Genomic DNA, 48,197 nt, shown 5'->3' with positions numbered 1-48,197 from the left:
TTTCGTCCAACTATGGGGGTTCACTTCAAACCATTCAACCTCGCTGGAGGATGGTTCGTGCTTATTTCTTGTTATTGATCCTCAATTTGCTTATTATCCTTGAAAATTAACCACTTCGAGAAGACGTAGTTGGCGATGATTACGATCACGTTATCAATGACTTTGACGATAAACTGGCCCATTGGATCCTTGAAGCCGAGGACGGAAATCCCGATGAAGGTGATGACAATATCGATCACCAGGGTTAGTGCCCGGTAGAAGAAGAAGCGCAGCATTTCAACGAGAAAGTCGCTGACCGTGGTGTAGTGGGAGCCAAAGACCCACACCTTGTTGGTAAAGTAGGCGACCAGGACGGAGACGAACCAGGCGATTACGTTCGCCAGCTGGTAATTCCAGTGAATCCCGGAACTCAAAATTTGAAAGACGGCCAGGTTGATAACGGTTGTCACAACGCCCCAGAAGAGGTAAGCGATGATGTGCTTATACTTTTCCCAGAGTTGCTTAATCATTGAGTGCCTGCGCTTTCTTGACTAGCTCTGCGGCAAATTGGTCCAGCTTCTTAACGTCGTCTTCAGCGGGGGCCAGGTTGACGTGGACGTTTTCGCTGCCCTTAGTAGCGCCGGTGTCCGCCAGCACCTTGCCGAATTCATCGACGGCCTTGCAGAAGTCATCGCCGTAGAAGGTATCGCCAGAACCGGCAACGCCATAGACTTTGCCAGTCAGTTCCTCTTCTTGCAGGTCCTCATAAAAGTCCATTCCTTCGTCCGGCAGGGCGCCCTCGTCGTAGGTGTATGGGCAGACTACACAGATATCGACGTCTTCGAAGTCTGCGGGGTCCGCGAGGGAGATTTCGGTCATTTCAACGTCAACGTCGCGGTCTTCTAGTGATTCGGTGACCAGGTCGGCAACGTCTTCGTTGTTTCCAGTGATGGTTGCGTAAACTACGAGTGCTTTCATTACGTGTGCCTCCAATTTATTAATCCCTACAAGTATAGCATGGTTTGGGGCAATGATGGGGACAAGTGGTATACTATTAGAGGTAGAATGTCAAAAAGGAGATCCGAGAATGATTACATTAAAGTCACCACGCGAAATTGACGCGATGGAAAAAGCCGGGGCCGCTTTAGCAGCGATGCACCTGGGAATTCGGGAATTTATCAAGCCGGGCATCTCAAGTTGGAAGATCGAGGAATTTGCCCGGAAATACTTCAAAGCTGCTGGGGCTAAGGCCGAGCAAATTGGCTTTGAGGGTTACAAGTACGCAACCTGTGTCAGTGTCAACGATGAGATTTGTCATGGTTTTCCCCGTAAGAACCTGGTATTGAAGAAGGGGGACCTGGTGAAGGTTGATACGGTGGTTAGCGTCGACGGCTTTTTCAGTGATTCCTGCTGGTCGTATGCGGTCGGTGAGGTTAAGCCGGAAATTCAACAGTTAATGGACGTGACCAAGAAGTCACTCTTCATGGGAATTGACCAGTGTGTCCCTGGCAACCGAATCGGGGACATTGGTGCGGTCATCCAACACTACACGGAAGACGAAAATGGCTACGGTGACGTCCGCGAATTCGTCGGTCACGGAATCCAGCCGACAATGCACGAAGACCCAATGGTACCGCACTATGGTGAGCATGGTCAGGGCCTGCGTCTCAAGAAGGGGATGACCATCACGGTTGAACCGATGATCAACACCGGAACGTGGGAAGCCGACACAAGTGACCCGAGTGGCTGGTTAGCGAAGACCGCTGATGGTGGCTGGTCCTGTCAGTACGAGCATACCCTGGTGGTAACCGCTGATGGGCCGAAGATTTTGACCTCCCAGGATCCTGAAGCTGATGCCAAGTACATGTACAACGATAACTACGCTAAGTACCTGGAACACTACGCAAAAATTTCCCGGGAAATTGCGGAAGAATTTAAATAAATATGTAGAATTGAGTGGCAGTTCACTATTAGGCTAGTGGGCTGCCGCTTTTTTTATGGAAAAAATTACGTTGAATGCACGGTACCGCACTTTAATGCAACTTGGGTGCAAGGGATTTTAGTAAACTAGGGGGCGTGTTTATTAAACGGATTGGGGGAATTAATATGTTTTGCCCGAATTGTGGCAAGAAGGTTTCCACGGCGGCAGACTTTTGCCCGTATTGCGGAACCAAGCTAGGCCATTCTACGGATAAAAAAGGACAGGTAACATCAGAAGAACAAGTTAAATCGACGGATCAATTGGAAGCAGGCACTGCTACCCATCAGCCAACACCGTCATCACCGAACGGGAGTAGCAAGAAAACGGGGAAAAAGGCACAAATAATCCTAGTCATCGTAATCATCGCTCTCCTTGCGGCAATTGCCTTTATGTTGGGGATGCAAGGAAACGGCACCGATTCAGCAACGACGACAAGTGAAAAGCCAGCTAGGACTATTGGCAAGAAAAACAGCAGTACTAGCAGGTCAGCGAGTCGACCAATCTTCAATGATCAACAGAAAGCAGCTGCAATCTTATACTATGCCAAAGAAAACGAATCAAATAATTTTTGGGGAGAACTTTACCGTGGTGCTTTAGCCAAGTCTACTAAGGTGACCTCTGATAGTTTGACAGATCAAGCCACCGAACGAGGCGATGGAACTATGCATGCTTATTATCCTACGGGGTTGTTCTTTGGCGGAGCAAGTGGCTACGTCATGGGAAGTGATGGCCAGACGGTGTACTACTACCGTCTCGGCCCAAGCCCTGATGACAGCATTGAACCTGACGATACCGTTTCGTTAAATGAGATTGAACAGTATGTCATTGACCACCATGCTATGGACCAAGTCAACCAAATTGCCGGAAACATTAAATTCAATTAGGAGGAGCTATGAAAACTAAAAATATTGTTATTACAGTTATCGCAGTTGTGTTAGTGCTGACCGGGGCTTATTTTGCTGGGCGAACTTTTAGCAAACCATCCGTAGACAGCAGCCAAGGAACGAGTACAAAAGCGCCGGTGCGGCAGAGCAGTTCATCATCAGCTTCTGCTACTAGCACAAGTTCTTCGTCGACCAGCACTGACACTGACCGGCTGGACTATAACACAATCACACCAATGCAGACGGCAGCGGCCATTATGTATTATGCCAAGGATAAACTTAGTGACCAGGGTGACTGGCACAGCATTTACAATGCAAATGGAATTGACCTGTTTCAAAGCAACAATACTGAGCACCTGTCTGACCCTGGCCGTGGTGTCTGCTGGAGTCTGCATCCTTCTGATATGGCAGGAGGCGATACTCCGACCTATACCGTTGGTGCTGATGGGACGGTAAGCTACTATCACGTCACCACTGTTAACCAGAATAAGGATAAGGATCCCCTTTTAACCGTTAAGCTGCATGACATTATCAACTATGTTAACAGTCACCATGCAGTCAGTGAGATTAAGGCCAAAGCACAAGACATCCACGCAACAATTGATAACAATTAACCAGCCTACGAAAGAGGAGAACTTGATGAATTTTTGTGAAAAGTGTGGGGCTAAATTGCGGCCTGAGCAAAAGTTTTGTGAGCAGTGCGGCGCCCCGGTAAGTAGTGTCCCTACCTCAAATAAAGAACAAGCGCAGGATAAATCACAGTCAGCAAATCAGGAGCGGGAAGCAGCAAGGAAGGCACATGATCATCCAGCAACCGTTTCTTCGGTGGAGCATGAGCGCCTGCAAAAACAATATGCTGCTTTAGAGAGCCGCTTAAAAGCAGAACGCCAGAATAATAAGGTGAACGTCTTCGCCCGGTTAGCCTTTACCCGGGCACACTTCAACCAGGTTTTACAATTTGTGAAGGATAATGCCTTGACGATGTTCTTCTTTTACTTTCTGGCTGTTGTTTTTCCTGCCCTTCGCTGGTACCTGCTGATTATTTTTCTAGTAATGGTCTACTTGTTCCCATTGCTTTCGAATGAGAAGCGTTTCAAATGGGATGAAGCCGTAGACAATTACCTGCAGAATAAGGAACATACCAAGGAATTTCGTGATTCGGCGGTGGAAATGTATCAGTCACTACGCAGTGGTCAGCATTCCCAATCGCAGACTGAGGGGAAAGTACCTACCCAGCCGCAAGAAAAAGCTGATTCGAAAGCGCAAAAGACGGCAGTAACTGCCCAACCAACGGCGGCCACAGTTTCCCAGTCGACAGGCTTTTCATGGAATGGAGAAACTATTTTGGGAATTGTTGGGACCTTGCTCGGGGCAATTATGTACTTTATGACTAAAGATGAGACGGGGAGTTTGCTCAGCCAAGGCCTTTCCGTCCTCCAAAGCGGAGGCTTAAATGGGGCATCATACCTGAACCTTTGGGGGGTTCGTTATGCTACTGATTGGGGTCCCCGCGGTTATCGGTGGGATTATTAAGGGAGCCACCCACCATGTTGGCGGCGGAGTTCTGAAGACTTTGGGTGTTCTCCTTGCGGCCGTTTACGGGCTTGCCTATTCATATGTGTTTGCGAATGCAGCTGAAGTTGTAGGCCGGACAGCAGTTGCAGCGCTTTCGGGTGATACCTCCCTGAACGATTTGGAGAACTTGGCTCACATGGTACAAATTATTCCGTGGCTGGTTGTTGGGTTATACGTTATTGGTATTTTGGTTAATGCCGTTTCTAATCGGCAAAAATAGGTAGGAAGGAAGAAAAAATGAAGTTTTGTAGTAACTGCGGTACCAAGCTCAACCCTGGCGCCGCTTTTTGTCCGCGCTGCGGTGTTAAGGTTGAACGGGCCAAAACAGCCAGGGCGTTTGAAATTACTCCGCAGTTTTGGTTGGGGTTTTACCTGACGTTAATTGGAGGAGTAGCAGCCGGAATCTCATGCAGTGTTGATACTTTGACCACGATGGTTTCGTCTGCAATCATTGATTCCGCAATGACTGGGTTAATAATTATTGCTTGCGTCGCTATTCCAGGAGTTTTCATGTTAATTACGGGAATCACGCGTGGCTTCAATCACCGACGAGCGGGTGTCGGAACGACAATCGTCGGAATAGCAATGCTACTGGTAGCTGGCTCAATTGCTAGTGTGCTATTTGTTGGTGAGGATGGTAGCAGCCTTGCTCTTATTTTTAGCCTGGTTTTTTATTTCATAGCTATCGTAACTTTAATCTTAGATTATTTCATGACGATGCTTGTAACTGGCAAACCAGCAACAGGCAAACAGGCGCGGCAACTGCATTGGGCAATAATTGGTATGACTGTGGTTGCTGTTCTAGTTCTAGTAGCACTAGCTTTGGGAATTATCGGTTTCTTAATCGCCGTAATCATTTTGGTTGGCGCACCATTTTTAGGTCGGCGCTTTAGCTTAGATGGTGGTCACAATTGGTACCTTTTGGCCCATGAACATGGTTATAAAATAAGCTGGCGCTTTTACTTGGCCCTCCTAGTTCTGGTCGGGGGCTGTGGACTGTGCATGGCGAAAATCTACCTGGCAGCGGGACTGATCCTGTGTCCTCTCCTTGTCATGGCAACGGAATGGTGGAGCAATCCCCTTCGTCTTGGGAAACAGCAACGTGAGATGGCAGGCTGCCTGTTAGTCGTTGCGTTACTGCTTCAAGGAATCTATCTCTCGTTTGGTAGCCGGATGGGTAACGCGTGGCCAATTTTGATTGCCATCTTTATCTTAATGGGTGCGGCCTTCTTCACCTACTTTTACGTCATGTTACGAACACGGTTTGTGATTAATGAAAGGGAGGATGAAGCAGAATGAAAAAATGTTCTCACTGTGGTCACGCGCTCAAGGCGGACCAGAGCTTTTGTCCCCAATGTGGTACCAAGTATATTGCTCCGCAAGCTGAATTTGTCAAACCGGTTAGCTACCAAGGACACCAGCGGTCGTTTTGGCGGCGGATTGGTTTCTCCATCATTGTTGGGGTAGTTATCGTCGCCATTAGTTGGTTGGCCTGTTCCAGTTACGACAACCATCGTCTAAGTATTACCAAGGAAGACAGCGATATTATTTGGTTAGTCACTCCTGATAACCAGACCGTCGACCGGCTTGACGACAGCACCAAAGTTACCTATGCCTACCGCTTTTTCTACAAGAATAATGAATTTTACACGGCAATCTATAATTTAGGCGATACGGAATTAGGTGACCTGAAGTTAGACAATGGGCGGTTAACCTATCGCGGTATTGCAAAGTACGTGGGGATGAAAGAAGGTACGTATAAACCCAGTTATCACGAGCCTTCTGTAATTGAAGGTAAGCAGAAACTATCTAAAGAAGATCCCGTCCACTTAGGCTTTAAGCACTATGCACTTGATGATGACGACCCAGGGCAGTACCAATACGACTCGCAGCTGAACTTAATCCAGGAAAAGATTAGACAGCGGTTAAACAACGGGAATTATGTAATTGGTTACCGGACGAATCAGACTGACGATGATTTGGATCCTAGTCACTCTCATAAGGGCTACTTAGTGACAATTACTGGTCACGCCAACCAGCAGGCAGTCTTTCAATACGGAAAATTATATCAACAATAAGAGGTAAAAATGAAATTAGGAAAGTGTCCCCATTGTGGGAAAAACTATAAGCAGGGAGCCCGCTTTTGTCCCCATTGTGGGCAGGAATTACCGGCGACTCGGCCGCACCGGCGCCAACAAATGACGAAGCATTTTGACTTCCAGGGACTGGGATTGCACCCATTTAAGAAACAGGATTGGAAATGGTACGCGGGAATCGTGGTAGCGTTAATTGTTGCACTGACCAGTTTAGTATTTATTATGATTGCTAACCAAGACTACCACGCGATTTTAAATCAGCGGGAGCCGTCACTGATTGATGCCTACGAAAAGGTAGGCGCTGGCTTGACAAGCCAAATTACGGGAATTGTACTGCCTAGTTACCTTGTTTTAGGAGTTGCATTGGCAGGACTGACCTGGCTGCTGGTTAAGGGAAGTAAAAAGCAACGGATTATAATTGTCGGGATTGCTGAAGTGCTACTGTTCGTAATCGGCGGTGTCAATTTTGTCAGTGCGCATAATTTTTCCTTCTCCAGTAACCGGCTCGGTCAAGCCTTTGTAAAGGACCAGTTAAATGACAAGATTTATTGTTATTCCTATTTCAAGAACCGCCCGGGTGATGATACAAGTGATGCGGATGATGATTTCTGCAACCAAATTCCTGATCATGATAAGGGTTACCCGGAGGAATACTCAACCGTCTTTCTGAAATTTAATTCGGATGGTACGCTTGGCGTGAACGTTAACCCTTACTGGCGGGATGATAATGCGACGGCTTACAACAATAGTAAGACGGGAAACTATCGAACCGTGGGAATGTGGCATGTTAATAAGAATGGGAAATTGCACATTAATTGGGATCAAGCCGATACTCGTGCCTACGACTACGAGGCGGTACAGGTGAAGGTGAAAAAGAAACATCATAAGAAGCACCACCGCAAGTATCGTTATAAGACCGAGTATAAGTGGGTTGCTCAATATACGGATCCAGAAACCGGGAATGATGACAATAGTTTGCCAATTTATTTCCCAGGTGATGATGTCGACGGTGCGGTGAACTTTGGCTATGACATATTCAAGGTCGATGGGGTTAAAATGCAGAAACCAAATTCAGAAGGCGAAGTAGATTAGTAAATGGAACTAAGAGAGTGGGACAGAACTAGCTTGTCTAGTTCGTCGTCCCACCTCCGTCGACGCGCAACTAGCCTGTAGGAAGAATGGCTACGCTGCGCAGCTAGCCTATTTAGGGTTGGTCAAATGCTGATTCATCAGCGTTTGAACTGCCAGCCAGTTACTGCGCTGAGGCATTACTAACTTTAAAATATTGAAGAGGTTGGGTTTATGCCCAGCCTCTTTTAATAACTTTTATTTCTGATTTTTATGCATGTCACTCAATGTATCTTTATACGAATATTTACCGGAATAAAGGCAATTATCCAAATTACAATGTATAAACAGCCATCCTAATATGAATATTTATATTAAAATTAGGTTAGAATATCGTTGAAAATGTTTTATTATACAAAAAGACGATTATACTAAGAATATTCATTATATCTGCACTTATTATTGGAGGCATTAGAATTGGAAGAGCAAAGTAGTAATAAAAAAGTCATTACTACCTTTGGCCTGGTAACGATGATCATTACCGCGATCTTTGGTTTCGGGAATGTTTCGAACGCTTATCTGCAAATGGGCTACGGTAGTATTATCTGGTACGCACTGGCTGGGATCTGTTTCTTCTTCCCGTGCGGCTTGATGATGGCGGAATATGGTTCCACCTTCAAAGAAGCTAAGGGGGGCATTTACTCCTGGTTGGCCGGTTCCGTTGGTGAACGGGTTGCCTTTGTCGGGACGTTCGTGTGGCTGGCATCCTGGATTGTCTGGATGGTTTCGACCGCTTCACGGATTTGGATCACCTTGTCTGCATTGATTTTCGGTAAGGACACCACCCAGCAGTGGCACGCCTTTGGTCTTGATTCCACCCAATTCATCGGGGTACTGGGGATCTTGATGATCCTTTTCATTACCTACCTGAGTTCCCGGGGAATCAACTCGATTGCCAAAGTCGGCTCACTTGGTGGGATTTTCACCATTGCCGTTAACATCATCTTCGTGATTGTCAGCGTGATTGTCCTGATTGCCAAGAAGGGGGTCCTGGCCCAGCCAATTCACGGTGCCAGCACCTTTATCACGTCACCAAACCCGCAGTTCCAAACGCCAATTGCAATTATTTCTTTCGTGGTCTACGCGATCTTCGCATACGGGGGGATGGAGTCACTGGGGTCCGTTACAGATAGCATGAAGAACCCTGAAAAGACTTTCCCGAAAGGCCTGATTATTGCCAGCATCTTCACGATTGGGACCTATGTATTGATGATTTTTATGCTCGGTTGGTCCATCAACTACCAGCAGGACTTGACGAAGAGTAGCGTTAACCTAGGAAACGTTACCTATGTAGTCTTCAACTACCTGGGAATTGCCCTGGGGAACGCCCTCGGCTGGTCTCACGCCGCCGCGTTGACCTGCGGGGTTGTCATGACCCGGATCGTCGCTTTGGCGCAGACTCTGGGATTCTTAGGGGCACTGTTTATCCTGCTCTACTCGCCAATCAAGGCCTTTATCCTCGGATCCAACCCGAACCTGTGGCCGAAGAAGCTGACTAAGCTGAACAAGGCCAACATGCCGGCTAACGCCATGTGGCTGCAAGCCATCGTTGTTTGTGTTATCATCTTCTTGGTCGCTTTCGGTGGCTCGGCTGCCCAGAAGTTCTACCTGATTTTGACCGACATGGCCAACGTGTCCGCGACCTTCCCGTACATCTTCCTGATTGGGGCCTTCCCATTCTTTAAGGCTAAGAAGGACCTTGACCGGCCGTTCGTTGCCTTTAAGAACCGCTTTTGGACTGACGTCTTGGTAATCTTCGTGGAACTGATTTTGATTATCGGGATCCTGTTCACCTTTATCCAGCCATTGACGGAAAAGGATTACCAGACCGCCTTCTGGACACTGGCGGGACCAATCTTCTTCGCCATCGTTGCTCTGGTCTTCTACCAAATTGCGGTAAAGAAAGGTAAAGTCGAAAAATAAATAGTTTTTAAAATGAAGTGAGTGGGAAATAACCTCCTCGACAGGGCGTATGGCTAACCTAGAACGATAGTTGGCACGGCACGGGCCGGCTAGCGTTCGTAGGCAAATAGCCTTGCTTCGCGGCGTTAGACACTAGCCCTGTGGTTACGACACGCAGTTAGCCTATTGGTTTCGCACGTTATCTTTATAATAGTTAAGAACTAGCAAGAGGCTGGTGAGAAAACCATCGTTTTCTCCCAGCCTCCTTTTTAATCCAGCTTAGATTCCGGCCTGCTCTTTTGGTCGTCTTTTTGCTATAATAGCCCTATGTTATTCAAGGGAGGACGGCATGAAAAACGAACCGGGAAAATTGAAGAACTTTGTCCTGTTGTTAATGCGGCACTTTACCATGGCCCAGATTTCCAGCTCGGCGGCAATGTTAGCTTACTATACCCTGCTGTCGATTTTTCCGGCGGTGCTGGTGATTGGAAACCTGCTGCCGATGGTCGGCCTGGACGCCGATACGGTCCTCAGTTACCTCCAGACAGCCGTCCCGTCCTCAGTCTATGTTTTTATCAAGCCACTGATTTATGACTTCCTGCGGCAGGGGAGTGGGGGCCTGCTGACAACGGGGGCCCTGATTGCCCTCTGGTCGACCAGCCAGGGAATCGCGGCCTTTCAGCGGTCGGTTAACCTGACCTATGACGTGGCCCGCAACCAAAATCCAGTCATTAACCGGGTGGTCTCCTTTATCTGGATGATTGTCGTGATCATCCTGATCTACGCGATTGTCCTGCTCTATGGTTTTGGGGAGCAGGTGCTCAATAGCATCCAACCGCTGCTGCAGTTTAATCGGCGTTATATTTCGCTCTTCAACTCGCTCCGGTGGCCGGTTGCCCTGGCGGTCCTCTTTATTGCCCTGACCCTGCTGTACTATTTCGTGCCTAATGCGAAGGTCCGCTTACGCTACGCGGCGACGGGGGCCCTCCTGGCGGCGCTTTTGTGGATGGGCCTTTCCCGGCTCTTCTCCTACTACACGGTCTTCTTCCGGCATAGTGTGGTTTCTTATAAGACGATTGGGGCTTTCATCGCGATGATGATTTGGCTGGACCTCTCCGGCTACGTGATTATGTTGGGGGCGGTCCTCAACGCGACCCTCCAGGAAGCGCACGAGGGTGTCCTGGAAGAGCGGGAACACTTCTGGCAGGTGATTGACCGGGAACACTGGCATAAAGAAAAGGGAGCGGGAAAGAACTAGCTTGTCTAGTTCGTCTTCCCGCCCCCCACAAGGATGGCTATGCCGCCGGCCGTTCGTCGTTAAAGAGAACGGTAGAAACCGTGTCGACGTACTTGGCGGAAACCGGCGTTGCGTAAATGTTTTCGCCCTCCTTGTTGGTGAAGGCATTGATGGTGGACAACTGGTCCATTGCCTGCCGGACTGTTTCGGCAGAGAGGTTTTCGCTGGCGTAGCTAAGTTTTAAGAGGTGCTTCTTGCCGCGGTTGCTCTTGAAAGTTAAGTTGAGAGTCTTCATAGTAGGCGGACTTCCTTTCTATTATTCAGATTACTGTGCGATTGCGAATTGTTCGGTCGTGACAATATTAGCGCCCGTGCACTGTTCGCCGGTCAGACTTTCCAGAGCAGCGGTGACGGAAGCAACTTGGGCGGCGGTCAAGTCCTGCTTGACGTTATTCAGGATGTGGGTAGCGCCCTTGGGATGCTTGGCCCCGGCTAGGGTTACTTGCAGTTTGGCTGATTTGAATTGACGTTCGTTACTCATGGTGAGCACTCCTTTTAGTTTGATTTTGTAAGTGGTGATCACTGCTTACACTTACATAAACGGCTGAGCGCGGTAAAAGTGAAGGGGGAATTTTAAGAAATGGCGAAGATTTCAAAAATCGAAGCACAGAAGCGGCAGGGCCGCTATAATGTGTACTTGGACGGTCACTATGCCTTTCCGGTGGCGGAAAGTGTCCTGGTCAAGTTCCGCCTGATGAGGGGCGTGGAGCTGGATAAGGACCAGGTTGAGGCAATCACGACCGCTGACCAGCAGGCGCGGGCCTATGGCAAAATCCTGGACTACCTGTCCTACCAAATGCGCAGTGAGAGTGAGGTCCTCAAAAAGCTCCGTGACTTGGAGACGCCGGCGGAGTTCGTTGGACCAATCATGGCGAAACTCCGGGACCAGCACCTAGTTGATGATCAGCAGTATGCCCGGTCCTATGTCCGGACAATGATGACGACGACGCTTAAAGGCCCGGGGGTCATTCGTCAGCAGCTTCGCTTGAAAAAGGTTGGCGAAAACGAGATTGAGACCGCTCTGCAGGAATTTCCACCAGCTGACCGCCTGGCGAACGCCAGTAAACTTGCCCGGAAGCTCTTCAAACGTTACCATAACCAGCCGGAATTCCGGCGGGAACAAAAGGTCCGGCAGGGGCTAATGATGAAGGGGTATTCCGGGGAGGTCTATGACCAGATTAAAGCGGCGGTCACTCCAGAAACTGATCCGGACCAGGAGGCCGACTTGCTGGCTGCTCAGGCGGAGAAAGTCTGGCGCCGGTACCGGCGTTATACGGGGATGGACCGGGAACGCCGCTTCAAACAGGCGATGTTTCGTAAGGGCTTCGACCTCGACGCCGTTCAAGGCTGGTTAGATGATAACCAGGAAAGTCTTTCCTAAGCGTGGGAATACTGGTATTATTAATAGGATACCTAACTTTAAGAAGAGAAAAAGATAATGAAGAATAAAAGTATTCATATTAATGAACAAAAATTGAATCACCAATATGGCTACCGGACGGTGAAGCGCTTATTTGATGTTGTCGCTTCAACGATTGCGGTAGTTTTGTTGAGCCCAGTTTTTTTGATTATTGCAATCTGTATCAAGGTCAATGATCCAAAGGGCCCGGTCTTTTATTCCCAAACCCGGGTCGGCAAGGACGGCAAACATTTTAAGATGTTTAAGTTTCGGTCAATGGTGACCAATGCAGATGAATTGTTAGCCAAGCTGCAAGCCCAGAACGAGATTGACGGGGCCATGTTTAAGATGAAGAACGATCCCCGGATTACGAAGGTCGGCCGGGTGATTCGCAAGTACAGCCTGGACGAACTGCCGCAATTGATTAACGTGATTGGCGGTTCGATGAGTATTGTTGGACCTCGTCCACCGCTGGTTAGTGAGGTCGAACAGTACACTGCTTATGACCGGCAACGGCTGATGGTCAAGCCGGGGGCTACTGGGATGTGGCAGGTTGGCGGTCGAAACGACGTCGACTTCGCAGAGATGGTGGAACTAGACTTAACTTATATCCAAGAACGGTCGATTTGGCTGGACCTGAAAATTATGTTTGAAACCGTGAAAGTAATGATCGTGCCAAACGGGGCATACTAACTGAGATAGGAGTATAACTGTGGACGTTAAAGTATTAGTGGCTGCACACAAGAACTACGCGATGCCAAAGGATGACTTGTACCTGCCGGTGTTTGTCGGCAAGGAGCTTCACCCGGACGTTAATCAGACTTTCCAGGGCGATAATACTGGCGACAATATCTCTACCAAAAACCCGACCTATAATGAGCTGACCGCTATTTACTGGGGCTGGAAGAACCTGGATGTGGATGCAATGGGTCTGGTTCACTATCGCCGCTACTTGAGTATGAATCACCGCAAGAGTTTGGACAGTGTACTTAGCAAGGAACAGGCAGTAAGTTTACTGTCCAACCATGATATTATTTTACCGCCCAAGCGTCGTTACTTTATTGAAAGCAACGAGTCACATTATCTGCACGCCCACCACCACGAACCTTTTGAAGTGATGCGGCGGGTGATTGCGGACAAGTATCCAGACTACTTACCGTCCTTCGAAAAGGTTATGAAGCGGACCTGGGCACATATGTTTAATATGTTCGTGATGAAAAAACAACCGTTAGATGAATACTGCACGTGGATGTTTGATGTCCTGGCTGAGGTAGAAGCGCAGACGGACATTAGTGATTACTCAGTTTACGAAAAGCGGGTCTACGGATTCTTGAGTGAACTCTTACTCGACGTTTGGCTTGACCAGCACCCACATTATTCGACTGTTGAAGTCAAGTACGTCTTTATGGAGCATACTAACTGGTTTAAGAAGGGTGGCAAGTTTATCCTGCGTAAAATCACGGGACATGCCTAGTTTTTCAGGGAGGTGTTAGTGTGGCGAAACTATCGATTGTGGTTCCCTGCTATAATGAGCAGGAGACCATTCCATTATTCTATCCGGCAGTCGAAAAAGTAGTTCGGCAAATGCCGGTGGAAACTGAATACTGGTTTGTCAATGATGGTTCGTCCGACCAGACCTTGGCAGAATTGCGGAAGCTGCATGACCAGAATCCAGAGCGGGTTCATTATGTATCATTCTCCCGGAACTTCGGTAAGGAGGCCGGCCTGTATGCTGGTCTTGAAGCGACAACCGGGGATTACGTGGTCGTCATGGATGCCGACTTGCAGGATCCGCCGGAATACCTGCCTGAGATGTATCAGGAAATTTCATCAGGTGAATATGACTGTGTGGGAATGCGGCGGACGGACCGCAAGGGAGAGGCGAAGTTTAAGTCTTTCCTCAGCAACCAGTTCTATAACGTCATCAACAAAATTTCTGATACCAAGATTGTTCCCGGCGCCCGGGACTATCGAATGATGACCCGGCAGATGGTTGACGCGGTGCTTTCTCTAAAAGAGTATAACCGTTTTTCAAAGGGCATCTTCAACTGGGTTGGTTTCAAGACTAAGTACCTGCCCTACAAGAATGTCGAGCGGGTTGCCGGGACGACTGACTGGTCGACGTGGAAACTGTTTAAGTACGCAATTGACGGGATTACCGATTTCTCTGAAGCACCGTTGTCAATTGCCACTTGGATTGGCGGCCTTTCTGCTTTTATCGCCGTAATCGGTATTATTGTAGTGGTTATTCGCCATTTTATGGCACCGGCTGGCAGTGCTTTTGGCTGGGCGTCGTTAGTTTGTATCATGCTTTTTATTGGCGGCGTACAGCTATTCTGTCTGGGAATCGTTGGTCGCTATATTGGTAAGATTTACATCCAGACGAAGAAACGGCCGATTTATATCGTGAAAGAAAAAAAGTAGGGGAAGAAAATGGTTAAGAAAGTACTGATTACTTCTGTTGATAAGGATAAAGGTAGCGGCGGTAATAAAGCCAAAAGAGATATCAAATTTTTCTTAAAAAGCAGAATGAATTTTCAAACGTTTGATATGGCAATTGATGGTTCACACAGATTTGAGAAATATTGGTTTATTAATACAAAACTCAGGTCCTACATAAAAAAAAGTCGCCCTGAGATACTATTTTTTCAGTATCCGAATCTTCACTTCTTTGTAATGAATAAATTGGTTAATATATACCGGAAATATGTGCCTAATGGCCGGATTTACTTTATTGTTCATGATATTATGGGATGGCAATTTGCCCATCGTGAAGAAATTTTAAACCAGGAAATTAGCCTGTTTAATCGCACTGATGGATTAGTGGTTCATAATGCTAAAATGAAGCAGTTTTTAATTAAACATAATGTCACAGTGCCGATGACTGAATTGCAAATCTTTGATTATGCTAATGACTACAGTTTTGCTCCTGCTTCAGATTATGCCAAAATCTGTTTTCCGGGCAATTTAGGGAAATCAACTTTTCTTGAGAAAGTAGATATTAAAACACCACTTAACATTTATGGGTCGAATCGGGCAGAAAATTATCCAGCAAACGTTAAATATTGCGGGAATTTTTCTTCTGAGGAAATTGCAGGAAAATTAAAGGAAAGTTACGGCCTAATCTGGGATGGCAATAGTGTAACAACTTGTAGCGGTTCAGTGGGTGAATATTTGAAGATTAATAATCCTCATAAAGCTTCGCTATATATTAGTGCTGGAATTCCGGTTATTGCGTGGGAAGACGCGGCTATTGCAGATATTATTAACCACTATCAAGTTGGGTTTACAATTAACAGTCTTGAAGAGATTGATACTCAAATTAAGAAATTACAATCGAAATACCAAGTGATGAAGGAAAACACAGAAGAACTTGCTAAGAAGTTACGCAATGGTGATTTTATTACTTCAGCAGTTAACCAGCTGATTGCTCAATAATCACTTGAGTTGGTAAAGGAATTGGCTTATGTTTTATCTCAGAAAAGTTAAGCAAATTAACCAGATACAGCTAAGTGGTGAGAACATTTATTTATTTGCCCTTACAGTTACTTTGGTAGTGTCTTTTTTAGCTAATACAACATTTGTTCAGTATATAGCAGTTAAAAATTTTAACCGAATTAACTATTTAATACTAGGGATTCTTGTATTGAAGATTTTTATTCTGGATAACTATCGTTGGTATGAACTGGCTGGCATATTTTTTGTTCTAGCGATTGGTGTTTATTCGTGGCGCGTTACTAATAACAATGTTTTAATGATTATGCTAACGTTTATCTTTGCTGCTAAGGGAGTTCACTTTGATAAAATTATTCACCAGTATTTTAAAGTTAATTTAACCTTGATTTTATTAGTTTCAGTTTATGCTTTACTAGGTATCATTAGGAATCTTTCCTATGTCAGAACTGATAGTAAAATAATGCGGTATGCGTTAGGAGTACTGTACCCAACAGACTATGCAGCCTATGTTTTTTATTTGATTCTTGCATACGCATTTATTAATTATAAGCGTATAGGTAAAAGACAATATCTATTATTTACTGTGATTGCTGTGGCGCTATATGCCGTTACCAATGCTAGGTTAGATACAATATTGATTTTATTGATTATTCCCATTCTTTTAGTTGCTAAAAGAGCAGGAAATAGCACGCATCGTATAAGTCGTATCTTAGCTGCTAATTATTGGTCATTAACACTGATTTTACCGTATGCTTTTGGTCTAATGACCGTCTACTTTAACCCAGCTAATTCTATATTTTGGCACCTAAATGACCTTTTATCGGGCAGATTGTTATATGGCAACATTGCCTTTCAGCAGCACCCTGTTAAATTGTTAAGCCAGAAAGTAGTTGAGCATGGTTGGGGAGGTATTCAAGGATTAAAGATGTTTAAAGATAATCAAGCGAGGTATTTCTTTATTGATTCTTCCTTTATTCGTCTACTAGTAGTATATGGTGTGGTTTTAAGTATTATAGTAATTGGAATTATGGTGATTATTTCTGTACGAGCAGAACTGCGGCAAAGCTATTTGCTTCCAGCTATTATATTGCTGATTACATTGAGTAGTCTGATTGACCAGCACCTGTTAGAAATATCGTTCAACCCGTTTTTACTGGCCTTCTTAGCAAATGGAGTTGTCGTTACCTCATCGTGTAAATCAGCAACTGAAAGGGATGTACTAAGTGAAAAAGTATAGTGTAAGTGAAATTAAGAAAATTATCGGTAAGAATCTATTAGTGATTATTTTGTTTGGCCTTGTCTTTGGAGCAGCCTTTGGTTTAGTCGCTAAACACCGTCAAAGCACGGACTATATTGCTTCTCGGAATATGATTGTTAGTCACAGTTTTAATAAGGCAACTAACAAAAGCAGCTTGGTTGAAGCTGATCGTGAACTAATCCCTACTTATCAATCAATTTTAAAAGATGAAGCAGTGGCAAAAGCAGCTCGTCAGTACTTGCCTAAGAAAATCAGGAAAGACTACAAAGCAGATGATATTTTAGAAAGTGTGACCAGTTCATCGAAGCCTACATCATTAATTATTACTATTCATGCCAAAACGGACGATGCCAAAACATCGATTGCGATTGTTAATGCTATGGGAAAAGCCTTCCAAAAGAAGCTTCCACAAATTGATAAGAACGCGGGGAGTGTTTCTTTGCTGAGCAAGGCTAATGAAGAGAATGTGGATACGATAACCAAGCCTTCTGCCAAGAAGTATGCAGTAGTTGGTGCGGCTTTAGGTGTTTTGGTTGGGATGATTCTTTCTTTTTCTGTTACTAGCGTAAGACATTTTACAAAGTAGATAGGGGAAACTTACCGTGACAATGTATGTTATTACACATAAAGACTTTGATTATCCGCTTCCGGAGCATTACTCTGCGTTATTAGTTGGTGCTAACCAAAATCAGGCTCAAAACAATTATTTAAAGGATAACATTGGTGAGAACATTTCAGATAAAAACGCAAGTTATTGTGAATTAACCGGGATATACTGGATTTGGAAGAATCAAAGTGATAGTAATGTTGGCATTAGCCATTATCGACGGTATTTTGCTGATTACTCTTCATACAACCACATGGTATTTACTGATTTGTTTACAGGTAAATTAAGACCTGTATCAACTGAGAAACTGGACCGCTACTTACTAGATTATGATTGGATTGTGGCTCAACCAATGCGGATGGTTGAGCCAACTGTAAAGGAACAGTTTATGTCCAGTCATCACCCGCAGGACTTGAAAACAACCAGAAAGATTATTGCTGAATTGTTCCCTGAGTATCTAGCCGACTTTGACGCGGTGATGGGACAGAGTAAAGCCTCTTTCTATAATATGTTTTATACTACAAAAAAAGAGCTTGCTGAGTATAGTAAGTGGCTGTTTACGGTTTTATTTGCCGTAGAGAAAGAGGTTGATATTTCAACTTATAGTGGTTATCAAAAACGTTTATTTGGTTTCCTGGGTGAGCGGCTCTTAAATGTGTGGCTGCATCATAGGCAGGGTAAGATTAAATATTTACCAGTCTATAATAGTTCAGCAACTAGTCGAATTGATGCTGCACGGGATATAAAACATACTATTTTAAGGTGGAACTAAATGGAACAGCAGAAACCTGACTTTTCACTGATTACGATTGTGAATAAGGAACCGGTTTATAAGGAGTTCAAACAGAATTTACAAACGCAACAGGATATTGACTACGAGCTGATAAAAATTCAAAATGATCATCACCAATACGAATCAGCTCGGGCAGCCTATAATGCAGCAGTGAAAAAGTCAACTGGGAGACACCTGATTTTTCTCCATCCGGATATTCGTTTTACAGACAAGGAAAGTCTCCACGATATTGTCAATCAAGCGCTTGGTTTGCCTAATCGTGGGATAGTTGGGATTGCAGGAGTTCCGGCAAACGTGGGTGCGTACCATATCCTGACCACAATGCGACAGGGGACTGTTCCACAAAAAGTGGGTGACGCAATTCAAAAACCAACTCCTGTTCAAACAGTGGATGAGTGCTTTTTCATAATGGATCGTCATACTTGGGAACAACAGCCTTTTTCCGACATTAAGGGATGGCACCTGTACGCGGTTGAAGAATGCTTGCGTGCTGAGATAGCTGGTAAGACAAATTATGTCGTACCTGCTCGGGTTTGCCATGTCTCCGATGGTGTATCCGAAAATTGGAATTATGTTCAGGCTGGCCGCCAGATTGTGGAGCGGTATGGTGCTGAGTTTCCGGTAATCAACACGACGGTTTACAAGTGGAATACTCGGGGATTAAGAAAGCATTATATGCCGCTTTTCCACTATCTTGATCACCAGGCGGAGAGAAAACTTAGAACATCACCATGGCTCCATGATACAGCTAAGCGTATAAAGCACTTGTTCGTTAAGCCCTGGTAATAAAAAAAGAGTCATCTTTGCAACAGATGACTCTTTTTTTTATTACCAATATTTAGTTTTGCTTAACGATTTGCGCATTGCTTGGCAAGCTTCCGGACCAGTCCTTGTAGGTTACTCCAGATTGGTTAGGAGAAGTCTGCCGGTCTATCCCATCACTGTCAACGTGGTGGGTAATCCCGTTTTCGTCGGTCCAGACAGCGACGTCATTCAGTCCCAATTGCTTTTGGCTAGATGATTGGCTGCTGGAAGAAGTCGAGCTCTCGCTATCATTAGTCGTGGCATTGCTGTTAGCAGAGTTGGAATTTTCGTCAGATTCGCTCTGACTGCTCTTCTTGTGTGAAGACTTATCTTTATTACTGCTCTTCTTGACCACCTTAGTGACCTTGTCTTTAGAAGTGGATGACTTTGAAGAATCATGGTTAGAACCACAACCGGCTAACCCGAACGCTAAAGTCAACACTAATAGTCCAGAGAAAACGAGGCGTTGTAATTTCTTCATATGATGATGTCTCTCCTATAAAAAAATTTAATTTTACCGTAACTATACTAATCGGCTTGTTGATAGTATAATTATAGCATTTGCAAGAAATATTCGTCCACCGCCAGCCTTTGCAACTGAACGGTGACATGAATCATAAAGCATTGTAACATTAACGGCAATCAGCATTCAATCGAAAACCAGGGTGGTTGCCGAGATTTAAAACAATAGTAAAATATTTGTAGTAAAAGAAATTAGAACGGATAAGGAGAATGGTTATGAAGAAGTACGATTATTTAGTTGTCGGTGCCGGCCTGTTTGGTGCCACCTTTGCTTATGAGGCGGCCAAGCGGGGCAAGCACGTCAAGGTAATTGAAAAGCGTCCCCACATTGCCGGAAACATCTATACGAAGGAGGTTGACGGCATCCAGGTCCACCAGTACGGCGCCCACATTTTCCATACTTCTAATCAAAAGATTTGGGACTATGTCAACCAGTTTGCTGATTTTAACCGCTACACCAACAGTCCCGTTGCCAACTACAAGGGTGAAATGTACAACCTGCCTTTTAACATGAACACCTTTAACGAGATGTGGGGGGTACGGACCCCGGCCGAGGCGCTTGCCAAAATCGACGAACAGCGGCAGGAGATGGCGGGGAAAAAGCCACAAAATTTGGAGGAACAGGCAATTTCGCTGATTGGCCGGGATATTTATGAAAAGCTGATCAAGGGTTACACTGAGAAGCAGTGGGGGCAGAAGGCTACTGAGCTACCGGCCTTTATCATCCGCCGCTTGCCGGTTCGGCTAACCTACGATAATAACTACTTCAATGACAGTTACCAGGGGATCCCAATGGGCGGGTACACCCAGATTGTCGAACGAATGCTGGAGAGCGACCTGATTGACGTAGCGGTCAACACCGACTTCTACGACCACCGGGATGACTATCTAGCCTCTGCCGACAAGGTCGTCTTTACCGGTCCAATTGACCAGTTCTTTGACTACCGGCTGGGTGAGCTGCAATACCGGAGCCTCCGCTTTGAAACTGAGGAAAAGCCAGTGGGCAACTACCAGGGGAATGCGGTAATCAACTACACCGATGCCGAAACGCCTTATACGCGAGTCATCGAGCACAAGCACTTCGAATTCGGCAAGGGTGACAAGGGTAAGACAATCGTGACCCGTGAATATCCAGCTGACTGGCACCGGGGTGACGAGCCATATTACCCGGTCAATAACCAGGAAAATAATCAGCTCTACGCGAAGTACCAAGAACTGGCTAAGGAGCAACCAAACGTTATCTTTGGCGGCCGGCTTGGTCAGTACCGTTACTACAACATGGATCAAGTCATCGCGGCAGCGTTAAAGACCGTCGCAAAGGAGTTCGACGAGTAAACAATGAAGGTAATTAAAAATTATCTCTATAATGCTGGCTACCAGATCCTCAATATGGTTCTGCCCCTGATTACGGTACCCTATATTTCACGGGTGCTGGGGGCGCACGATGTTGGAATCAATGAATACACTAACAGTTGGGTGACCTTCTTTTACCTGATGGGGCAGATGGGGATTACCCTCTACGGTAATCGGGAAGTTGCCTATCACCGTGAAGATATCTATGAACGGTCGCGAACTTTCTGGGGAGTTGAGGCATTACAATTATTGACGATTTCTGCGTCATTAATTGCGTACCTTGTGGCCGTCTTTCTATTTAGTACGACTTTTCAGCACTACTTTCTTCTCCAGGCCGTGTGGATTATTGCAGCTGGTTTAGATGTTTCTTGGTATTTCATGGGCCTGGAAAACTTCCGAGTGACCGTGGTGCGTAATACACTAGTAAAATTAGCGTCAATTGTCTTGATCTTTACAGTGGTTAAGGATGCTGGTGATTTGAGCAAGTACATTTTAATTCTTGGGGGAGCCCAGCTGTTTGGAAATCTAACCTTATGGCCATATCTTCGCGATAACATTGTCTGGGTTAAGATTCGAGAATGGCACCCTTTTAGCCACTTCTATCCAGCCTTGCTTCTCTTCATTCCAACCATCACCACTCAGGTATACCTTGTCCTTAACCGGTTGATGCTAGGAAGAATGTCGACTCAGGCTTCTCTGGGAAACTTTGGTCAGGCCGATAAAATTGTCAAATTTGTCTTGGCAATTGTTACGGCAACGGGGACGGTGATGTTACCTCACGTTGCCAGCAAGTTTGCTAAAGGGGATGTCAAGGGGGTTCGAGCAAGTCTCTATTCGTCTTTCAATTTTGTTTCAGCAATTTCAATTCCAATGATGTTTGGCCTGATGGCGATTGCCAAGAGTTTTGCACCATGGTTTTTGGGTGCCGACTTTAACATGGCTGGTGAAATAATGTTTTTAGAAGCCCCGATTATTGTCTTGATTGCTTGGAGCAATGTAACTGGGGCACAGTATTTGATGCCGGTTAACCGTGTTAAGGAATTTACAACTTCTGTGACGATTGGTGCGGTTAGTAACATCGTCTTTAACCTCTTTCTGATTGGCGGTTGGGGAGCAAATGGTGCAGCTGTAGCAACGGTTTGCTCTGAGTTCCTGGTGGCTGCAAGTCAGATTATAATGATTCGGCATACAATCCGTCGCCGGTTGATGTTCAAAGAAGTCTGGAAATATTTCCTATGCGGTTTATTAATGTACTTAGTAGTTAGTCGCTTGTGTCTTATCATCAATATGTCAGTTTCTAATCTGATTTTGGAAGTGGTCGTGGGAATCTTAATCTACTCAATCGGCTTAGTAGTAACTAAAGCCTCAATCTTAGATGAAGCAAAGAATCTATTAGCATCAAAACGGAAATAAATTATTATTGCTAATCTGTTACAGATTTTTTAAAAGATATTGACTAGATTAGTTCAAAACAGCTATAAGTGCTGTCGTATCAGGCATTTATAGCTGTTTTTTATGATTGCATTAAGATTTGCAATCTGGGACTAAGACGGTTATCTTATTAGTTAGCGTTAATAAATCAACCGAAGTTTGATATTTGGAGGAAAGTACTATTTTTAACCTTAAAAATTTCAAAAGCAAAATTTTACCAACAATCACCGTCTGTGGGAGTGCATTGTTCTTAATGCACGGTAAGGTTTCTGCTGACCAGATTGATAATACTAACCAAAAACAAGCTAGTGTTCAAACACTAGACCAAAACAACGCAAACACTAATGGCAGCTCAAATGCTGATAATAATACTAACAATACAGAAGATACTAATGCTCCAGCAACTAGTCAGGCAGTAGCTAATGGACAAAAGGTTGCTAACCAAGCAAACTCAGCTACTGAAAATACTACTGACCAGTCTGGTGCCAACAAGCAGGCAACGACTGACAATAGTCAAGAAACGGTTACCTATGATACGAAGGATAATGGTAACTACGCTGCCGTTGATAATGCTTCATTAAACACTAACGGTCAGTTAAACATTAATGGCTGGCATGCTACTAACGACTCTAAGGATAAGCCATACCATTATGTGATTATTTTGGATCAGGATAATAAGGAAATTGCGCGGCAGAACATCACTGATAATGCTGTTGCACGTCCTGATGTTCAAAAGGCCCATAATGTTTATGGAGCAGGACAGTCAGGTTTTAACGTTCAGTTTAACTTGTCAAAAGAAGCTTTAGCCAACACTAGTTCGATTCGGGTCATCAGTCGTTACAGTAGCGACTTATATGGTAACCAGAATAATGTTGATTATTGGTTTGCACCAATTACTATTGACCGGAAAAACTACGGCTACTTGGACACCGTTGCGGTCAGTGATGGTCAATTAAACATTGGTGGCTGGAACACTACTAACCAAGCTGCTGACAAGCCGTACCATATCATTATGATTATTGATCAAACGACTGGGCAAACCGTTGCACAGCAATTAGTTACTGACGGAACGCAACGGGACGATATTGCTCGTGCGTACAGCCAGATCGATGGGGCGGGACAGTCAGGTTTTAACGTTCACTTCAGCTTAAAACAGTTGAACTTGAACCATAAGTTGCAAGTAGTAAGTCGTTACTCAACTAGCAAGGATGGCCTTGGCAAGAATGTTGATTACTACTTCACGCCAATCACCACTGGGAATTATACTAATCAGGGTAGTTTAGACAGTTTCGATGTCAGCAACGGTAAGCAACTGACCATTAGCGGCTGGCATGCGGATGACATTACTAAGTTGGAAAGCAACCACTTCTTGATTTTATTTGACAATACCGCAAATAAGCAAGTGGCATCAGTTAAAGCAGCGGCGGTTGCTCGGCCAGATGTTGCTCGTGCTTTCCCATCTGTTGCTACCGCAGGCCAGTCTGGCTACAAGGTCAGCTTTGACTTAGCAGGAATTAACCTTGTACCGGGGCATTCCTATTCAGTAGTAAGTCGTTACTCGACAAGTGCGGATGGTAATGGTGACGGTGGTCAGTACACTGATTACTGGTTTAACCCTATTAAGTACAGTCAGCAAGCTAGTGCGATTGACAGCATTAAGACAACCAAGGATGGGGTACAAGTTAGCGGTTGGATGGCTAGTGATTACGCTGCTGGTTATAACAACGCCTATGTTTTGATCATGAACAATGGGAAGGAAGTTGCACGGCAAAAGGTAGACTTGATTGCTCGGCCGGATGTTGCTAAGGCATTTCCTAACTTATACAACAGTGCTAATAGTGGTTTCAACACTGTTGTAAAACTCAACCCTACTCAGTTAACTGGAAATATGCAGGTCCTGCTTCGGTTCTCTAAGTCTGCGGACGGAAATACTGATTGCATAGACCAGTGGAGTAAGGATTACTCTACTAGTGCAGGTGCTTTTGATGAAATTAATGTGCTTGATAACAGTATCTACGTTAGCGGTTGGCATACTAGTGAACAGACAGCTGATAAGCCATACCAGTTCTTAATCTTTATTGATCAAAATACTGGCAAAGAAATTTACCGTCAGCAGGTTCTAGACACAAACAATAGCCGTCCTGATCTTGCTAAGGTATGTCCACAAATTCTTAACAGTGATAAGGCAGGGTTTAAGCTTGGCTTTACGCTTCCTTCTAGCCTAGACCACCATACTGTCCGGATTATTCACCGTTTTACGAATGATGTTTATGGAAACGGAAATGCAGTGGATATGTGGTCTGACCCAGTTTCCATCCATAACAACCGCTGGGCATGGCCATTCCCATCCGTTGGTGAAGGTCACTTCATGGGCGCCCAACTATTCGGGGTTAATGCTGGTGGTGAATTCCGGCAAAACGGCTTCCACGACGGTCTGGACTTTGGTGCTTACGATCACCCTGGTACTCAAGTTCATGCTATCCACAGTGGGACGATTGTTGGTGTTGGCTACACAGCTGGCTTGGACTGGTACGTCTTGGAAGACACTGGTGAATACCTGATTGTTTACCAAGAAGCCTTCTCTAACCGTGGTAACATCAACGTTACTCCGGGTCAAAAGATCGAAGTCGGGGACGTTATCGGTAACCGTGACACCTCTCACGTTCACATCGGTATTACCCGTGAACATAACTTTAACCGGGCCCTGGCTAAGTCATTTACCAACGATGGTACTTGGCTGAACCCACTGGAAATCATCCGGAATGGTCTGAACGGTTAATACTAATAAGTGCTAATAATGTGACGTTTTCTATGATGGGAAGCGTCACATTTTTTATTTACAGGAAGGAATGAGTGTGAAATAATGCAAGAGGTTAATAGTGGAGGGAATGAATCATATGAAGAAAGGCTTGCTCTTAGTCCCCTTTATGACAGGAAAAGGTGGTACGGAAACCGTAATTAAAAACTTGTTTACCGCCTATAATCAATCAGCGAACCGGCATGATTATCAGCTACGGATATATTCGATTGGTGGTAGTAATGATTATGCCTGGGCACAACCGGTGGAAAAAGTAACAATTAAGCGCATTAGCAACTACCGGTTAGGCCGGACGTTGTACTACCTAACTTGTCTGCCGGGGTATCTTTTGCGGGTAATTAAACGGGAACGACCAGACTTTATTATTTCAACGAACCCGGTGATGTGGTTTTTAGCGTACCGGATTGTGCATTTATTAAAGTTAAAAACAAGGGTCATTGCCTGGTATCACTATTCACTCCAACGGAAACCAGTACGTCCGTTGTTCTTGCACGCTGCTGATGATTATTTGGCCATTAGTGATGCGATTAGTGAAGAATTAGTGCGGGCCGGGATTGCACGTGAGCATGTTTATACTATCTACAACCCAATTACGACTGACCAGACGGTGGTTCAACGACCGCTTGCTGGGCCAGCCCGTTTCATCTACCTGGGGCGGTTGGACCTGGATGGGCAGAAAAACCTGCGAGACTTAATTTCTGCTTGCCGACTGTTGCGGGGAGAGTGGCGGCTAGACCTCTATGGTGACGAGACGAATGCTCAGGCAGTCAAAGACTTTGTTCGAGAGCAGCATCTTGAGCCGCAAATCAGTTTTCGGGGGTTTGTTGCCAACCCATGGCAGCAAATCAAACAGGCGTCGGCGTTGGTCCTTTGTTCCAACTTTGAGGGCTATCCAATGGTTCTGGCGGAGGCAATGTCGCATGGCGTATTTTGTATTGCCTCGGATATTGACGGTTCCAATGAGCTTGTTACACCATCTAATGGTAGCCTATATAAATTACACGATTATCAGGACTTGGCTGCCAAAATGCAAGCGGTAATTGATGCTCCACAGAAAATGCCGGCACAAAAGCAAATTCAGACTACTGTTGAGAAATTATTGCCGCAGGAGTATCTCCACCGCTTTAACCAGGCAATTGCAAGCATTTTAAAGGAAAAAGACGGGGTGAAGTAATGAATAAGAAAGTAGCAATTTTGATGTCGACCTATAACGGGGAACGCTACTTGGCGGAACAAATCCAGTCAATTATTGACCAGTCCTATCCGAATTGGACATTGTATATCCGGGATGACGGTTCTACCGACCGCACGCAGGAAATCATTAAGAAGTATGCTAACCAGAATCCCCGAATCGTCTTCTTTAACGAGGGGCGGGTTGAGAACGTCGGGGTGGTACGCTCGTTTATGGAGTTGCTGGAGAAGACGAGTGCTGATTGCTATATGTTTAGTGACCAAGATGACGTTTGGCTAGCTGATAAGGTAAAAGATACGTTAGCCAAATTAGAGCAGAATGAGCCGGGACCAGTTTGCGTTTTTACTGACTTGGAAATTGTTGACCAAGACCTCAAACCAATTCGGCGGATGAATGGGGATAACATCTGGACGGATTTTCGGTTATTGCTCTTTTCTAACTGTGTTACTGGCTGCACAATGATGATAAACGAGGCGTTGAAGCAATTAATTCATTTCAAAACGCTTGATTATCGGTACGTCTATATGCACGACTGGTGGATTGGCTTGCTTGCGGCTGCGTTTGGCAAGCTGGTCTACCTTAACCAGCCAACGATTCAGTACCGGCAGCATGGTGACAACGTGGTGGGAAGCAGTAAGAAGAATACCCTGGGCCACGTTCTGTACCGTTTGACCCATTTGAAGCCGGAACGAAAACGGGCGCGGGAAGCGATTAATATTATCTATGAATTTAACCGGGAGTATCCGGGACAGCTAACTGGGATGGATCAGCGTTATGTTCAGGAATACGCTCGGCTAAAGCAGCGGAGCTCTGTCGGATATAATATAAGGCTGTGCTTACGACTAGCGCCGCCACGACTGACCACCAAGCAGAAATTTTTCTTTAGCTACTTGATGATAATGTTTCCAAGAGATTTTGTGGATTAGGTAAGTAGCCTTTATGCTAATAACTACTTGAAATGATTGGCAGAGTTTACCATTTGAACCTTGACAATCATTTTTGCTTCAGCATTGTTTATGTTACATGGTAAAAAATTGTAATGCGATTTCAGTGAAATTTTCATTTAATGTGATTTATTGCTAACGGATGCAGAGTAAAAAACTACGATGCTGTATAATAAAAGCATTAAATTAGAATCGGGGGAGAATAGATGTTTAAGGAGCACAAAAAGTTATATAAGGCGGGAAAGCATTGGCTTGTAGCGACACTGACAGTCCTTTCAATGGGAGTCATAATGGCAGCTGCTACCGCTCATGCCGACACAGCTACCTTTACTGAAGCGACTACTCCTACTGCGCAAGTTCAGGAAAGTAAACAAGAGCAAGCAGCTGAGCAACCCAATCTGGCAGATCAAGGGAATTACGCGCACTTGGATCGTCAGTCCGTAAATGATCAGGGACAGTTAAACGTCGATGGCTGGCATGCTAGTAATGGGTCGATTGACCGGCCGTACCACTATATCATCGCGCTTGACCCAGCTACCAATCGGGAAATTGCCCGGCAAAATGTTACTGATCAAGCCGTAGCACGTCCCGATATACAACGGTCCTTCAACGTTGCCGGTGCGGGGCGGTCCGGCTTTAACGTGAACTTTGATTTGAAGGACCAGCTGGCAAACTTATCAAGTGTCCAAATTATCAGTCGGTATAGCGCTGACCAGGCAGGCAACGTCAATAATTTCGATTACTGGTTCGCACCGATTGTGATTAATCGGTCTAACATCGGTAATTTAGACCGGGCAGTAGTAAAAAACGATGAATTAGAGGTTGCTGGTTGGCACGCTACTAACTTGGCAGCGGACAAGCCATATCACTACGTTATCCTGCTTGACCGGACGACTGGCAAGGAAGTTGGCCGGCAGCTGATTCAGCAAATGGTGGCTCGGCCGGATATTACGCGAGCTTTTCCGGGAATTTATCGGGCGGGTCAATCCGGCTTTTTAGCTCAATTTAAGATTGCGGGACTGAACTTCCATCACCAATTGCAGATAGTTGACCGTTATAGCAAAGCAGCTGATGGCAATACGGATAACATTGATTACTGGTTTACGCCGTTCACCAGTACAGACTATGTTAATGCTGGCTACCTTGACGCTTATAATCTTGCTGACCGGAAAAAGATTACGGTCAGCGGCTGGCATGCCAATGACATTTCACAGTTTGAATCAAACCATTTTTTGATTTTGTTTGATAACACTGCTAAGCGTCAGGTGGCGGTGACGAGAGCAACAACTGTGGCCCGTCCTGATATTGCAAACATTTACCATAATCTCAAAACTGCCCGCCAGTCCGGCTTTTCTGGCAGCTTTGATTTAGGCGACGCTCAGCTGATTGGCGGCCATTCCTACTCGGTAGTCAGCCGGTATTCGACCAGCGACCAGGACAATGGTGGCGGTGGTCAGTGCACGGATTATTGGTTCACCCTTCCGACGCTCAACCAGCGGGCGTTTAATATTGAATCGCAGGAGATGACCAAGGCGGGCTTGAAGGTCAGCGGCTGGATGGTCAGCGACTATTCGGCGGGCCGCCCCTATACCTACCTCATCCTCCTCAACGACGGTAAGGAAATTGGTCGCCAGGCGGTTACTCTGACGGCCCGCCCTGACGTCGGCAAGGTGTATGCCCATACCTACGGGAGTGCGGTCAGTGGTTTTTCAACCCTGATTAAGCTTGTCAATCCGGCAGTTGCTAACGGGAAGCTCAGTCTGGTTCTCCGTTTTTCTGCTGACCAGTATGGCAACGTTAACGATGATGACCAGTTTACCGTCAGTCATGATACTAACCAGTCTGGCTTTGACAAGGTCAGCGTCGACCCGTATAACAACACGATGTACGTGAGCGGTTGGCACGCAAGCAACGCGGTGGCGGATAAGCCCTACCAATACCTGATTTTCCTAGGCAACAATGGTCGTGAGTTATACCGGCAGCGGGTTTTAGATATTAATCGCAGTCGTCCGGACATTGCTAAGTATGCTGGTTATCTTTTGAATAGCAGTACGTCTGGCTACCAGCTTGGCTTTGATCTGCCAGATAATATGAGGCACCAGTGGGTAACCGTTATTCACCGTTTTACCGACGATATCAATGGTAATGGTCATGCGGTTGACGCTTACTCGAACAGCTTCTTCGTTAATTCAGGAGCAATTTTGCAGAGAGATGCTGCGGGGAGAATTATTGGTGCAATCAACAATGCCGAAGTTATCTGCCAGAACCCCGAGCTGCCGACAGGGTGCGAAATGACGGCGGTCACGATGATGCTCCGTTACGCCGGGGTCAATATCAACAAGTTCCAAGTGGCCAATGAAACGCCACGAAGTTCAAATGGTAACTACGGCTTTGTTGGCAACCCATACAGCGTTACTGGCTGGTGGGTCTTCCCAACCGGGATTGCGCCGGTGGTTCAGCGCCACTTGGGCACCAGCCAGGTGATGACTGGGGCTTCTCTAGCTGCTATCCAGGACAAGCTCAACATCGGCCACCTGGTCGTAGTGTGGATGGCGAACATGAACGGCTTTGTCAACCACGCCATCACCCTGACTGGTTACAACGCTAATGGTTTCTTCTACAACAACCCGTGGACCGGCCGCAAGGAAGCGATGTCCTATGGTGAATTCTATGGTCACTGGAACGCAGACGCGCAACGGGCTTTAAGTTATTAAATAAACTGAGATGGTGCTCGCAAATTTGCGGGTACCGCTTTTTATTTTAAAGTTTTTTATGCGGCAACTAGGGAAATATGGGTGTAGACCTTGAGATTTTAAAAGGGAGGGGTAGAATGAAAAGCGTTTATCTTTAGGTGGGAGGAAAGCAAAATGACTGAGCATAAGAAAATGTATAAAGCTGGCAAGCGCTGGGTAGTCGCCACATTGACGGTTGCCAGCATTGCAGTCGCAGGGACGACAGTGAACAGCCAGGTTGCCCATGCCGACACGGTTAGTGGGACTGAAACTCAACAGGTAAGCAACGACGGCAACTTCAGTGCCCCGGTTACCGGGACCGCCACTCAACAGGCAGAGGACACTAGTGCAAGCAACGCTAGTGATGATGACAATGATCCGCGGATTAAAGTAATTAGTGGGGACATGAACAAGGCCGCGCGGGCCTCTTACGAAAAACAGGCGCAGGAAGCGCAACAGCAAATAAATGAATATAATAACGGAATTGAGCAACTAAAAGAACAACAAACCAAGAATGAACAAGCAGTCACTTATGACCAAGAGCAAATCAATCAAGGAAACCAGCAACTAAACCAATTAAGATCAGCTAAGCTTAGTAAGCAAAAAGATCTTCACGCGCAGTTAGAAGAAAACATCGAGCAAAGGAAAGAGTGGTCTGCACACATTGCTGAGCTCAGAAGCGAGTGGCATAAATTATACGACGTTTATCAGAAGGCTCATGTTCAGAGTGAAAAATTATATGACTTGTATTTCCACCAAGGTCATACTGAGCTCAGAGAGGAGTACAATAAAGCGAACAAGGTAGATCAGGATGCCTATAAGGCATTTCAGGAAAAGCAAGACGCAGTCATACATGAAACCAAAACGGTTGAGCTTACCCAAAAGGGCACACAGCTTTCTAATCAGATGATGGCACTTGCTAATGACCACAATCCATATCTACCGGAGGATAAGGATAAGTACGAGCAAGCACAAAAGCAGGTTGAAACATATACGACGCAACTCAAAAATGAGCAAGCGACTAAAGTCAATCTAGCTAGTAAAATAAGTACCCTCCAGGCTAAACTTAATAATGCAGAGCTTCAACTCTCTAATGCAAATGGAATGATTGACGTCTATACGCCATGGTATAAGGTCGAGAAAAAGGTTACTCAGACGATAATCTTCAATCTACCGGATGGTACCCAAAGACCTGTTTTACGAGTGGGGACACTTGATGGGATTAAGCGGGTTCCAACAAATGGACCAGTTAGCTATGAATGGCCCACATCAAAATGGCCTGCTTTTACTGCTCCTTGGAACTTTGGCGACGAGTACATTGTTCCATCGGTTCCAGCTCAAACGGTATATAGCAATACGCCCGACCAAACCATTACCCTCAGCTACACCGTCGCTAAGGATTTTGCCAAAGAAAATTACGGTAAGCTCACTTCCGTAATCATTACCCCTTCAAACGGCTCTACAATGGCCCGCCTCGGCCTCGAAGGCTGGCACGTTGCCGACGCTAGCCGAGTATTAAAGTATGCTTACATTATCATCAAAGATCAAAAAACTGGGGAGATAGTTGCCGAAACAAGCTACGCGCCATTAGCCAGCCAGGATGCTCAACAAGCCTACCCGAAGATTGCTAATAGTAATCAAGCTAAATTTAGCGTTGTTTTAAACATTCCCCTCAAGAATTTAAATGATCCTCTGGGGGTCATCGCCCGTTATACAAACGGCGATAGTTATGATACCGGAAGTTTGAATGCTGATTACTCGTTTGGACCGATTAAGGCCGATATGGGTAGCCACGCCTGGCTGGACCAGTGCGCTTTTGTGAACGGGAAATTACATGTTGCTGGTTGGCACGCTACCAACCAGGCTCCAGGCGCTACCCATACGATTATTCTGTTTGATGCGACCCGCCATTGTGAAATTGGCCGAACTACCGCGGGTAATGATTTAAGGAATGATGTTCAAGCCGTTTACCCGACAATCTATAATGCTGGCTATTCAGGCTTTTCCGCCGACTTTGATGTTACCCCGGGCGTGGTTGGTGACCAGTTGCAAATCGTTTCCCGTTGGAGTGGCAATGATACCAATACCAACTACGTAGACTATTGGTTCCCGGCAAAACTAATGATGAGTGGCGAAGACAATAATGCCTACCTTGACCAAGCCAAGGTTATCAACAACCACTTCACCGTTGCCGGCTGGCACGCCACTAACCAAGCAGCTGGACGCCAGTATCACACGATTATCCTCTTCGATGCTAGTCAGAATCGCGAGTTAACCCGGATTAGCGTTACCCCAGCCGAACGAGCTGACGTCGCCAGAGCCTTCCCGCAAATTTTCAACGCCGGTGAGTCCGGTTTCAACGTCAGCTTTGACCTTCTGCCCGAAATGGCAACCGATAATATCCAGATTATTTCACGTTGGAGCAAGTCCCAGGACGCCAATACCGACTATGTGGACTACTGGTTCGCCCCGCTCCGGCTCTTAACTGATGATAACAAGGCCGCCCTTGATCAGATCAGTTTGCCAACAACCAGCTCCAAGTCGCTGGCTGGCATGCTGCTAATCAAGCGGTCGGGCGTCCATATCACACGATTATTATCTTTGACGCCAGGCAGCACCGTGAGTTAGGGCGCAAAACGGTTAGTTTAACGGAACGGAATGACGTTGCCCGTGCATTTCCCCAAATCATAACTGCCGGAAAGTCTGGCTTTAATGCCAGCTTTGACCTCCTGCCCGAAATGGCAACCGACAACATCCAAATCATTTCACGCTGGAGCAAGTCCCAGGATGCCAATACCGACTATGTTGACTACTGGTTTGCTCCCCAGCGGTTGTTAACGGATCAGTCCAACCGGGCCGCCCTTGATGGCGTCAGCAGTTATAACGGTAAGTTAGTGGTTGCCGGCTGGCACGCCACTAACCAGGCCCTAGGCAAACAATACCATTACATTATTATCATCAATCCAGCTACTGGCAAAGAAATCGCCCGCCAGCTGGTCAACTCCGGAATGGCTCGTCCTGATGTTCGCAAGGCATTCCCGGGGGTCGCTAATGCTGACCAGAGCGGCTTCAAGGTGGCCTTTGCACCAAATACCGCCCTTACTCAGGCTCGGCAGCTAACCATTATTAGCCGGTGGACCGATGATCAGGGTGGCAATGGTAACTACGTTGATTACTGGTTTGCCCCAGTGACGCGACCTGCTATTCAGGATAATGCGGGAGCACTTGAGAGCGAGCGGTATGCGTGGGATACACTGGGAGTCACCGGCTGGCACGCCACCGATAGTTCCCTGAATGAACTCTATCGGACGTTGATTCTCATTGACAATACCCTCCACAAGGAAGTGGCCCGCCAGTCGATTAGCAGCGTTGCGCGGCCGGATATTGCCAAGAAGTATCCAAACATTGCGGGAGCCGGTAATTCCGGCTTCGACACCTACTTTAAGGTTAACGGAGCTGACCCGACTCACGATTTTACCTTGATTTCACGGTATTCTGCCACGCGTGATGCCAACGAAAATTGTACTGACTACGACTTCCATATCGGTCAGCTATGGTAATCGGTAAATCCAAACCGGAAAAAGAATCAAAATAGCTTAGGTGGCTAATCAAGCATTGCTTTCAACTCTTGATTAGCCACCTGAACAGGAGAATTACAGAATGAAAAAATCAAAAATGATGTCCGTATTCTTAACAGTAATTGTGCTGGGACTGGTTTTAACTGCTTGCGGTGAGGAAACAAGCAAACCGAAAGACAATGGTCAGCCGCTAACCGGTGCCTATAAAACCAATTACACGACTAAGGATGGTACTAAGCAGCCCAGTTATTGGTATTTCAAGAAGGATGGGACTTTCCTGTATTGCACGCCGCAGGTTAATTCAACTAACCCCAAGAGTGATACCGAATACTGGTATGGTGACGCTAAGCGCGGAACCTGGAAATTGCGGGGAAACGATGAGTACGAGCTCAAAATGCACGATCTTTATGATGATGACTACTATCACCTTGACGCTGAGCTGGATGGCAGTGGTGATCTTTCCGTTTCAGATAGTGCAAAAAAACCGAAATATGAATATGGCACTGATGTTGGCTGCCATAAGCGGAAAGAGATGACTTATTTCCAGTTCATGGACTTGTTTAACCAGGCCAAGGCATCAGATCAGCGGGGTATTCAGGCTACTGGCTATACAAAAGCAGACAACGGCGATAGCAATTCAAGTAGTGAAAGTAGTAGTTCCGCTACCTTCAGTAGCAGTGCGGATCCAGACGAAATTGGCCGGGCGGTCTACAAGCTAGTTTTCCCAAGTGAAGAAGTCAACTCGGTTGAGCAAGACGGTGATTCCTACTACGTCAGCAATGAATATCATTCCGCCGACAGCACGATCCGCTTCCAAATCAATGGTGATAAGGTTACCTACTGGACACAAGCGGCGGGCGATACGACCGCGGATGGTCACAACGAAGAGCACACCGTCAGCATTAGCAGCCTGTTAGGTGGATAAAGGTTGCTTTATGGGAGTCTGGCTAATTAGTTCCAAACGGAAGAGAAGCAATTTTTTCATTCAATGCAGAAATTGTTAGTTAAATGTAAAATTCAAAAAAGCAAGAGAGTATAATAAGCCTTGTTAATTTAATCAAGAAGTTGGGGGGAGACACAATGGAAGAGAAAAAACACTTCAAGCTGTTCAAAGCCGGCAAAAAGTGGTGTACGATGGCGATTGCCACTCTGGCGGTGGCAGCCGGCACGGCCGTGATGGCGGGTGCCGCTTCGGCTGATGAGGCGGTCCCGGCAACCGCAAGTCAGCCGTTACAAACGGCGCAGGTGGTTAACGGCCAAAGTGCGACCGGTACAGCTGACCAAGCAGCCAGCCAGTCCGACCAGCCGGCCAACCCGGCAACGGGGAACGATAAACAGAACAACCAACAGCCGCAACGGCAGGTTGACTACCGGACCCCGGTCAACGCCGGGAACCTAGATGGGGCTAATATGGATAAAAATGGCAACGTCATCTTCGGTGGTTGGCACGCGACCAACCAGTACCAGGAGGGGATGCACCACTTTGTCATCATCCTTGATGGCGGCAACAACCACGAGCTATACCGGCATGAGGTGACGACCGTTGAACGGCCCGACATTGACAAGGCTTACCCCAAGGCACCAATTGCTGGCCAGGGCGGTTTTACCATTGCGGTACCAGCTGACCGGCTGAATGGTGCTAACTCCCTGCGGCTGGTTTCACGCTACACAAGTGACGCAGCTGGGAACCCTACTGGTGGTGTTGACTACTGGTTCCCAGTTGTAACCACTAAGGCCGGCTGGCTGGATCAGTTTAAAGTTGACGGCAACCAAATTACAGTTTCTGGCTGGCACGTCGATGACCAGGCTGCTAGCAAGACAGAACACACGGTTATCCTCTGGGACAAGACGAAGGGCCGGGAAGTTGCTCGGACGACGGTAGAGAACGTTGCCAGTGCTGATTTACCCAAAGTTGGCTACGCTACGGTCGCTAACGGTGCACAAGCGCGCTTTACGGCTAACTTTACGATTATGCCAGACATGATGGGTGATGAGTTCACCATCGTTAGTCGCTATAACAAGCCAGGCCAGCAGGATAGTGATACTTCTGATTTGTGGCTGGGCGGCTTAAAGATTAACAAGACTGGAAATGCTGGCTATCTGGATAATTTCTCCGTCGATAAGGCTAACAAGAAGATTAATGTTTCCGGCTGGCACGCGGATGATATGTCAGCGGCAGAACCAACCCACACGTTAATCCTGTTCGATTTGACAACTAATAAGGAAGTAACGCGGAAAGATGTTGCGACGGTTGCCAGCCCTGACATTGCTCGTGCTTACCAGAATGTTTACAATGCGGGGAAGAGCCGGTTTAACGTTCAATTTGATTTAACTCCGGCTATCCTTAACCACCAGCTGGAAATCATTAGTCGGTACAGTCAGCCGGGAAAGGGCAATGATAGTGGACATTACTCAGACTACTGGTTTAACAATAATCGGTTAAATTTAACCACTAATAAGCAGGGACACCTAGACCAGTTTTACTTAGATAAAGGTAATAAGAAAGTGATTATCAGTGGCTGGCACGCAGATGACGCCAGTGCGTTGATGCCGACCCACTTTATTACTCTGTACGATAAGACGACGGGGAAAGAACTGGCCCATCAAATTGTGAAAACTGTTGCTAGCCCGGATATTGCTAAGTATCAAGCCGGAATTGCAAACGCTGGACAGTCACGCTTTAATACGAGTTTCGATATTACGCCTGAAATGGTTGGTCACCAATTGATGGTCATTAGTCGGTATAGTGATTCTACTAGTGAAGATGATTACGGCCACCATTCTGATTACCAGTTTAATAACGAATTGCTAAACTTCAGTGTCAACCAGGCTGCCCATTTGGACAACTTTACGATTGACCGAGCAGCAGGTAAGGTAAATATTTCCGGTTGGCATGCCGATGATGCGTCTATCTATATGCCGGGACATTTCATTATTTTGTTTGATAAAACTACTAATCACGAAATTGCTCATAAGCAGGTAGCAACAGTGGCCAGCACTGATATTGCTCATACTGCTTACAGAAACATCGCTAATGCAGGACAATGCCGGTTCAATGTTTCGTTCGATATTGTTTCCGAAATGGTTGGTCACGACTTATTAGTGATCAGCCGGTACAGTAATTCTAATGATGAGGGTTATGGTACTGCGACGTCCGATTACTGGTTTAGCAACCAAACGGTTAACTTCCCGGTTAAACAGCAAGCATACTTGGAGAACTTTCGGATTGATAAGGCGGCCAATAAGGTTTATGTCAGTGGTTGGCATGCTGATGACGCTTCGGTATATATGCCAGGTCACTACATCATCCTCTTCGATAAGACTACCGGTCGTGAAATCACCCATAAGTTAGTGCCCGTGACGATTAGTCCAGATATTATGAAGGCCACCCATATTACAAATTCTGATAAGGCCCGCTTCAATACGAGTTTTGATATTACTCCAGAGATGGTTGGTCATGAGCTGGAAGTTATCAGTCGTTATAGTAATTCTGATAGCGAGAAGTACGGGACAGCCACGTCAGACTATTGGTTTAGCAACCAAACAATCAACTTTGCGGTTAAGCAAAAGGCTTATCTAGAGCGGTTTAACCTTGATGCAGCTAACCGTAAGATTAACGTTAGCGGTTGGCACGCCGATGACGCCTCGGTATACATGCCAGGTCACTACATCATCCTCTTTGATAAGACGGCTAATCATGAGGTCGCCCACCAGCTAGTTCCAGTAACTGCAAGTCCTGATATTGCAAAAATTACTGATATTGCCAACGCAGGACAAACACGGTTCAGCACGACTTTTGATATTACCCCGGAAATGTTGAATCATACTTTTATTATCATTAGTCGTTACAGCAACTCCAATAATGATAATTATGGTACTGCCACATCTGATTACTGGTTTAATAATCAAATTAGTCTGAACCAGCAAAACGGCTGGCTTGATAGTCTTAGTCAAAACGGTACGACTATTTCTGCGTCTGGTTGGCACGTGGCAGATTCAGTGGTTGGTCAGCCCCACCATGTTATTCTGTTATGGGATTATTCTAAGAATCGTGAAGTTGCACGGCACGAAGTTACGAATATTGCCAGCCCTGACTTGGCATCTAGTCAAGGAAGTTACCTAAATGCTCGCCAAGCGCGGTTTAACACTAGTTTTGTCGTTGATCCAAGTATCATGCACGATTGCTTCGGGATCATCAGTCGTTACAGCAACCAAGCTGATGGCGAAGGTTCTACCAGTCAGTTATGGCTGGATAATCGTTACCTAAATGCCTACCAGAATCCGTCCTGGATGTACCAGATTAACTACAAGCAGATTCAGGCTAACCAGTCCGAAGTTGGTCACAATATCGGCCCTGGCTACGAAGGGGTCAAGACTTGGTTCATCAAGAGCCGGTTAGGGACCGCTAATATCCATAACCAATACACGATGTCAGATGCCTATGCCATCATGAATATTCAACGGAGCCACGGCCTGCCAGCAACTGGCTGGGTTGACCTGCCAACTTGGCGGGCGCTAGGCTACTCTGATGACCTCTGGTACGGGATTGACAGTTACGTTCAACCGCTCCAGGTGACGAACCCGGCGGCTGGTCGGCAGGCCCACATTGAAGCAATGATTAACGCGGCTTACCAATACTTAGGCAAGCCATGGTGGGCTGGTTGTTCTTCTGCGCCGGCCTGGGGTGTTGACTGTTCTGGTTTAGTTATGCAGGCGCTATACGCGGCGGGAATCAACCCGACTTCCGCAAGTTCGACCCACCACGGCTACCCGGGCAACGAGTGGAACTCACGGAACCTCTTTGCGGATCCACACTTTGCCAATGTTGGCTGGAACGACCGTCAGCGGGGCGACCTGGTCTTCTACTACGAACCAGGGACGCGGACGATTTGGCACGTTGCCATCCTGCTTGATCCAAACACGGTAATCGAAAGTTGGCCGCCATCGGTTATGGTTCAGCCGATCTTGAACGGTCAACGGAATGTAATTGCCGGAATCCGGCGGGTCTTTGCCTAGCTCATTAGGGATTTAAGTTTACTAATTGGGAGATTATAAAACGGTAATCATCGACTATTAAACATAGTTGATGATTACCGTTTTTATTTCACCCTTTTGTCCTTTTATAAACTTACTGTAACTTCGCTGTAATTTTGCAATGGTACCATAGTCAATGGTGTTTAAGTTAGATTATTAGTTTTTAAGATTTGAGGGAAAAGTTTTAAACAATGAAAAACAAGAAACAATCACGAGTAAAAATCGTATTACCTGTTTTATTTACCTTTGGTGCGTCTCTGTTGTTCTTCCAGGCTGACGCCCAAGCCGATAGCAGCCAGTCTGCCGATGCAAATGCCCAGGTAGTGGCTACTACTGACGCAAATACGCAAAACAATAATTCTCAGATCTTAAATGTAAGTACGAGCCAAAATCAAAGTGTAGCGTCCGCCCAGGTCTACACGCAAAGTGCGGTAGCTGCGAACCAAACTACCAATAACAGTAATGATGACGGAGCCGTTAGCCTTGATAACAGTGCAGTCCAGGCAGCCGCAAACAAGCCGGTTGTGGAGACGAATCCCGGCTATTCTACTAGCCAATACAATGTTACTGCTGAACCGGTGAATGCTGCCAATGGTGGTAGTGGTGCAGCCAGCCTCAACACGGCAGGTTTGACCGCCGCCCAAAAGGCCTTTTTAGATTCAATTCATGACGGTGCTATCTCTACCTGGAAACAGTACGGGGTCTTACCTTCCTTGACTGCTGCCCAAGCGATCATCGAAAGTGGTTGGGGGCAATCCAGTTTGGCTTCCCAATACCACAACCTGTTTGGAATCAAGGGTTCCTACAATGGCCATAGCGTCACCCTGCCAACGCGGGAAGTTTACGGTGGGCAGAGCGTCATCATCAACGACGCTTTCCGAGCCTATGACAACAACTCCCAGTCCGTTCAGGACCACGGTTACTTCCTGGTTGCCAATAGCCGTTACCACAACTTGCTGTGGAAGACTAACTACCGCGATGTGACCTACTTAATTCGGGCCGACGGTTACGCAACCGACCCGAGTTACACGACTACTCTGAACTCTGTGATTGAACGCTACGGCTTGACTGCTTGGGACCAAGAAGCCTTTGATACCAATACTGGCCATGTTGATGACTTGTCAGTACGTGGAGACCAGCTCCATATTTCTGGCTGGCACGTTGCTAGTGCATCTAATAGTAATATGCATCACTTTATTATATTACTTGACGGGAATACAGATCAGGAATTATACCGACAAGATGTTTCTAAAACCTATCGACAGGATATTCAGAATCTGTATTCTAATACTGGTGCAGCTGGTTGGAGCGGCTTTGATATAACTATTCCGTATACTAGCACTTTTGCTGGTAGAAATATCAAAGTCGTATCCCGTTATACTAATGATGCCAAGGGTGACCCTAATGGCGGCAAAGATCTGTCATTTAATTCCGTGTCGCTGAACGCTAATATGGCCGCTCTTGACAATATGTCATTAGATGCGACAACCGGAAATATTAATATTTCTGGTTGGCACGCTGCTGATAACAGTTTAGGTAAGAAGTATCACTATATCATCATCTTTGATGGCTCAAAGCAGACTGAATTGGGGCGCTACCTAGTAAACAGTGTGACACGAAACGATGTTGCACGGGCATTCCCAGGTCTTTATAATGCTGCTAACTCAGGTTTTAGTTTGAAATTGAAGTTTAGTTCAGCATTGGCTGGCGATCAAATTCAAGTAATTTCCCGGTACACGGATGATCCAGCCGGAAATGGAAATGCAGTTGATTACTGGTTTGCTCCTAAGACGTTCAACCAGAACCGGGCTTACTTGGAAAACTTTAAGGTAAGCGGGAACCAAGTACACATCTCAGGTTGGCATGCTTCTGACCAGAGTGTGGGTAAGAAGTACCATTACATTATTGTGTTTGATAAGAGTAAAGGAAAAGAAATTACTCGTTACCGGGTTGAAAATAAGGCACGGACAGATATCACTCGTGCTTATTCTAATATTTACAATGCGGGCCAATCCGGCTTCGATATTAATGTTCCGCTAACGGCTGGAATGGTCGGTGATCAGATTCAGGTCATTTCTCGTTACACGGATGACCCGGCCGGAAATGGTAACGTTGTTGATTATTGGTTTGCACCGCAAACTTTTAATCAAAACTTGGCTAGTCTAGACCAAGTAGCAGTGAAGAATAATCAGCTTGATCTTGCCGGCTGGCATGCTACTGATCAAGGGCTTAATAAGCCATATCACTTTATCATTTTGTATGATTGGACTACCGGTAAAGAAGTGGAACGGCAATTGGTAGAAAACGTTGCCCGTCCGGATGTCGCCAATGCGTTTGCTGTCTATAATGCAGGTCAATCCGGCTTTAAGGTCAGCTTACCAGTGGATTCATCGCTTAGCGGTCATCGCTTGCAAGTGATTTCTCGTTACAGTGATTCTGCTAGCGGTGAGGGTAATCACATTGATTACTGGTTTGAACCACTCAACGTTACAATTCTCAACGTTACAATTAAATAACTAAATTTGGCTGGGAGTAATCCTGGCCTTTTGTTTTTTCCATGGCTAGATTTGAGTAAACGTCATGGCTCCTTTCATGTTTTTTAGCTAGTTTTAATCATTTCAAGTGCCCAAGTGTGCTAAAATTAAACATGGATTTTGGCATTTTAAGGAGGCCATTATGAAAGGAATTATTTTAGCTGGTGGGTCGGGGACCCGCCTGTACCCGATTACCCGGGGAATTTCAAAGCAGCTGATTCCAGTTTATGATAAGCCAATGGTGTACTACCCCTTGTCAACCCTGATGTTGGCGGGGATTCGCGACATCCTGGTGATTTCTACTCCGGAATTTATGCCACTGTTCAAGAACCTACTGGGCGATGGCTCAGAATTGGGATTGCACTTTTCCTACAAGGTTCAAGAAAAACCAAACGGACTGGCTGAGGCCTTCATCCTTGGTGAAGATTTCATTGGTGACGACAGCGTCTGCCTGATCTTAGGCGACAACATCTACTACGGGGCCGGATTATCCGACCTGGTTCAGTCGGCGGCGAAGAAGACCGACGGGGCAACCGTCTTTGGCTACCACGTCAACGACCCGGAACGGTTTGGTGTCGTAGACTTCGATGATCAGATGCACGCGTTATCAATCGAAGAAAAACCGGCCCACCCAAAGAGCAACTATGCGGTTACCGGCCTATACTTCTACGATAACGACGTAGTTGATATTGCCAAGCACATTCAGCCGTCTGCCCGGGGCGAGCTCGAGATTACCGACGTCAATAAGGAATACCTGCGCCGGGGTAAGCTCGACGTCAAGCTGATGGGGCGGGGCTATGCCTGGTTAGACACCGGGACCCATGATTCCATGCTGGAAGCGGCCAACTTTATTGCTACGATTGAACGGCGGCAGAATCTCAAGGTCGCGGCCCTCGAAGAAATTGCCTACCGGATGGGCTACATCGACAAGGACCAGCTGGTTAAGCTGGCTCAACCGCTAAAGAAGAATGATTATGGCCAATACCTCTTACGGCTGGCTAAGGAAGATTAAGGAGCGAGTAATTAATGTCATTGAAAGTTATTGATACGTCATTGCCTGATGCCAAGATTGTGGAAACCGACGTCTTCGGTGACCACCGGGGCTTCTTTACCGAAACCTACACGAAGAATAAGTTTGAAGAAGCTGGCATCAACGTTGAATTTACCCAGGACAACCAGTCACTGTCCGTGGAACCAGGAGTCCTGCGGGGGATGCACTACCAGTTGGCACCGTACTCCCAAACTAAGTTGCTGCGGGCCGTTACCGGGGCGATTTACGACGTTATCGTTGATATTCGGAAGGGCTCACCAGCTTATGGCAAGTGGGAAGGCTTCATCCTGAGTGAATACAACCATCGTCAACTCCTAGTGCCTAAAGGCTTCGCACACGGTTTCGTTACCCTGACGCCTAACGTCAACGTGGCCTACAAGGTTGATGGCTACTACGCACCGGAAGCCGACCGCGGGATCGCCTTTGATGACCCTGACTTGGACATCAAGTGGCCAATGCCGGTTGACCACCTGATTCTCTCCGAAAAGGATCAGCACCACCCATCATTCAAGGACGCCGAAATTAACTTCACTTACGGGGAGGACAAGTAAACATGAATATTTTAGTTACTGGTGGGGCCGGCTTTATCGGTTCTAACTTTATTCACTACATGCTGGAAAAGCACCCGGATGACAACCTGATCAACCTTGATCTCTTAACCTATGCGGGGAACATCCACAACCTGGACGACGTTAAGGACAACCCACACTACCACTTTGTTAAGGGGAACATCGTCAACCGGGAGCTTGTTACCCACCTGGTGCACGAATTCAACATCGACCACATCGTCAACTTCGCGGCCGAATCGCACGTTGACCGGTCAATCCTCCACCCCGAAGTCTTCGTGGAAACCAATGTCCAGGGGACCCTGGCCCTCTTGGACGTGGCAAAGCGCGAGGGGGTTGAGAAGTTCCTGCAGGTTTCCACCGACGAAGTTTACGGGACCCTAGGAGCCACCGGCTACTTCACCGAGGAATCGCCACTGCAACCAAACTCACCGTACTCCGCAAGCAAGGCCTCTGCTGACATGATGGTTCGGGCCTACTACGAGACTTACGGTCTGAACGTTAACATCACCCGTTGCTCCAACAACTACGGGCCATACCAATTCCCTGAAAAGCTGATTCCGCTGATGACTTCTAACGGGATGGAAGGCAAGGACCTGCCAATCTACGGGAATGGTAAGAATATCCGTGACTGGCTCTACGTTTCCGACCACTGCCAAGCGATTGACCTGGTCCTCCGTGATGGTAAGCCGGGTGAAATTTACAACGTTGGTGGCCACAACGAACGGACCAACAACGAGATCGTTCACCTGATCGTGGATAACCTGGGAATTTCCGAAGACCACATCAAGTACGTCAAGGACCGGTTGGGCCACGATAAGCGCTACGCCATCGACCCGACGAAGATTGAAACTGAACTGGGCTGGAAGCCAGAATACACCTTTGATACTGGAATCGTGAAGACGATTGACTGGTACAAGGACAACGAAGACTGGTGGCAGCCACTGAAGGCCAAGGCGGCTTTGAAGTAAAAATGGAAGTGCGAGCCAGTCCTCGACAGGGGGGCGAGCACGTTATCTTTGGATTGAAAAAAGAGACTGTGGGTTGAACCAGCAGCCTCTTTTTTCGGAAGGGAGAACCTATGTCTAAAATTTTAATTACTGGGGCTAACGGGCAACTGGGGACCGAACTCCGCCACTTATTGGATGAGCAGGGAATTGAGTACAGTGCCTTTGACTCCCAGTCGATGGATATTACCGATAAGGCTACCGTTGACGCCCGCTTTAATACGGAGCAGCCGGAAATCGTCTTCCACTGTGCTGCCTTTACCGCCGTGGATCCAGCCGAAGACGAAAAGAAAGACTTGAACTGGGCGGTCAACGAGGCCGGTACCAAGAACGTTGCCGAAGCCGCTCAACAGGCGGGTGCCACTCTGGTGTATATCAGTACCGACTACGTTTTCGACGGGACCAATGAAGGTGAATACCAGGTTGATGCGCCAACCAACCCGAAGAACGAGTACGGTAAGGCCAAGCTGGCGGGCGAACAGCTGGTAGAACAGATCATGGATAAGTACTACATCATTCGAACTTCCTGGGTCTTCGGTCAGTATGGTAAAAACTTTGTCTACACAATGTTGCGGCTGGCAAAGGACCATGACCGGCTGACCGTCGTTGCGGATCAGGTTGGCCGGCCAACTTGGACCCGGACCCTGGCGGAGTTTATGCTTTACGCGGTTCAACACCAGATTCCATTCGGCCTGTACCAGTTATCCAATGATGGCTCCTGCTCTTGGTATGAGTTTGCCAGTGAGATTTTGAAAGACCAGCCGGTAGAGGTGGCAGCGGTAACCTCGGAAGAGTATCCGCAAAAGGCATACCGGCCCCGGCATTCCATCATGAGTTTGGATAAGGTCAAGGCCACCGGCTTTACACCAATCAGTTGGCAGGAAGCCCTGCAAAGTTTTCTGAAACAAGTTGATTAATTGTCTGTTACAGATATTTACAATCCCGTTGCAAACGGGATTTTTACTTTTTAAAGCCTTATAATTTTTCTTATGCAGAATAAGAAAGTGTTAAGGAAGAAAGTTAAGATGGAAGCCAAGAAACGGTTTAAATTGTACAAGAGTGGAAAACTATGGTGCTGTGCAGCAGTCGCCTTTGGGGTAATGGCGTTTGGTACGGTTAATGGACAGGCCGATGATGCCACGCCAGCTACTACGACGAGCCAGGTCAGTGCGGTGGCTAGTCAAGTTGCAACTCCGGCCGATGCTACTGATTCGACGACTAACGCGATGCTGGAAAGCACCGTTACGGCTGGTACACAAACCAGCGGCACAGCGGCTAATGACAAAACGACCGCTGCTGCAACGACGACCCTGAACGTTCAGCAAGCGAGTGCCGCACCGGTTAATGCTAATGCCGTGACGACGGCGGCCTACGCGGCAACCAACAATTTATCCACTGCGGACACGTTAGACATCTCGGCCTACCAGCCGAACATTTCCGAAGAAACGTTCCGCCAGTACCACAACCAGGGAATCAACAATGTTGTTGTCAAGCTGTCGGAAAGTACCGGCTGGACCAATGGTTACGCTCAGCAGCAGGTTTCCCGGGCCCAGGCGGCGGGGATGACGGTTTCGGCTTACCACTTTGTCCGCTTCACGACTGCTGCACAGGCTCAGGCAGAGGCCCAGCTCTTTGCCCGGATGGCCCGTGTGGTTGGGTTGGGGAATGATACGCTGATGATTGCGGATGTCGAAAGCGTTCCTCAGACACAATACGCGGGGATTGTCAATAATTTGAATGTCTTCTGGCAAACGCTGAGTTCGTTGGGCTTCAATAACCACGGGGTCTACACTGGCTGGTACTATGACCAGCAGTATAACGTTAGTTCCACCGTTGGGCGAGCACGGACCTGGGTGGCTGCCTATGGGAACTACCGTAATACCGTCCAGAGTCGGGGCTACGGTGCTTGGCAGTATACTGACAACTGGAATGGTACTAATATTGATGCCTCCATTGACTTTGGGATGTTTGCTAACTACGCCGGCCATCAGACGACTAGCGCGGCGAACTTGGATAACTTTAGTATTAACGCCAATAACAACACCCTCGATGTTGCCGGTTGGTTTGCCGATAATAATAATCAGGGGAAGGCCAATCGTTTTATAATTTTAATTTGACCAAGATACTGGTAACGAGTTGGTACGTCAGCAAGTTAGTGCCGTGAGTCGTCCAGATGTGGCGAAGGCTTATAATGGCATTTATGGTGCTGGCGATTCGGGTTTCAACGCTAGCTTTGCCTTAAATGGTAACCTTGCAAATACAATCGCTAATGGTCACCATATTAAAGTTTTAATTCGCTATACTAGTTCGAATGATGGTAATAGTAATTATAATGACCACAATTTCAACAGTGTTGCTTTTAATACTAACATCGCTAACATAGATAGATTTCAGGTTACGAACGGTGGCGTGACAATTGTAGGTTGGCATGCTTCTAATCAAGCAATCGGTCGTGGTAAGCATGAGTTGATTTTATTGGATTCAACAACCGGGAAAGAGATTGCCCGTCAGACCGTTAATAATGTTAGTCGTGCTGATGTTGGGAGAGCTTTTGCCAACGTTTATAATAGTGGCAATTCAGGTTTTAATGTCTCTTTTAACATGAATGATAAGCTAAGAGCGGCAATCATGAATGGTGACTCTGTTCAGGTAATCAGTCGGTACAGTGATCCCAATGGTGGTGGAAACATTGATTACTGGTTTACTCCACGGGCATTTAACAATAATATTGCTGCTGTTGATGACTTTAGCCTCTACAATGGTCACCTCCGGGTAAGCGGTTGGCATGCTGCTGATAAATCGTTAGTGGAACCTAACCAGCTAATTTTATTGATTGATGATCAAACAGGTAAGGAAGTTGCACGAGTTAATGCATCAACTGAAAGTCGACCTGATATTGCTAAGCTTTATCCAAACGTTATTAATAGTAATAATGCTGGCTTTGTTGCGGATTTTGACATTGCTAAGTATGGTGGACTACAGAAGGCACTGTTAGAGGGCCACTCATTACGAGTTCTGGCTCGCTATTGTGACTCTGAAACTGGTGAAGGAAATATTACTGATTATTGGTTTAAGCAGTCCAAGAATTTTTATAATAACCAGAGTAACCAACGCTTAGAATCATTTAGAATTGATGGCGATACGGTTCGGGCAACTGGTTGGTATGCGGATAGTCGGAGTGCTGGTGCGCAAGCAATGTATGTTATTTTGCTTGATGCAACCACTGGTCGTGAAATTGGGCGTCAGCAAGTTACTAATGGCCGCGCACGAGCAGATGTTGCTGCTGATAATCCGAATATTTATGGTGCATCTCAGAGTGGTTTTGACGTGGCGTTTAATATCAAAGATAATGCTGCTCTGACATCAGCTTTGAAGAATGGTCACCAATTACAAGTGATTGCTCGGTATACGAATGATAAACAGTCTGGTGAAGGAACTTTCGTTCATCATTTCTTTGCAGCACAGTCATTCCAACAGAATACTGGTTATCTTGATTCGTTATCCTTGAAGCCGGATGGTAGCATTCAAGCTAGTGGTTGGCATATTAGTGATCAGATTGTTGGTCGACCATACCACTATGTCATTTTATTTGATGCGACTCAGGGAAGGGAGATTACCCGGGTCAAGGTCGCTAATCAAGTGAGTCGCCCTGATATTGCTAAGATTTATCCTGATGTATATGAAAGTGCAAACTCAGGATTTAACGTAAACTTTAAGCCCGATGCTAAGATCCAACGTGCTCTTGCACAGGGGGACAAGTTGCAAATAATTGATCGTTATAGCTCTGATGAATACGGGAACAACGATTGCATTGACTATTGGTCAGATTTGCGAAAACTATAAAACGAAACTAAAAGGCTCCGGCGTAATTATTGCGTCGGGGCCTTTTAACAACCTATCCTGGTTGCTTTTTAACGGTTATTGAAACTACCCTAAGCAAATACCTTATAAGTTCGAGTCAGGAGACAACAGCTGATAGGCATCGCTAAGATTGCAGATTTAGTAATTCCTAGATTGTATAATAGCTTAGCAGTGAGTTTGATATTTTTTGCTTGCTGGTGGGCTGGTCCTTTTCCATCCCTTCGTTTCGGGCGTCTATCAAGTCGAGTTCATATTTCATAAAGGTCGCCGCCTGCCTGAATCCTGCTTAATTCTATTCGTTTTATTGACAGTTTGGCTAACAAGGGATCGCCTGCGAATGATGAGATTGCATGATATTAGCATTACTAAAAAGCAAGCCACCTTAATGAAGTGAACCCCCATAGTTGGACGAAAG

Annotated in this window: 41 protein-coding genes; 36 read left to right on the top strand and 5 right to left on the bottom strand. The window is 46.3% G+C overall.

Features of this window, described 5'->3' with window-relative positions; genetic code table 11:
• Window positions 1–71: 71 nt before the first annotated feature.
• The gene (locus tag FC49_RS05575; RefSeq protein ID WP_003713181.1) at window positions 72–509 is read right to left on the bottom strand and encodes a GtrA family protein; all 438 of its coding nucleotides are present in this window, start codon (window positions 507–509) and stop codon (window positions 72–74) included.
• Window positions 502–957, bottom strand: coding sequence for a flavodoxin (locus tag FC49_RS05570; protein ID WP_003713134.1), 456 nt, complete (start codon window positions 955–957; stop codon window positions 502–504). The genes FC49_RS05575 and FC49_RS05570 overlap by 8 nt, the downstream gene beginning before the upstream one ends.
• 109 nt (window positions 958–1,066) lie before the next feature.
• On the opposite strand from FC49_RS05570, the gene map reads away from it, so the two are divergent.
• The 10 genes from map (at window position 1,067) to FC49_RS05525 (ending at window position 10,803) form a co-directional block, all read left to right on the top strand.
• Window positions 1,067–1,921: a type I methionyl aminopeptidase gene (map, locus tag FC49_RS05565; protein WP_003713098.1), complete on the top strand. Its 855-nt coding sequence runs from the start codon at window positions 1,067–1,069 to the stop codon at window positions 1,919–1,921.
• 134 nt (window positions 1,922–2,055) lie between these two features.
• A complete protein-coding gene (locus tag FC49_RS05560) occupies window positions 2,056–2,844 on the top strand; it encodes a zinc ribbon domain-containing protein (protein ID WP_056984478.1) in 789 nt (262 codons plus the stop codon).
• 8 nt (window positions 2,845–2,852) lie between these two features.
• Window positions 2,853–3,458 carry a hypothetical protein gene (locus tag FC49_RS05555; RefSeq protein ID WP_003715839.1) on the top strand — a complete coding sequence of 202 codons (606 nt, stop codon included), beginning with the start codon at window positions 2,853–2,855 and terminating at the stop codon, window positions 3,456–3,458.
• Between the two features lie 25 nt (window positions 3,459–3,483).
• Window positions 3,484–4,377 (top strand): zinc-ribbon domain-containing protein, encoded by an 894-nt coding sequence (locus FC49_RS05550; protein WP_235804880.1) that lies wholly within the window; start codon window positions 3,484–3,486, stop codon window positions 4,375–4,377.
• The gene (locus FC49_RS10170) at window positions 4,334–4,639 is read left to right on the top strand and encodes a hypothetical protein (protein WP_235804879.1); all 306 of its coding nucleotides are present in this window, start codon (window positions 4,334–4,336) and stop codon (window positions 4,637–4,639) included. Before FC49_RS05550 ends, FC49_RS10170 begins: the two co-directional genes overlap by 44 nt.
• A gap of 17 nt (window positions 4,640–4,656) precedes the next feature.
• Window positions 4,657–5,718 carry a zinc ribbon domain-containing protein gene (locus tag FC49_RS05545; RefSeq protein WP_056984477.1) on the top strand — a complete coding sequence of 354 codons (1,062 nt, stop codon included), beginning with the start codon at window positions 4,657–4,659 and terminating at the stop codon, window positions 5,716–5,718.
• A complete protein-coding gene (locus FC49_RS05540; protein ID WP_056984476.1) occupies window positions 5,715–6,497 on the top strand; it encodes a zinc ribbon domain-containing protein in 783 nt (260 codons plus the stop codon). The genes FC49_RS05545 and FC49_RS05540 overlap by 4 nt, the downstream gene beginning before the upstream one ends.
• Before the next feature lie 9 nt (window positions 6,498–6,506).
• Complete coding sequence (locus FC49_RS05535; RefSeq protein WP_003713141.1) at window positions 6,507–7,607, top strand: zinc ribbon domain-containing protein; 1,101 nt, start codon at window positions 6,507–6,509, stop codon at window positions 7,605–7,607.
• A 453-nt stretch (window positions 7,608–8,060) separates the two neighbouring features.
• Complete coding sequence (gene yjeM, locus FC49_RS05530; RefSeq protein WP_003713156.1) at window positions 8,061–9,566, top strand: glutamate/gamma-aminobutyrate family transporter YjeM; 1,506 nt, start codon at window positions 8,061–8,063, stop codon at window positions 9,564–9,566.
• 328 nt (window positions 9,567–9,894) lie between these two features.
• Entirely contained in the window at window positions 9,895–10,803 is a 909-nt protein-coding gene (locus FC49_RS05525) for a YihY/virulence factor BrkB family protein (RefSeq protein ID WP_003713120.1), read from the top strand.
• A 37-nt stretch (window positions 10,804–10,840) separates the two neighbouring features.
• On the opposite strand, the gene FC49_RS05520 is transcribed toward FC49_RS05525, so the two are convergent.
• On the bottom strand, window positions 10,841–11,077 hold the full coding sequence (locus FC49_RS05520) for a DUF2922 domain-containing protein (protein WP_003713183.1): 237 nt from the start codon (window positions 11,075–11,077) through the stop codon (window positions 10,841–10,843).
• A gap of 30 nt (window positions 11,078–11,107) precedes the next feature.
• On the bottom strand, window positions 11,108–11,323 hold the full coding sequence (locus FC49_RS05515; protein ID WP_003713118.1) for a DUF1659 domain-containing protein: 216 nt from the start codon (window positions 11,321–11,323) through the stop codon (window positions 11,108–11,110).
• A 99-nt stretch (window positions 11,324–11,422) separates the two neighbouring features.
• Between FC49_RS05515 and recX the strand changes: the two genes are divergently transcribed.
• The 9 genes from recX to FC49_RS05470 are packed head-to-tail and all read left to right on the top strand — an operon-like array spanning window position 11,423 to window position 19,141.
• On the top strand, window positions 11,423–12,223 hold the full coding sequence (recX, locus tag FC49_RS05510) for a recombination regulator RecX (RefSeq protein WP_056984475.1): 801 nt from the start codon (window positions 11,423–11,425) through the stop codon (window positions 12,221–12,223).
• 57 nt (window positions 12,224–12,280) lie between these two features.
• A complete protein-coding gene (locus FC49_RS05505) occupies window positions 12,281–12,934 on the top strand; it encodes a sugar transferase (protein WP_003715803.1) in 654 nt (217 codons plus the stop codon).
• Between the two features lie 19 nt (window positions 12,935–12,953).
• Window positions 12,954–13,715: a DUF4422 domain-containing protein gene (locus FC49_RS05500; protein ID WP_056984474.1), complete on the top strand. Its 762-nt coding sequence runs from the start codon at window positions 12,954–12,956 to the stop codon at window positions 13,713–13,715.
• Between the two features lie 20 nt (window positions 13,716–13,735).
• Window positions 13,736–14,665 carry a glycosyltransferase family 2 protein gene (locus FC49_RS05495; protein WP_003715799.1) on the top strand — a complete coding sequence of 310 codons (930 nt, stop codon included), beginning with the start codon at window positions 13,736–13,738 and terminating at the stop codon, window positions 14,663–14,665.
• A gap of 9 nt (window positions 14,666–14,674) precedes the next feature.
• Window positions 14,675–15,679 carry a glycosyltransferase gene (locus FC49_RS05490; RefSeq protein ID WP_003715809.1) on the top strand — a complete coding sequence of 335 codons (1,005 nt, stop codon included), beginning with the start codon at window positions 14,675–14,677 and terminating at the stop codon, window positions 15,677–15,679.
• A 28-nt stretch (window positions 15,680–15,707) separates the two neighbouring features.
• Entirely contained in the window at window positions 15,708–16,934 is a 1,227-nt protein-coding gene (locus tag FC49_RS05485) for a hypothetical protein (protein WP_003715782.1), read from the top strand.
• A complete protein-coding gene (locus FC49_RS05480; RefSeq protein WP_003715757.1) occupies window positions 16,921–17,541 on the top strand; it encodes a YveK family protein in 621 nt (206 codons plus the stop codon). The genes FC49_RS05485 and FC49_RS05480 overlap by 14 nt, the downstream gene beginning before the upstream one ends.
• A 22-nt stretch (window positions 17,542–17,563) precedes the next feature.
• A complete protein-coding gene (locus tag FC49_RS05475; RefSeq protein WP_225349562.1) occupies window positions 17,564–18,334 on the top strand; it encodes a DUF4422 domain-containing protein in 771 nt (256 codons plus the stop codon).
• A complete protein-coding gene (locus FC49_RS05470) occupies window positions 18,335–19,141 on the top strand; it encodes a glycosyltransferase (RefSeq protein ID WP_056984473.1) in 807 nt (268 codons plus the stop codon). It abuts the gene before it with no gap.
• Window positions 19,142–19,193: 52 nt separating this feature from the next.
• Here the strand turns inward: FC49_RS05470 and FC49_RS05465 are convergent, their stop codons facing one another.
• Window positions 19,194–19,640: a hypothetical protein gene (locus FC49_RS05465; RefSeq protein WP_056984472.1), complete on the bottom strand. Its 447-nt coding sequence runs from the start codon at window positions 19,638–19,640 to the stop codon at window positions 19,194–19,196.
• A gap of 257 nt (window positions 19,641–19,897) precedes the next feature.
• Here FC49_RS05465 and glf point away from each other — a divergent pair, with 257 nt between their 5' ends.
• From glf to FC49_RS10070, 17 genes are all read left to right on the top strand, one after another.
• A complete protein-coding gene (glf, locus tag FC49_RS05460) occupies window positions 19,898–21,016 on the top strand; it encodes a UDP-galactopyranose mutase (RefSeq protein ID WP_003715824.1) in 1,119 nt (372 codons plus the stop codon).
• Between the two features lie 3 nt (window positions 21,017–21,019).
• Window positions 21,020–22,447 (top strand): oligosaccharide flippase family protein, encoded by a 1,428-nt coding sequence (locus FC49_RS05455; RefSeq protein ID WP_003715780.1) that lies wholly within the window; start codon window positions 21,020–21,022, stop codon window positions 22,445–22,447.
• Between the two features lie 184 nt (window positions 22,448–22,631).
• Window positions 22,632–25,244, top strand: a complete 2,613-nt coding sequence (locus tag FC49_RS05450; RefSeq protein ID WP_056984471.1) for a M23 family metallopeptidase — start codon at window positions 22,632–22,634, stop codon at window positions 25,242–25,244.
• A gap of 118 nt (window positions 25,245–25,362) precedes the next feature.
• The gene (locus FC49_RS05445) at window positions 25,363–26,457 is read left to right on the top strand and encodes a glycosyltransferase (RefSeq protein ID WP_034537794.1); all 1,095 of its coding nucleotides are present in this window, start codon (window positions 25,363–25,365) and stop codon (window positions 26,455–26,457) included.
• Window positions 26,457–27,401, top strand: coding sequence for a glycosyltransferase family 2 protein (locus tag FC49_RS05440; RefSeq protein ID WP_003715776.1), 945 nt, complete (start codon window positions 26,457–26,459; stop codon window positions 27,399–27,401). The genes FC49_RS05445 and FC49_RS05440 overlap by 1 nt, the downstream gene beginning before the upstream one ends.
• A gap of 224 nt (window positions 27,402–27,625) precedes the next feature.
• Entirely contained in the window at window positions 27,626–30,133 is a 2,508-nt protein-coding gene (locus tag FC49_RS05435) for a C39 family peptidase (RefSeq protein WP_003715791.1), read from the top strand.
• Window positions 30,134–30,286: 153 nt separating this feature from the next.
• On the top strand, window positions 30,287–32,779 hold the full coding sequence (locus FC49_RS05430; protein WP_235804878.1) for a KxYKxGKxW signal peptide domain-containing protein: 2,493 nt from the start codon (window positions 30,287–30,289) through the stop codon (window positions 32,777–32,779).
• A 110-nt stretch (window positions 32,780–32,889) separates the two neighbouring features.
• Window positions 32,890–33,711: a hypothetical protein gene (locus tag FC49_RS10165; protein ID WP_235804877.1), complete on the top strand. Its 822-nt coding sequence runs from the start codon at window positions 32,890–32,892 to the stop codon at window positions 33,709–33,711.
• A gap of 100 nt (window positions 33,712–33,811) precedes the next feature.
• Window positions 33,812–34,654, top strand: coding sequence for a hypothetical protein (locus FC49_RS05425; RefSeq protein WP_056984470.1), 843 nt, complete (start codon window positions 33,812–33,814; stop codon window positions 34,652–34,654).
• Between the two features lie 155 nt (window positions 34,655–34,809).
• On the top strand, window positions 34,810–38,745 hold the full coding sequence (locus tag FC49_RS05420) for an NlpC/P60 family protein (protein ID WP_056984469.1): 3,936 nt from the start codon (window positions 34,810–34,812) through the stop codon (window positions 38,743–38,745).
• A gap of 209 nt (window positions 38,746–38,954) precedes the next feature.
• A complete protein-coding gene (locus tag FC49_RS05415) occupies window positions 38,955–41,279 on the top strand; it encodes a glycoside hydrolase family 73 protein (RefSeq protein ID WP_056984468.1) in 2,325 nt (774 codons plus the stop codon).
• Window positions 41,280–41,439: 160 nt separating this feature from the next.
• Window positions 41,440–42,309, top strand: a complete 870-nt coding sequence (rfbA, locus tag FC49_RS05410; protein WP_003715755.1) for a glucose-1-phosphate thymidylyltransferase RfbA — start codon at window positions 41,440–41,442, stop codon at window positions 42,307–42,309.
• 14 nt (window positions 42,310–42,323) lie between these two features.
• Window positions 42,324–42,899, top strand: a complete 576-nt coding sequence (rfbC, locus tag FC49_RS05405) for a dTDP-4-dehydrorhamnose 3,5-epimerase (RefSeq protein ID WP_003715806.1) — start codon at window positions 42,324–42,326, stop codon at window positions 42,897–42,899.
• 2 nt (window positions 42,900–42,901) lie between these two features.
• Window positions 42,902–43,885 carry a dTDP-glucose 4,6-dehydratase gene (gene rfbB, locus FC49_RS05400; protein ID WP_003711417.1) on the top strand — a complete coding sequence of 328 codons (984 nt, stop codon included), beginning with the start codon at window positions 42,902–42,904 and terminating at the stop codon, window positions 43,883–43,885.
• Window positions 43,886–43,995: 110 nt separating this feature from the next.
• Entirely contained in the window at window positions 43,996–44,838 is an 843-nt protein-coding gene (rfbD, locus tag FC49_RS05395) for a dTDP-4-dehydrorhamnose reductase (RefSeq protein WP_003715793.1), read from the top strand.
• Window positions 44,839–44,946: 108 nt separating this feature from the next.
• Window positions 44,947–46,038: a GH25 family lysozyme gene (locus FC49_RS10075; RefSeq protein WP_169787776.1), complete on the top strand. Its 1,092-nt coding sequence runs from the start codon at window positions 44,947–44,949 to the stop codon at window positions 46,036–46,038.
• Window positions 46,039–46,081: 43 nt separating this feature from the next.
• Window positions 46,082–47,764, top strand: a complete 1,683-nt coding sequence (locus tag FC49_RS10070; RefSeq protein ID WP_169787775.1) for a hypothetical protein — start codon at window positions 46,082–46,084, stop codon at window positions 47,762–47,764.
• Window positions 47,765–48,197: the final 433 nt, after the last annotated feature.

The organism is Limosilactobacillus oris DSM 4864 (assembly GCF_001434465.1).
Taxonomy (GTDB): domain Bacteria; phylum Bacillota; class Bacilli; order Lactobacillales; family Lactobacillaceae; genus Limosilactobacillus; species Limosilactobacillus oris.
Note: the sequence above shows the minus strand (reverse complement) of the source record. Positions and strands in the feature narration are given on the sequence as shown.

What these genes read in the sequence shown, in the direction of transcription:
- FC49_RS05575 (WP_003713181.1), bottom strand. Translation starts at nt 509, where the DNA reads ATGATTAAGCAACTCTGGGAAAAGTATAAGCACATCATCGCTTACCTC.
- FC49_RS05570 (WP_003713134.1), bottom strand. Translation starts at nt 957, where the DNA reads ATGAAAGCACTCGTAGTTTACGCAACCATCACTGGAAACAACGAAGAC.
- map (WP_003713098.1), top strand. Translation starts at nt 1,067, where the DNA reads ATGATTACATTAAAGTCACCACGCGAAATTGACGCGATGGAAAAAGCC.
- FC49_RS05555 (WP_003715839.1), top strand. Translation starts at nt 2,853, where the DNA reads ATGAAAACTAAAAATATTGTTATTACAGTTATCGCAGTTGTGTTAGTG.
- FC49_RS05550 (WP_235804880.1), top strand. Translation starts at nt 3,484, where the DNA reads ATGAATTTTTGTGAAAAGTGTGGGGCTAAATTGCGGCCTGAGCAAAAG.
- FC49_RS10170 (WP_235804879.1), top strand. Translation starts at nt 4,334, where the DNA reads ATGCTACTGATTGGGGTCCCCGCGGTTATCGGTGGGATTATTAAGGGA.
- FC49_RS05545 (WP_056984477.1), top strand. Translation starts at nt 4,657, where the DNA reads ATGAAGTTTTGTAGTAACTGCGGTACCAAGCTCAACCCTGGCGCCGCT.
- FC49_RS05540 (WP_056984476.1), top strand. Translation starts at nt 5,715, where the DNA reads ATGAAAAAATGTTCTCACTGTGGTCACGCGCTCAAGGCGGACCAGAGC.
- FC49_RS05535 (WP_003713141.1), top strand. Translation starts at nt 6,507, where the DNA reads ATGAAATTAGGAAAGTGTCCCCATTGTGGGAAAAACTATAAGCAGGGA.
- FC49_RS05525 (WP_003713120.1), top strand. Translation starts at nt 9,895, where the DNA reads ATGAAAAACGAACCGGGAAAATTGAAGAACTTTGTCCTGTTGTTAATG.
- FC49_RS05520 (WP_003713183.1), bottom strand. Translation starts at nt 11,077, where the DNA reads ATGAAGACTCTCAACTTAACTTTCAAGAGCAACCGCGGCAAGAAGCAC.
- FC49_RS05515 (WP_003713118.1), bottom strand. Translation starts at nt 11,323, where the DNA reads ATGAGTAACGAACGTCAATTCAAATCAGCCAAACTGCAAGTAACCCTA.
- recX (WP_056984475.1), top strand. Translation starts at nt 11,423, where the DNA reads ATGGCGAAGATTTCAAAAATCGAAGCACAGAAGCGGCAGGGCCGCTAT.
- FC49_RS05505 (WP_003715803.1), top strand. Translation starts at nt 12,281, where the DNA reads ATGAAGAATAAAAGTATTCATATTAATGAACAAAAATTGAATCACCAA.
- FC49_RS05490 (WP_003715809.1), top strand. Translation starts at nt 14,675, where the DNA reads ATGGTTAAGAAAGTACTGATTACTTCTGTTGATAAGGATAAAGGTAGC.
- FC49_RS05485 (WP_003715782.1), top strand. Translation starts at nt 15,708, where the DNA reads ATGTTTTATCTCAGAAAAGTTAAGCAAATTAACCAGATACAGCTAAGT.
- FC49_RS05475 (WP_225349562.1), top strand. Translation starts at nt 17,564, where the DNA reads ATGTATGTTATTACACATAAAGACTTTGATTATCCGCTTCCGGAGCAT.
- FC49_RS05470 (WP_056984473.1), top strand. Translation starts at nt 18,335, where the DNA reads ATGGAACAGCAGAAACCTGACTTTTCACTGATTACGATTGTGAATAAG.
- FC49_RS05465 (WP_056984472.1), bottom strand. Translation starts at nt 19,640, where the DNA reads ATGAAGAAATTACAACGCCTCGTTTTCTCTGGACTATTAGTGTTGACT.
- glf (WP_003715824.1), top strand. Translation starts at nt 19,898, where the DNA reads ATGAAGAAGTACGATTATTTAGTTGTCGGTGCCGGCCTGTTTGGTGCC.
- FC49_RS05455 (WP_003715780.1), top strand. Translation starts at nt 21,020, where the DNA reads ATGAAGGTAATTAAAAATTATCTCTATAATGCTGGCTACCAGATCCTC.
- FC49_RS05445 (WP_034537794.1), top strand. Translation starts at nt 25,363, where the DNA reads ATGAAGAAAGGCTTGCTCTTAGTCCCCTTTATGACAGGAAAAGGTGGT.
- FC49_RS05440 (WP_003715776.1), top strand. Translation starts at nt 26,457, where the DNA reads ATGAATAAGAAAGTAGCAATTTTGATGTCGACCTATAACGGGGAACGC.
- FC49_RS05435 (WP_003715791.1), top strand. Translation starts at nt 27,626, where the DNA reads ATGTTTAAGGAGCACAAAAAGTTATATAAGGCGGGAAAGCATTGGCTT.
- FC49_RS05430 (WP_235804878.1), top strand. Translation starts at nt 30,287, where the DNA reads ATGACTGAGCATAAGAAAATGTATAAAGCTGGCAAGCGCTGGGTAGTC.
- FC49_RS10165 (WP_235804877.1), top strand. Translation starts at nt 32,890, where the DNA reads ATGGCAACCGACAACATCCAAATCATTTCACGCTGGAGCAAGTCCCAG.
- FC49_RS05425 (WP_056984470.1), top strand. Translation starts at nt 33,812, where the DNA reads ATGAAAAAATCAAAAATGATGTCCGTATTCTTAACAGTAATTGTGCTG.
- FC49_RS05420 (WP_056984469.1), top strand. Translation starts at nt 34,810, where the DNA reads ATGGAAGAGAAAAAACACTTCAAGCTGTTCAAAGCCGGCAAAAAGTGG.
- FC49_RS05415 (WP_056984468.1), top strand. Translation starts at nt 38,955, where the DNA reads ATGAAAAACAAGAAACAATCACGAGTAAAAATCGTATTACCTGTTTTA.
- rfbA (WP_003715755.1), top strand. Translation starts at nt 41,440, where the DNA reads ATGAAAGGAATTATTTTAGCTGGTGGGTCGGGGACCCGCCTGTACCCG.
- rfbC (WP_003715806.1), top strand. Translation starts at nt 42,324, where the DNA reads ATGTCATTGAAAGTTATTGATACGTCATTGCCTGATGCCAAGATTGTG.
- rfbB (WP_003711417.1), top strand. Translation starts at nt 42,902, where the DNA reads ATGAATATTTTAGTTACTGGTGGGGCCGGCTTTATCGGTTCTAACTTT.
- rfbD (WP_003715793.1), top strand. Translation starts at nt 43,996, where the DNA reads ATGTCTAAAATTTTAATTACTGGGGCTAACGGGCAACTGGGGACCGAA.
- FC49_RS10075 (WP_169787776.1), top strand. Translation starts at nt 44,947, where the DNA reads ATGGAAGCCAAGAAACGGTTTAAATTGTACAAGAGTGGAAAACTATGG.